The following is a 51,067-nucleotide window of genomic DNA, read 5'->3' as shown; positions in this document are numbered from 1 at the left end:
AGTCGGGATGTTTTTGGCTGCCGCCAGTCGAGCTTATCGAGGAGCATGGCGAGTTGTGAGCGGGTAATGGTGATTTTGCCCTCGCGAACGGCAGGCCAGATGAACTGACCTTCTTCGAGCCGTTTGATAAAAAGGCACAGACCGTCCGCATCTGCCCAGAGGATTTTAACCATATCACCACGACGGCCGCGGAAGATGAACAGATGACCGGAGAAGGGATTGTCTTCGAGGGCGTGCTGAATCATTTCCCCCAGACCGTTGAATGATTTCCGCATGTCAGTGACACCGGCGACCAGCCAGATACGGGTGCCTGACGGGAGAGATATCATCGCCCCCTCCCAGTCAACTCGCGGATCAGCACCGCCAGCAGTTCGGGTGACGGGTTATCTAGCGTCATTTTACCCTGGCTGAACTCCACGTGGCAGGAGGTGGCGTTCAGCAAAGAGGGCTGACAGGCTCCGGCGCTTTGGTCATCGGATTGTTGAGGGGCAGCTATCACTTCAACAGGCAGTAGCGCCGGTGGTAAATCGGGTGCAACCGTTGCGGGGAGACGACGTGATATGCGGCCTTCGTTCTGCCAGAGGCGTAGCCATTTGAAGATGACGTTGTCATTGATGCCGTATTCGCGGGCAATCTGAGCCACGCTGGCTCCGGGCTGAGAAGCCAGCTCGACCATACGAAGTTTAAAGTCATTTGTATAATTTTTTCGTGGTTCAGAACGCCAGGATTGGGATTCCATACTTAGATGTCCGTCTGTAAAAGGTGGGCGTCTAAGTTACCAGCACTGGCTTAATGGCTACATACGGCGCTGGCTTTACGCTTACATGGGATTCGATCTAAGCACATCCAGTTGTAAAGCGGGAACGGAACATTATTAAGAGATATCCACTTGGATAAAACTGGAGAGGAATCTCTAAAGCAGGTGGTGGGATATACGCTACCGTTAGAATGTGGCTGGGTGTTGGTAAATCCAATCAATAGCACATCTGTAGTGCTAGGCTCTTTATCAAAGGTAACCCTAATGGTGTTACCACCCACAATTGACACCTCTGTCACAGTAGCACTATTCTCTTGCAAGCTTATCCCTTTGCCTGGGCAGTCAATTATAAAGTCACTATCAATTACCATTGGTGGGTAAGGTACATCACACAACAAATCTGCACTTGTGCCATTAAGGGTAATGCTGTTAACTTTAAGTCCAGTCCAGGTTCCTTTCTTACTGTCATCATATAAATGCCAATGAATTGCCTGAGCTGTGTATTCTCCCTGCAATACCTTGCCAGGTATGCTTAAGTGGCTCATGGTCCCATCGCTGAACAACCAGTTCAGAGGATACTTAGGGCCATACATAATCGCCGTGCTTGGATTTTGGCGAATATAAGCTGTTTGATCAACAGCTGATACTGAGTAAGGCTGCACAACTATAATTTCACCAGTTGGGTTACCTTCATCATCAATCTCACCAGCTTTTGTATTGACGCGGCTACCGACCTGACCAATAACAACAGTGAACGGATCAGTCTGCCCAGTTATGGGGGTTACATCAGCCTGAAAATCAGAGAAGTATTCTGTTTCTTTAGCTAAGTAATCTCCAGGATTTGGGTTATCTCCGTTATCATTATCGCTTTCTCCGTGCTCAAAAGTCATAAATCGGAATACGTAAGGCTTGCCTACCGCATCAGCGGCTTGCTTATAAAGCTGAATTAATGCTAGTCCTTTATTGTATGGCACGGTGCCTTTCTTTATTTTCGAGAAAGGATACCCACCAACTGCAAACCCTGCATGCATGAATACTAAATTTCCGGGATTAAATGACATAAGTGCGTTATACATCGGCAATACGTTACCCTGACGATACATAGGGTAAGACATATCATTAATTGTGGTTCTGTCGGCCTCTCCCATTCCACGCCCACCATCACCTTCGGGCTTACCATTTGCAGCCGCGAGAAGACGGCCGCGATAAGCCGGGTCACGGTTAACAAGGTTGGTATTGCCTGTTACATCTTTCGGCGTATTCAGTGATTGTCCTGATGAAGCCCCACCCTCAATGCGTTCAGCATCTACCGGCATTTCGCGAATTGACGGGATATACATAACCCCTGAGCCAGAGACAGCCTCCCCGCCAGGGACGTAACTAAATATAACCCCTGCGTCAGTAAGTTTCTGAGTTGTCAGTACTGGTCGCTCTGACCACACCACTTCACCATCCCACGCGACGGCAGGAACGCCATTCTTAGTTACGATGGATGCTCGTGACTCACCTAGCTTATCTTGTAACGCTCCATCAATGCCAGGTACATGAACCCCGCCGTCATTATCTATCGCAAATAAAGCTGACTTAAGGTCTGATGTAAATATTACGAACTGGTACCCGACAACTTTATGTGAAAATGTAGTTGAGCATATCGTATCAAGCCGGTCCTGCAGGATGTCATCCATACCAACCACTCGAAGATCACCGCTATCACTAATGGTTAACAGTCCATCAATGCCGTTTTTAGCAACGAGGACGTATTGCATATTATGATATCGGTTCGCTATATTCTTCGGAATAAGTTGTTCAATATAATCCTGAATAGAAGATTTAAGTCCTGCTAGCCATAACCCAAAATCATTGTCTAGGGCAATAGCCGTTTCTGATGGCCCACCTTTCCCCTCAACAGACCAGTGCCACTTTTCAGAGAAATAGTTTTTTATCGAATCTGTTTTATTGTCGATAGATGCAATACTGGCCTCAACCTCAGTGATATCATTTTGTAATGTATCAATGTACTCTGTGCTCGGAGTGCTTTTGCCTGTCGCCGTTGCCGTTCCGGCCACGTTTCTATATTCATCTGATATCGAAGTGTCACTTGGAGAGCGAACGAAAAAATATGCATTATCTGGGATTTCTCCAGATGCAATGGCAGCATTCGCCCCATCAGCCCCATCCAATGATGGCCAGATTTTACCAACCGTTGCTGAGTTTAACTTATCATCCACTTCGGTCTTATCATATACATTGAGGTTTGCTCTTGCTTCTGGAGGTGAAACCTCAGAGAGATTATTGCTTGTTTGAAGTATTTTATTTGCAGGAGCCTTGTAGTCGCTTCCGCTCTGATTGAGTAATAGTACCGCGTCGTCTTGGATGGTGTTTAAAGTTGGTAAAGAGGTTAGTCTAACTTTTTTATCGGCCATTTTTGCCTCTATGAGATCCGGTACCACGCTGCCAGCTTGATACTGGCATTCGCTACGCTAAAGGAGGCATTGCTGCCAGATGATGATGTATTGCCTTCAAAGTGGTGAGAGTGAGAACCAATTGGCACCTGGTGGGTGTGGCTCCCTGAATTTTCCACGACAGAGTTACCCGTATATCCAGCAGCGCCGCCACCGCCGAACCTAATTGTTAGATCGCCTGTGTTGTCAAAGGCAGCTCGATTGAGACGGTGAGTGTGATCGCCGTTCTGAGATGTGCTCTTTGTCCCGTAGTCAAAACTTCCCGTTTCACCCGAGAATGAATGGTAATGTGTGGGGATATTGTCCAACACCAGTGTCACTATATCGCTTCCTGATTGCTGCAATACATCTGTGCCAGACTCATTGGCCAGCCTGATACTCCTCCCTGATCCGGGCACTCTACCCCAAACCGTGCCAGGCCAAATATTGTTTGGGTTTGAATTGTTAGCGAAGAAATGCACGGATGAAACTGGGTAGAGAACATTAACAATGGCGCGTTGAATAACACCAAATGATATCGACTTATCATTTCCTGACTGGTTTACATGGAAAAGATCATCATTCTCGACTGACGTCGCAGCCAATAACTCTGTTAGATATTTTAATTCGATATCGGCCATTACGCCCCCTCTAATGTTGCAACTCTAGCTTCTAGTGCTGATATCTTTGAATAAAGTTCGTTCAGCAAAGTATTTAAATGGTTTGCCGAAAGCTTACTCCCTGCTCTTATTGATCCGTCAGGCATCCTAACTGGAGGGACAAACCCAAATTCAATAATCTCTTCCGGCACAGGTTCTTTGTTGTTCTGTCCGTCGGAATAAACCCTGTCCTGTGCTGCAAACGAATTTGCCATAAATCCTCACTTTGGCATGGCGCCACATAGCATTGAGCCGTTGACGGCATTTGAGTTTGAAACCAATAAGTAGTCATCCTCTGCCACCCCGATGTATTCACCATTTACTTCCAGCAGACCACTAATTGAACTATCTATAGGGTTAACAACTGAGTAGTACGTATCAAGAAATGAACCACCAATAAATAAAGAGCCTCGGTTTAATCCAAGCGCTGTATTCTCATCGACTTTCATTGCATCGTTGGTTCCAACTCTCAAGGCGGTGCCCGATTCCACATCTATGCCAGCCAATGAGAATCCTGTTAGACCGTAATCGTGTGTGGAATACGCCCTAACTCCACCGATGGAAGCCATATCAACAATTTGGTTTATATTAATTGGTACGCGTGGTCCAGTAACGTGGACTGAGTGTGCTGCGGGGAACATTTCTACTAACTCAACATCGTCACTACGCGTCGCCGTAGCAGCAACCACCATTACGTTGTCTGGTGTGCCGCTAAATTGAGAAGATAGCTTTCCTAATAATATCGCCTGCCTATAGTCATCATCACTCATTCCATCACGAATGACATCTACATATTCACCAAACCGATCTAGCTCTATCCCGGAAGCATTGTAAATATTTTGCGTGTCATATATGTACTTTGCCCGTAACTCTATCTCAGGGTGCATTGTCGCTACGGCAGCAAACAAATCTACAACTTGGTCATCCTTTTTTAAGTAATCAGTTGGACGTTGCTTAATAACGGAGATGAAATCTATATCTACCCAATCAGACACCTGTCACCTCGACATTATTTGATGAGAACGTTGCATAGGCACTGTCTCCAACTGGGATATTTGACTCGTTATAACTAACGCCATCGAGGCTAACAGTTATAGTCATCTTTCCAATGCCGGTTGTGTTTGAATAGATGTACCCGTAAATCCTCTGAGTTATTACATCATCACCAAGCCCAAGAGTGCCGCCGTAATTAACAACGCCTTGCTTGATGTCGTTTACCACAGCTGATGGTAGTGGTTCTTCCGGATCCAGTAGAGTTACATCTACTCGGACATAAATCGGCGTGTCAGCAGGGCGAGAGAATTTAACCAGGTGTGGTCGGTCGTATCTATCGCGAACCGTAATCGGTATGTTCCCGTAGGTCTCTATTCCCGCCCCTTTATATTTCCAGATGGCATCAGCAATCTCTTGCTCTAAGCCACCCTGGACTATCGTATGTATCGCTTTGGGAGGAATGCTATTAACCGTCGCCATCGTGTCATTCTCGATAACAACGGCTAGGCTTACACCTTCAACCTCGGTTAGTAATCTCGTCTCAATGGCAGGTATTGTGGCTGCGCCTCCAGATGATGATCGGCTTAGCCTGAGTCGCGCTCGGTAATTTGTGTCGCTTTCTCGTCCGGATCCGGTAGAGCCCTGCACCAGGTTGTTCACGCCAGTCCATCCAGCGATGGCGCTGACCGGGTTATTTAATCCGCCAACAGGCACAACAATCGCACCAGCCTCTATTGCCTCAAAGATGGCAGGAGAACCGATCCGCTGCCACTGAAGACCAGAGGACAGTGATACGCTGTAACCCTCTATTTGGTTTTCTGATGTCAGGTTTATTACGGAACCGTTAGCGTTCGAAGAATATTGTTGTGTGCCATCAATGAGCGATGCCAATGCTGTAGCAATCGAGTTCACAGTGTCAGTAGACTGGCGAGAATAGGCGTAATCCGAACCTGCAATGCGCACGGTATAGGTTGCCGAGGTGGCATTGGTAACTTTAATCTGCCCATCTAGCAGCGCTGTTCTGCTGATTGTTGAGTCTGTAGTTAGCTTAAATTGGTAATTGCCAAATGAAGCTAGCGCCCCCGTTGGTATTAATGATGACTCAGTTCCGTAGATTACCGCATTGACCTTTGTCGTTGTTTCTGGTGCCCTGGTTATCCCACCCATCCAGATGCCGAGTGCATCCAGCGCGGCACCCTCCGCATAAGCCAGAAAGCGGCTCATCCATAGTTCTTCAAGCCCCTCAAACTGCACCGCATTGGCTTCGGCCTCCACGCCGATCCACTGACCCGTAGTCGAGTCCGCCTCGCGATTTATGGGACCAACCACGACCTCCATTGCATCGCCTATCTCTTGTATTGTCTCTGGAAGAGTTGGCTTGTCGAAGCCGCTATCTGTGATGTAATCGACCATACCGCCCCTTTTAGGCATAAAAAAGCCCCGCACGATGGCGAGGCTATGTGATTGGTTTCTACTTATGGATACTGGATTAATCCGTAGTCAGTGGCAGCCGTAAACTCAACTGATAGGGTTCGGTTCGCCCTATCAAAGTTATACGAGAACTCGACCAGGCCGGTTACCCCATCAACGGAGGTGATTTGCTGCTGAATAGCTGCTATAGCCCCATTGATAGTTAACTGCTTACCTAATATCTCTTGCAGATATGGCGTGCCAAATTCACTATCCAGGAACCACTCCCCCCTCCACAGGCTTAATCGGAATTCTATCTGCTGCCGAACTCTTTCCGCCCCATCGACGTACTGCAGAAGGCCGCTTGTGAAAACTACCTTCCCGTTTTCTAACCTGAAGTCGATCATCAGTTTTGAGGCTCCCCTGTTGTGCCGCCGCTGTCGCCAGGGTGCTTGTGCGAGCCAATTCGGATGCCATTAATGACAACATCGCCGGACACGTTCATCGTTCCTGTAATATCCGCTACGGAGCCGCTACCGCCATTGCCGGTCATCCCGCCTTGATACGTGAACATGTTAGCCACAGTAACTTCGCCGTTAAATTTCGACATTGGAGCCGTCACTTCAAATCCACCCGGTGCATTTAGTGTTGCCTTGCCGTCGGCGCTTAATGCGAGAAAGCAGTTGGAATAGTACAGTCGCATGTCATCGTTGCCGGGAACGTCATCCATATAGCCGCATCCTGGAATAACGTAAGAATCGATTAGGTCGAATTTACGAGTATCACCGCTACTGTCGATGGCCTGCTGACAACAGATAAGCAGGCATTCATCACCAGGCTGTACCGGACCCTTGACGCCAGCCTGGCCACCGGCAAACTGCGGCCACTGCATGCGCAAATCAGTCAGCACCGGATACGCGTTTGAGTCGCCGTCTGCATACACCTTTTCGCCAACCGGCTTCACTGTCACCCTCCCGTTGTTGTACGACACAACCGTGCATGGAATGGCAGTGTTTACGGTATCCATCTCGCCACCGATTAAACGGCGTAGAGACTCAATAAAATCACTTCTATCCGCCATCAGATGTACCTCAGCAAAGCATCAACCTTCCAATCCTGACCATGGGTATCACCGGTATACCTAGCCTCCTCTACACGGAAGAACTCTTTATCTATCCCTCGCGAGATGAGATGCACGTATGCGCCTGGATAAATAGCCGGGTTAAGCAATGACTCTACGCGGTAACCTTGAACTTCAAGCGTCACCTTATCCTTGAGTTTCGATGTTGGATCATCGACAGCTACGACAGTTCGTATAATTCCCTTCTGCCCATACTTCAGACCTTCCTTAGCTGCCGTTTTCTCAGTCATGGTCTTGGCCTCTCGGCGCGGGTAGCCAATCATCCCCGTGTCCTTTGAAAGCACAACAGCCGTGTCAGCGTAAACACCGCCTTTCTTGATGATCTGTATTTCTCCGTCCTGAGCGCTCCACTCAAGGCCAAGGTAATTACACACCCGATCCATGGCGTCTCGCACGCGGCCATTGCTGGCAAACCCGCCGATATACTGCTTATCAACGACGTTTTTAACACTCATTTTTATTGGCAGACCGAAATTGCTAGCCACACTATTGAGCACCGTCATTGCTGATGTGTTTGGTGGGAATGATTTTGCATACTTCGCATCACGCAGAGGAATTACGCTATCCAGTAACTCCATCTCGGTTACGATATCTGCGCCATCCTGTATTGTCAGGCTTCGGCATACTGTGCCGGTAAAAATCGTGGCCGCGCCCACATCGCGAACATACCCCGCCCTGATGATGACGATATTGTTAACCGTCTCCATCATGGCGATCGTGTCAGGGTTTCCGTTGTAAACTTTGATGGTTGCTTTGTTTGCAGTCTTACTTGAGGTTTTGGTGATGTCGAATTCGAATCGGAGGTCTTTGATGCTTACTGCCTCGCCGGATGGCTTACCGACGACTATCTCGCCAGTTCTAAGGAATAAACTCACTTACTTCATCCTTTTCGATGTAGAGCAGAATGTGGTCACCGCCGATTGACTCAATGTCAGGTCGCTCCTTGTCACCATTCATCTTCAAAAACAGCAGCTCACCTCCGAACTGCGTCAAATGAAAGTCGCCTATAAGCGGGAAGTTCTGCACAAGCTTTATGCCGGCCAGGATAGGATTAGACTCCCTATCGAAAATACCAAGAGACCAAAAGCCGAAGCGCTCATTCCACTTTAGTTTTAGCGTTACGGGATATCCGTCAAAGGTTGCCTGCATAGTTTGGGTTGTCAGGCCGGGCTGGAAGCTGAGCTGTATTGGCATGTTTTCTCCAATAAAAAACCCACCTGACGGTGGGTTAGTTCTGTACTATTTATCTTCTACAACTTGCACTACCTTGGCTTTTCCCTTCGGAGAGACCTGCACGGTCGCAAAGTAATGGAAGTTAGAGCCTAGGCTATTCTTTGCATTAAATCCGAACTTGTACTCTCTAGTACCGTCTTCCAGAATACCAAGGTCTTCTTGGTTGAAGGTGTCTATATCTACGCTAGATGGATGTCGTGAATGTGCCTTTATCGCCTCTACAACCAATGACCTGGCAAGGTCGTCTGGCATGGCCTTGTCAGCATACTGTTGATACTGGGTTTTTATTTTTGGTCCGCTTTCAATGGCAGTTTTGGCAGTAAAGTATTCTCCTCCAGAATCCTTTAGCTGGCCGAGATTCACGGCGTATCTAATTGCCGCCCCTCCATCACCACTTTCCACATCAACAAAGAACGCTCTCCCATCTTTTGTAAAGGAGTTGATCACATACCCTTTCTCTATCGAGTTTGCTACTAAGTATGAGGCTGCCTTAAACATATCTTCGCAGTGGTTGCTGTTCTTACCAAGCTTTTGCTTTACTTTTTTGCTGCAGTCCCAGTCGCTTGAAAACCAACCTTTAAAGTCAGCTCTTTTTTCCACTAGTTCTTCTTTGGAAGGGGATACCAAAGGCTCTTTCTGATTGGTCGGCGACTGGTTTTCTATAGCCGAAACATCAGATTCTTTGGTTGGTTTCTCATCTGATATAACTTTGCCAAGTACGAATGCGATCGCTATAAATAGCAAAAATCGTTTAAGTGTAGTCATTAGCATGCGGGCTCGGAATGATGCGAACCACCGCCTCCATTGTGGTTATGTTGTTCGGCATAGATTATATGATTAAATCAGTAGCATCTAGGCCGGAAACACAGCTTCACCAACGATTAAGTAGATTGGCGGATTTATTCAACAAACCCTCGACTCCCTCTTTTAAATTGTACGCGACTGTACCGTTGTTTTTCCCTATATCCTTGTTTGGGGTTGCCCGATTTGCCGTTGCCTTATCTAGCGAGTTTGACGTCCCGGCTTTCTTACCCGGGGTGTTACCTGAGCCAGCTTTCTTGATTCCAACGCCCGGAGGCAATTCCGTAGTGGCGGTCTCGACGATGCGTACATGCGCGGCCTCTACCGTAAATACGATAGCATCACCGTTCTCAGGCCGCTCTGGTATCTGAATGTTTGTGATCAGCATGTCTTCGTATGCGTGATACTTGGTATAGATAGTTACCAATTCATCAGAGTTGTAGAGCTGATCCAGAATCTTGAAAGCCGCCGCAACCCTATCCTCAGCATCAAAACCGCTCGCGATGGCATTGGAAACCTGCGTTAGAATTCCAGCAATCGGAGCGTTGCTGATCATTCCAGTGATGGTTATGCCTTTTGGTTGTCTGATGATGTGGTCGCCAATCGGGGAACCGTTCTCCACAGGGTTACGAGTTGCCTCACGATTCCATTCATGGGTGATTTGGTCAACCGTGTCGAACTCAAGGTTTCCAATGCTCGGGTCGGTCAGGCGGAAGGTATTGTCTTCGGTAGTGTTCCATAGGAAACCCAGTATATCCGTAGCCACTTAACCTCCCGTGTTGAAGTTCATGTTATCAGCCATCTTGCTCCACCCAACCTCGTTGAATGTCTTCTGAGCAGAGTCTCGGAGGAATGCTTGCTGCTGTTCCGTGGTTCCCGCTGGAACGGTGATATTGCCTATGGTTACATTAACATCTGGCCTTGTTAATCCGTACTGCATGGAGGAAGGCATGCTTCTTTGTGGCGGAGACAAACTAGCCATGGATGAGTTTTGATTGCTTGTTGCTAGCCCCCTCATCGCATCAGACCACATTTGAGGTATATCAAATACCCCATATGTTGCTCTGTTGACATCCTTCACCGTACCTTTAGCGCCCTCCCAATAGTTTGATGCTGTCGCTTTTAGCCATGGGCCAATTTTTGTCGTCCCAAGCGTATCGCCTATTGTCTTAATAGCATCAGCCCCGGGAAGATCGTTGAGAGCATCTTTTAATGCAACAATACCTCGCCACAATGCTTTAACGACTTCCAGCAGATCTGACATAGCTGTCTTCATTTGCCTTACATCATCGACGTGCTCGCCAATGGGGCCAAATATATCCCCAAATATTGATTTGTTACCTTGGTACCAACCAGAGATGTCATCAAACACCAGATACAATAGGGTAAGGCCAGCTACGATTAGCGCCACAGGGCTTGCCATTAGAGAAAATGCCGCCGTTAGAGCCCACACGCCAGCCACCAAACCAGCAGCGCCCAGGGCGATGCCAAGCAACTTAACAGCATTCTCTGCCCCACCCAAAGCATCAATAACGATATCTAGAGAGTGCTCAACCTTGTCAGCCAACCATAAAAACTTATCAGCAACCCACGTAACCGCGCCGCTGCTTCTGTTGAGTCGGTTGATGAACATTGACCATCGATTGTTAACTAGGACTAGCGCCTGGCCGATAGTCATCGGGATTTGCTTATACATTTTGTTGAAGTAATCACTCATTTGCATCGTTGCCTGGATTACTTCTTTTGTGGTTAGCTTTCCCTCACTAGCGAGTTTTTTAAGCTCGCCACGCGGATGACCCAAAGCTTTTGCTAGCTGGTCAAGGTACTGCGGCGCTGCCTCTGCCATCGCCCTGAACTCATCACCCTGGAGGGTTCCTGAGCCAAGAGCCTGGGAGAACTGCAGGAAAGCAGATGCTTGTTCTTGTGCTGTAGCGCCACCCACTACTAGGGCTTGAGAAAGTGTCGATGTTACCTTTTCTAGGTCGGCTGATGTTTTTAGATAGTCTTGGGCTGCGTTGCCAATTCGGGTATACACCTCAGCATATGCCTGAATACCCATTCTGTTTTCAGTAGCCTTTTTTGCTACCTCATCGAATGCAGCTCCTACATCGCCAACTGTTTGCGGAAGAAGACCAATCCTCGATTCGAGAGATTGCATTGTGTCTGCCGTCTTTGCGATATTAGATATGGTCAACGCACCGAATACCCCAGCAATCACCCCACCCAGAGCGTTGAATGACTGCATGGTTTTATTGACGCCACTGTCTACTCTATCCAGTTCGCGGTTTACCTGTGCCCCGCCGTTTAGGCCGAGCTTAATGAGCAGTTCGCGGATTACCATGGTTTACTCCGGTGGGGTGTTGAGGTGGTCGGTCATATCAATGAGAGCGTTAAGTTTGAGGATGTCTTCTACTGTGCAATATCCGGACTTTACTGACTCGAAACTGACCATTTGCCGCAAGATTGGTCGCCATACCCATGCTTCTTCTTCGAGGTCTGCCCTTAGCTTTCCCGGGTCGAGGATTGCGCCAGACTTTTCACCCGACTTGCCAGCTCTTCTGGGCTTAATCCAAAGAGGCTCAGCACTTTGCTGAAAAAAGGGGAGAAATTCAGCTTCAGCACTTCCCACGTCAATTCATAGAAATCAAATAGCGTATCGACGTCGAATACGGAATTCATCCCTGCTGCTGAATCAATTTTCTTGCTGTCGGTTAGACTGGTAGTGGCCGCGTCTTTTAGTAATGGCAGGATGATGTTTTCCAGTGTGGTTTCATCAATACCAGACAGCAACTGAATGGCGTTTGCATTTCCACCCTGAGCCAGCCCCTTATCCAGCAACCCTTTCAGCTTGGTCAGGTGCTTGGCTGCGGCGAAGGCGTTCATCTTGATCGCCTGGTATTTCTTTTCGCCAATTTCAAATTCGTGGAATTCTGGTTGCATGATTGCTCCATAGAGCCGCCCTGAGGCGGCTATCTTTATACGTTATTGCCGCCAACAAACATCTTCAGGTCAGCGCAGCGGAACGTCCACACTCGCTCGCCAACAGCGTTGGTGGAGAATGGGACGCCTCCCAGCGCTTCAATCCATGCCTGACCAGCGGCAATGACTGTTCGCCCTGAGAAATCTGTCACGGAGATCGGGAATACAGCCTTGCCGTCTGTAGTCAGTGAGTCCAGATTAAGGAGCGCCGACAGTTCGTCGTTTGCGAGAGATGTTTGCAGCGTATGCACCTCGATAGTGCCTGTTTTGTCAGTGTTCCTCGCTCGGCCAACTGAGCCATGCAGACCCACCCGATATTCATAGAAATTAGATGCCTTGGTTGCGGTGATCGAATCACCATCGCTAAAGCCAGTAACAAGTAAAGGTCCAACAGTGAGATACACCTCGGAGCCGTCGAAAGTGCCTTCTAATTCAGCAGACATGGTTAGCCCTCATAGGAGTAAGTGAGTGATCCGGTGATTTCAACCAGTTGGATAGCGCCAGCCAGCAAAGCAACAAACTCGATGTAGAGCGTGCGCGTTGCTTTGATGTCCGCTGATACGTCTGCGGCATTGGGATACGTGATCCGGAATCCTGGCACAGTATCGCCATCTGCGTTTTGCTCGTCAGGAGCAATGCCTCCGGCCTGCTGTCCTTGGATGAGCGACCCACGCAAGCTGTTCACAATCAAAGCAATGCCGCCGTTGGTGTATGGCACTTTCTTCTGTCGGATCATGAGAGAGGCCATGTTCTTCTGAATCGTGTCGATCAGCCAATCACGGAATCGAACTACGTCAATCCACTCACCGGAAACCACCTTGCCCTTATTAATCAGGAATGTGTTCTCGGCGTACTGCTCATAGGCATTGGCGTTTTTCTGGAAGATGTAACTCTGCTCAGTGTCACTAAATTTGCTTGGTGTGATACTTGGCAGGTTTTTCAGTGCCCAGGTTTCGCCGCCTGGCGCAATTGTGAAGCAACGACCCATCCATGCCATGTCTGGATATTCTGTTTCCGCTGCCTTATGTGCGATTAGTGCCGTGCGCAGGTATTGCAGGTCTTGCAGCTGAGATGCAAGGTCGGTGGTGGCAGACGTCCAGATTTCAGCCGTTGCACTAGCTGCAAAGAATAGTTTGGTTTGCGTCTCTGCCCATGCGGATGCCTGCGTGATCAGGTCATCACTACGCTCCACCAACGCGAAACCATACCAGCCATTGTCCTCTTGGTTAATGGCCGACAAATCTGCCGCGATGGCGTTTGTTACCCCGGTAGTGGAAATTGAAAGGTTTGATACGGGCTTAACAATTACCGGTTGTGTTGGGTCTTTCACAACCATCGACAGGCCATCGTCGGTAGCCGTGGTCGTGAATAAAGCGGCAACGTTCGAGTTTGCAGTCAATGCGGCCAGTAAACCATCAGCAACTTCCCCTGCACCGTCATTCGCGATCGCCGTGTATGTGATGGTCTGAGTGCCGACACTGAACGAAAAGATGTTCCCGGCAGCAATAGTTGCCAGCGATACTGTTAATTCGATATTTGCTGCGTTCCGCCGACCTACCCAAGCCTGGTTCGGGCGAGGTGACTGGCTAAATACGGCTGAAAGAGCTTTCAGGGTTGCAGCATCCAGTCCGTCTTGCTCCGCTGACTGGTAGCTTGAATATTTACGAATCCGCTCTGAAAACGCCGTTGTAGGCGAAACAGCCAGCGGAATGCCAAAAGACGCCTTTGCAATGCTCGCGGTATTCAACGAGATCACTACATTGGCGATCTGCGACAAATTTGCCATTTGATAGCTCCGTTATTGATTGTCTGGTGATGTGACGGCGATTTCGATGTGAGTTTCGTGTCCGCCGATGTCGCCAGTCGCATCAACGGTTTCTATCAGGCCAACGTCGTCGGTGTATTTGCCGGTATAGCGGAAGGTCAGATCGACATTTGCCATTGCTTCGAAATTCGCATCGTCTCTCAACCCGGTTATGTTCTGTACTTCCGCGTTGTTACTGATAACGAATTTCTCTCGTCGCATAAGGTACCTACTCGTGACCTTTCTGATGTTATTGACGAGATTGTCGCAGTGTTCTCTTGCACTGCCGCCGTATACGTTAATCATCACGACGCCTTCACGCACCCCATGCATTGGCATGATGCCATCCACATTAACCTTGCCTTCTTCGTCTCGGCCAATAGTCAGTCTCGAAGATACTTTTAAGGTTGCGTACGGCAGATCAAGTCTAGAATTGTTCTGATCGGCGTATGCCAGAGTGATGGGTAATAGCTGTGAGATGACACGATAAGCAGCGGATTCAACAACGTCAGGAACGAACTGGTAAACCGTAGTTTCAGCCATCGCGCTTCCTTACCACATAATATTTGTAGTGGGACACAATGCCGTTTTGCCACGGCTCACGGTGCTTAACTTCGTAGCTGAACCCGTCGATAACGACAAGAGCCGGCTGCGCCATCGGGAAATCATCGGTAATCTGCAATTTGGCATCACCATACAGCCGCCGATAGTCAGTTAGCCTGCGCCCCGCTTCCAGGCTCTCAATTTCCTGCGTGTCTTTGATGCTCTGCACGCTAAATGATGTCGTAGACTCAACCATCATACCGTCAACAATCACGCCATTAACCAGCGTTGATGGTGTAGGCGTTAATACTTTGAAAGGTCTGCGGAATGGGTTGCTCATTTTGATGTCCCGTAATTGTGGATAGCAAAGGTTACCGAGTTGAGCATTGTGCCGGAGTCAATCAGTGGCTTTGATGACCCCTTGAGCTTTATTGTGAGCGGAGCGTTCGGTCTCCAAGCTCCGTTTGTGATGCTCTTTTTGACTCCATCTACCATGAACACGCCAGCGGCGTTGAGGAACTGATTGAACGTTCCTCTACCCAGTAGAACCTGATTTATGCCATTGACTGCGAAACGCTCCAGCCTTTGCACTCCGGTATCAAAATAGGTGCGCATGAACGGCCGGGAGGGTGTGGTTCTTGTTCCGAATTCATTCCATGTTGCATATTCAGCAACAAGGACTCCTTCATGAACCTCGCCTTTCTGTATGCCGACTACCACCTCGCGGTTTCCTGCTGTTTTCAGTTCGTTTTTGAACCTGTCCCAGAGTCGCCGGTTATCGGTGATCTTTACAGACACCCGCATCCCCCCACGACTCCGCGAGTCATTATCGAGAAGCCGCCACCTTTCTTCTTGCGAAGCATTTGCAACAGGTTTCCGTATGTCGTCCCGCTGAGGTAACTGGAATCACTGGACACGTTACCGTATGTGATTGCCAGGTCACCCTCCTTGCGTGAGAGAATGCGACCGGATGATGTTGAACCGTTATCAGAGTAACCACCAGGCGACGCCATGATGTGGGCGGCCATGAGAGCCAGAGCAACGTTATAAGCGTCACCGTACTCACCCTCACAGATGAACAATGAAGCTAGATCGATGTAACCTTGAACAACCTCATCAGGAACAGCCGCAAATTCAGGCGCTAGCTTGCGGAATATCTCCAGAGGCGTAAGACCTTCAAATGCGGCGATGTTCATTACTTAGCGCCTTTCTTTTCTACAGCGCTGGCGGTAATCGCTTCGCCTTTATCCGCCACGCGAAGTTCGCCTTTTGTGATTGCCACCTGTACGGATTTGTTATCCTTCCAGGAGTCATCCACTTCAGCTGTCTGGCCTGGTGCCAACTTCTGACCTGCGATGTAATAGAGCCGCGCTGATGCGTTGGTAATTTTCATGAATACTCCTTAAAAAAAGAGGCCGGAGCCTCTTAAATGCCTTTGATGAGGTGCATGGTCAGCGGCAGGTAAACCTGAACGCCGGTAGCACGGCTGTGACATGGAATCTTGAATGCCAGGTTATTAGCCTGTGGCGGCAACTGCTCAAACGGCTGCGGGATTTCCATGGAGGCGTTGTCAGCACTACGCTCCATAACCAGTGCCGCTTTAGTGCCGGCGCCATCGATGTCTTCCAGCTCGTTAACACGAATCCACTGCATGCCCGGATATTGGGTATTGAAGTAGGTCATGTAAGACGTGTTGGTGTTTGGCATTGGCTTGGACAGTACTTTGAAGGCGCTTGGCGGCAATGCGATTACGTTAGCCGCATGCAGGCCTTTAGTGATGGTTTCAATTGCCGACACTGCATCTTCCAATTCACCTGAAGCGATTGCGCCAGTTGTCCAGCCAGCAGAGGTGGTTACCGGGATGTTAGGGTGATCCAGAACGCCGACGATCTGATAATCATCATCACCGTAGAATGCCAGGTCATTAACCTTCACGTCATGAGCGCGGCGAGCAGCGTTAGCCAGTCGAGTGGGCAGGTTTTTCCCGGTCGCCTGAGAAGCGCGAATTTCCATCAGGCTGTACTCGTAGAAGTTGCCCAGGCTGAATACCTTGCCAGTTTCTTCACGATAGTTGACGCCAACATTTGGCAGGTCGTCAGCATAGTCGGCAATGATCCGCGCCATACCCACTGCATCCCATACGCCGTATGTGAACGTTTTGGCATATGACGGGATTTCAGAGGTAACCGGGAAAAGCGTGGTAGCAGTAAGCGCTGGGTATTCTTTTTCGTAAACCTTGGACTTTACAAAGTCCAGCTCACGTGCCAGGAAGATGGATTCACCTTCATCAAGTCGAATGCCATTCGCCGCCGCCCCATGCTCAATAGCGGACAGATCCGCTTCGTCGTAATTCATCTGTTCCATTATGGTTCCTTTTAAGGTGCTACCGGCTCAGCGGTCTGGTTGCGGATTTGTACTTCTGCCAGATTCACAGCGGTACCAGTGTGATCAGTGAATGTAGTGAACTTGCCGGTCATCACCCAGCCCAGAGCAGGAGACCCACCAGTCGCTGCCACCTTTCCGGCGTCGGCACCGGAGGTAAGCACATTTACCAGCGTACCCATGGTTGGTGCGGCTGTCAGAGTGGTTACTGCCCAGATGCGCCCCCAAGTCATCACGTTAACCGCGTCGCCTGCGTCGTATTGACCCTTAACGCAGCTATAGTGGCTGAATCGGCAAATGCCCATCAGGTTAGCGGCGTCACCAGCTGCAGATACCTGCTTAACAACGCGCTTATCATTGGCAGTAGATACACGCGCAACGACGTAACCAGGCTTGATTGCGCCCTGAGCAGCGTTGCAACCATCAGTAATCTGGTGAGTGGAGTCCGAACGCATGCCCGGCATTGCGATCTGCATGTCGTTATCGTATGAAGTTTGAACAGGCATTATGCTGTCTCCTTTTTGCCCTGCAGGCGGTCGAGATATTTTTGACGAGCTGCAGCAGATCCCTTCGGTTCGGCTGCATCATTGCGAGTTTCGGCCTTGTCCTGGTTAACGGTTTTACGCTGCTGCTCCATAGGAGCTGCTTCGATAGCCATATCGAAAGCTACGTTGACGTATGTGTCGTCTTTCCCGTCAAGCTTCATAGCAGGCTTTAACTTCGCGACGACAGCTTTCCTAACTGCGATGTCGTCCAGGCCGTCACACTTGATGCCATGTTTTTCTGCTTTTGCTTCGAGATCTGCACGCGCCTTGATGGTGACAGCGGCGTCTTCTCGAGCCTGTTTCAGTTTATCTTCGAAGTCAGCCGCATCTGATTTGAGCGTGTCTCGCTCTGCGGTGATCGTGGAAATAGTTTTCTGTGCCTCATCAAGCTTGGTCTGCTTGTCAGCGGCATCCTGTTTCAGCGCCTGATATGCAACAACCACTTCAGGGGCTGCGTCATATTCAAGGCCGCTGTCTAAGCGGATCTTCTGCATTGTTTTTCCTTTCGGTTGGTTGTCGTCATCGTCTAAAGTGATTTCTTCATCACCGTCGAGATTCAGGGTTGCTACATCACCTGCCCGGGCTTTCGATACAAGGGCGAGATGATTGATGCGGATGTTTCGTTGAACTGCGTCATACGGCTGCCCATTCCACTCTCCCGGCGTCTCATCGAGGTCGAGCCGGTATCCGAGGGATAGCTGCTTTGTTTTGCCGCTGGTAGCTGATGTGATTGCGCTTTCGTCGTAGACCATGACAGGAACTTTTACGTTGTCGCCGTCCTGTCTGCCCGGCTCAAGAATTGTGCCAACCATGTGCTTTTTGGCGTTACGTGAGTTAACCGCACCAGGGTGGCCGATGGTGATCGGCTTACCCTTAAAGCTTGCCAATGAGTCGGCGTTGAATACTTCTTCCGGCGGGCGCAGCTCGCGTCGTACCGAGCCGTCTGGATTTCGGTATAGCTGGATGCCAATGCGACCAACAACCGGAACGTCCTCCAGATAGCCATCCTCATTTACGGACGCACGAATCTCTCCCACATCGAAGCGAGATACTGTTTTCATGTTTTGCCTTATTTATTCGCCGATATCGAAAACGGAACCAGTCCAGTCAGGTTCTGCATAGCATCTGCAGCGGATTGGCTGCCCGGGGTGTCCATCGGGTGGCGGGTTATTCCATTTGTACGAGTTGCCTTCACGCGCTCTGTGCTCTGGCCTTTCACGCTCATCAAGAACACCACGCCACTTATAGCCAGATATCCCGGCATCGGCCTGTCGCTGCTTTGTTAGTGCGGCGTTGGCTTTCCCGATCTGGTCTACAGCAATCAACTTTGCTCGTCGCTCAGTGACTCCGTAGCGCTCCTGAATCTGCTTCTTAATGGTGTCTGCGCTTGAACCGTTCATCACGCCACGCTGAATGATGCCTTCCATGTCAGATAGCTCATCAGCAGGGATTGATTTAATCAGCCGGGTGTTTTCCGACACCCAAATTTCCTGCATTTCTCGAAGCCACGGCTCAGCGCGATAAGCATCGACACCCAGCACGCCAGATGAAACAGGCACTGTGGTTTGTCCGGCGATGATTGCTTGAGATGGAGGAAGGTCAACGCCTGTCCCGCCCTTCACAATTAAGCGCCATTGCTTGTCGTTAAACTGACTGGCCAGCGCGAAGAATGACGGCAGGCGCTCGATTACCGGCTGGAATATCCTGTTACCTGCATTGCGCAGATAGGCCAGAATGGCCGCCATGTCGTCCTGCCATCCATCGAAGCGGATATCACCGTATGTTGAGTTGATTTCTCCGTTGAACTGCCTGGTGGCTTTCACAAGCGCGTTGGTGTAGTCACGCTCTACTCCGTAGGGATGCAGCCATACTCTAGCCATCTTTAATCCTCAGAATAGACGTAATACCCTCGCTTCTTGAGGGTTGCGACGCCTTCATCGTTACTCACCCAACCAAGCTGAGAGTATCTCTCGTCGGCCTGTGAGCGCTGATTGGCCGTTTCTGCCTGCTCCTTGTCTGTTGGTACGGATAGCGGATTAAACTTGATAGTCCAGGTCTTATCCGTAGTGAGGAAGTTGATGGCTTTCTCAATAGCAGGGCGGGCTTCGTCTTTTTGCTTACGTCCGACCAGTTGCTTCCACGACTCTGGAACAGTGGTTTTATCCGCTCCCTGACCAGATGGCGTTTTGGTGAACAGGATTTGCTCATCAATTCCGGTTAGCGCAGAGATTCGCAGCTGCTTGCGGTCTTGTACGTCAACCACACCTTCAAGCGAGCCGTTAAGGAGCTCGTACTTCTCTGTGTTGGCATCAATGCCGATGGTGTTTCCGTTACTGCGAGTCATGTCCACCATGTTAAGGCGAGCCTGAACCGTTTCGCGTCCGTCACCGTCCTGACAGAGTTCAGCCAGGTCAGCAGCCGACCAAACACCCTGCTGCTTGCGCTCAAGAAGGCTTGTAGCATGTGCATGACTCATGCCGTAGTCGGTCAGTGCCTGATAGATGCCTTGCAGGCACGAAGCGCCCCAGCCCTGATTCTGATGTCGAATTTGGTTCGGTAAGCGTTCACCGTCGAAGATGTGGCAACGGCTGGCATGCACGTAGTATGGAGTTCCTGAAATAGGGTTAATCTGGTACTGGATTATTTCCCCATACGTCAGGCTCTCTGGGTTAACGTCTCGCAAGAAAGGCTGCACCTGGTATCTGTCGTACACTCGAACGAATTCAAGATCGCCCTCACCAATCTGTGATTGCAGGTCGCCGCCATCATTTACGCCGAATAACATCAGCGATCCGCCATAAAGACGAGCCCATGCCACTGCGTCGGAGTATTGCTGCGTCAGGTTGAGTTCATCCCAGCGAGACATAATCTCGGGCTCGTTGTTAGCGCCCTCAACCGTGAATCCAGCGCGAAACATTTCGTCAGCCACGACATCAACAATTCGACGTCCTAAACCGTCACCGAGGTAAATGCTATCCAACGTGCTGCGTGTTAGCAGGTTAGCCATCCGCACGCGGCTATATGCCGATCGGTCACCACCAGTACCAATGTTCATGAACACGTTCTGATAACTGTCCGTACGCACCTGCTTATCGTGTTTCTTCTGCTGTCTATTGTTACGTTTAGCCATTGCCTCACCTTAACTGGCAAGAGCTTTGAGCCTCGCCAGAGCATTAGAAGTTGGCGCAAAGGCCATAATCAAGGAGTCGGCCATGTTCGGCGAGGGTATGCCGCGCTTTTTCATGTCCTTTTTACTCTCAACTTTCACCCTGCCGTTGCCGTCGTAATCGACGCGGGGGCGTGACAATTCAGCCTTGAGGTATTCAAGGTTTTTTATTTCAGAAGAGAGGCTTATTAGCTTGTCGTCTGGAAATGTTTCGCCATGCTCTATAGCTCTCCAGGTGTTGTAGAAACGCTGTCTTACCAGCCACCACGCTTGCGCCTTTAGATTCGAGAACATGTCTTTGTTCGTTTTTCCTGGCATGTATTCGCGATCTGGTTCAAATACTGCAGCAGCGGCGTTGAATCCTTCCACCTGACTTTTGGAGATACGGTTTAACTGAGCTTTAACGCCAGCGCCAACACCGATTGAGTCGTAAATAACTTTGTCAGCGTTAATGCTGTCTGCGTACTGGTTAACCCGGTTAGCAGACTCGATGACATCGCCACGGCTCCATTCCTGCACATCTTTTACTACTGCGCCGTGAGCCATTGTGATGGCGTTGCTATCTTCGCCTTCATCTGCAACGTCAAAGCCGATTCGCTTAGCGCCGGATGCGGTGAAGTTGAGTTTGATATGTGCGTCTACAGCAGCGGCAATCCATGACGGCTTGATAATCGCCAGGTCGCTATCTGCTACCGGCTCCCCTTCCCAGATGTGCTGATAGAGGTCAAAGTCTTTACGCTTACACTCTTCCATCTCTAGGCGCAGAACGTCAGGGAAATGAGGATTATCGTTCCAGTTAACCGTTAACAGACAAATATCATCCGGCGGGCTAATCACGAATCTCTGGTGCGTGTCATCAAGAATATTCTTCGGGTTGTAGCTTACCCATATCTCGCTACCGGGCTTACGGATGGTAGGTATCAGCACATCCCAGCTGGCCTTGGTCACCGCCTCGGCCTCTTCTATCCAACAGATGTCAATGCCTTCCAGTGACTTCACTTTCGTGATGTTGTTCTTTATGCCGTAGAACATAAACAGGCTGTTGGTGGCAATGTGCCGGATGTAGACCTTCTGAATCTCGAATTCGTGGTTGTAGCCTTCACGCTCGATAGTGTCGGCGATCAGCTGGATAACGGAGTCAGCAATACTGGCCTGAAACTCACGAGCGCACAGGAAGCGATATGAACCTCTGCGAGCTATCTCAACAAGCAGGCGTGCGATTGACCATGACTTCCCGCTACCACGCCCACCCTTTGCCACCTTGTAACGATGCGGCTTAATGAACGGTTTGAATACAGGATTAAGTTTCGTCATCTTCGAAAAGCGCCGATAGTGGCTTGGTGGCAGTGATTGTCAGTTTCGACTCTTTCGGCGGCTCCCATCCCTGTAATTCAGCAAGCTGTTTGATGGCGGCCTTCGGGTCGTGAAGCTTAATTGATATCCCGCGCTTACCGGCTGTTAGCTCAGATATCGCCGATAGCGATCCGGCGTTTTGCATGGCAGAATCCTTAAATCTCCATCCAGCCTGAACGATAGGATTGCCATTATCGTCTTTGCCGGCCTCTACCTCGCTAAACTCGACCATCTCATGCAATGACGCCCTTCCCATCACTGAAAGCCGCTCAAGAGCTTCCTGTCGCGTCATAACAGCGCTTGTGATGGCCTCCTTGTTCATTTCGTCGATGAAAGCCTTTACCTTAGGATTGGTTAGGATCTCACTCGCACAAGCACTGGCTGTTTCATCTTTCTTGGCTTTGCCGTTAGCCTGTCTATATGCATCTATTTGGCTAAGCCCCTTTACGATGCCTAACGCAAACTTCTGCTGTAGTTTTGTCAGATCATCGAACAGGGCTTTCTGATAGTCAGTTAGCTCCATTTCGATTCCTCTTGCATTTCATGTTAGGTTTCGCAGCCTTCGCCACGCTTGGCAGAGTTGCTTGGCTACTTGCGGCTTACCCGCCAGCAAGACGTGATCACCTCCTGCGGGGTACACAGTCTTATCCTTGTCGGGGGGATTCTTCATCACGCAACAGCCTCAGAAAGCCGCTCTGTGATGAAAGCCCTCTATGAAGGGCTTCCGTGATGCTACATCGTTACTTCATGAGGCCGGCAGCGTACTCGATGAGGTATAGCTTTGGTGCCAGCCAGATTTTCAGCCAGTCGAAATTGCCCCAAAATGCGATAAACATCGAAAATGCTGCTACGCCTCCAACAGCGAGGTATACGGATGCTGCAACATCGAATTTATTTCTGAAGTCACCTGCCACTAAGGAGGCTTTCTTTATCGTCAGTAGGTAGCCGATAAATACCGCCAGAGCAAACACCTGGAATAGGGCGCTGCTTACGGCATTCCACACCAGTAGCTGGTGAACAACATCGGGGATCTGCGCTTGACTGAACGACACTGCCGCGTCGAGGCCGCTGCTGGCTTTCTGCAGCATCTCAGCAAGAACTTTATTTGCCTGCTCGTTCATTATGCTACTCCCTGCATGATTGTGACCATATCTGGATCCATCTGTTCGATTAGGTTCTGCCGGGTGGCTTCTAGCATGCCCTTCCTGCCACCGACACCCCATCTATTCATCTTTCTGGCGCACTCGCTTACTTCCTGCTTCTCATTCGTTATCAACAAGTCGAGCCGATTAAGCATGGCCATACTGGATATTCCGCCTAGTACCGCTTCGCGGAATGTGTTGTATACCCTGATTTCAAACTTTGGACTGAGCCATGCTGCGTATCGTATTGCGACCAACTCCAATCCCCACACGCCTGACTCAATGCCGCCCTTAATGGTTTTTATCGAAGCTATTTCTGTAGCTTCGCTCAATTCTCGAGCAAATCGCTTAATCTGGGCGCTCTTGATGAAGTTGCCTGGCCTCTGAGATTCGGTTGCTTCTCCTTTCAGAACAGCCGCAGCATGCAGATCGTTCAGGCTATAACGCCCTTCCTCATCTACTCTAACGGATACGCCATTAACAATTACGGTTGGATATTGCATGGTGATTACCTTCAAAAAAGAAACCTCTGTTCACCAGAACGTCCATACCCGATCTCACCATGCTTCGATGGAGTTCTCAGAGGTCGCTTTTGTGAATGGCTTCAGGTTTTACGATGCGCGGTGAAAGCGCGGAGGGTTACTGCGGGTGTAAAAAAGCCCGACCGAAGTCAGGCTGTGTTTTGCTACTGGAAGATTGCTACTGTCACGCCCTTCTCGTTGCAGACGTAAGCCACTTCACCTTCGTCAAGCAGCAATTCCTCATCACCGCCTGACCAGCCACGAAAGAAAATTTTTCGCGACAGCTGTACAAAACTGACATCACCTGTCGCCTGGAAAACTGAAACATCTTTATCTGAATTGATGGTTTTAATAGTGAGCATTTTTCTTTCTCTTAGTTGTAATGATAAAAAGCCCCGCTATTGCGAGGCTCTTGATTCTTCAATCTTGCGGATGGCCGCCTTTTCGTTGCTACAGTCTTCCAGAGCTTTCTGCATGGATGCGTTCAGTGCCACGCTATCCGCGTAGGTCATCCCCTCTGGTACGTCAGGAACCAGGCAATCATTCAGGAGACTGGCCGGTATTGGCAGGCTTTCCACTTTTACCACTTCGTATTCGGTCTGCGTTTTCGCGCAGCCGGTTAGCAGCATCATCAGGGACACGCTGCAAAGCACACTTGTCAGTCGATAAGTAACGCCTGATTTCATTTTGTAGCGCCCTGTTCTGTCGGTCTGTTATCGAACGCTGCTCTCCCACGTCTGCCACGACTTCATTTTGTCGCTTTACGGCATCTGTTAAGCTGAGCACGGATTCGGCCAGGCCGTCGTTTTTGCTGCGCAACTGGTTAATCTGATCGTCCTTTCGGTCATTCAGTTGTTCCAGTCGCTGGTTTGTTGCTGTTAGCTGGCCGTTGCGAACGTTCAAGCCCCACAGTGCCAGGCAAAACAATGCGGCCACTATCAGACCGGAGTGCCTGCTGATAAATTGACCGCCATTTCGGATAATGCTGATTACACTGAACATAGAATCCCCTTAGCTTTTGTTAAGCGGGATTTCCTGTCATCCAATCCATTTGTACCGCCGTTAATAATGCGGGTGATGCGGCTAACATCATCCGTATCGGCGATCTGATTTAATCCGTTATTCTTCCACCATGCACCGGCTGACTCAGCGGCAAGCCCATAGCTTGTAAGTGCGTCAGGGTCAGAAACAATATCGATGCCCAGTTGATTTACCATAGCGGCATAGTTTGCCCGCCCGGTGATCTGGATTAATCCTCGCCCGCGATATCTGTACCCGTCACCTGAGCTAACACCACCGTTGCCGTTTCGGTTGGCGTAAATGATGTTGGCTATCTGCTCCTGCCGCAGTTTCGGCACCACCTTTTCGCCCGCCTGCCGGCCGAGCCGTTTAGCGTCCTCTGCGCCGATCCGCTTTGCGAACAACTTAAGCAAGGCAGAAACCGAGTAATTCAGGTTTTCCTGTATGCGAGAAAACCCGCCGGACTCATGCCCAACCTGCGCAAGAAAATGCGCTTGACGTAAAGAGGTGTTGATTCCGTATTTGTTCATCGTTGCGAAGATGTGCGGATACCAAACATCGCGCTGATAATCCCCAATGCCCGTTGCCTGCTGAAATTGCTTAGCTGTCAGCATTGGCACCTCCACTATCACCTTCCAACCCTACGCGCTTGCGTACGGACGAAAACAACGCATCAACGCCGATATAACCGACGAAAGCCGAGAATGGCCAACTTAGCTCTGGCGGGTAATTCCATCCGAAGATTGCGCATAGCGCCGTAAGCGTTGGCTGGGCGAAGAAACACAGAATGCCGCACATCGTTGCGCCAGCTATCCGATCTCTCCAAATTGCTTTTTTATTCCGTGACGTGGCAAGGATTGACATGACGAATGCCAGAACTGAATACCCGGCCTCGTTTCGATGGTTCGCCAACCAGGCAACCAGCGCCGCCCAGGTATCAGGTCTCTCTGGCATATCTTGTCTCATTGGGTAAGCCCCCATGTTTGGATGGGCTGCATGCTGTAGTCGAAAGGAATAGCCGCCGCGCCGTAGTCACTCGCAGACAATGAGGGTGTTTGAGGTGATTGACTGATATTGGCGGACGGCTAAATGCAAAAAAGGCCACCCGGAGGCAGCCTTTGAAAGTTGATTTGGTTTAGATAACCAATAGTTCTAGTCGCTTGCCAAGCGCCTTCATTGCTCGCTGTATGGCATCGATTTTCGTTGCGTGTTGCAGATCAATTAGCCGATTCACTTCCTGCTTCTTAATGCCAATGCGATCGGCCAGCTCAACACGGGTTAAGCCGGACTCAATGAACGCATTAAGCATCAGAACCTTGGATGCTACGCTAAGCGGAACATCCACGTAATCGCCCGCCACATCACCAGGCAGTGGTACTTTTTGGTTATCTTCAAAGTAGAACTCGAACGCAGTGATTAACGCATCAAGCCCCATTCCCAGCGCCTCTTCTCGCGTGTCGCCCTGAGTTAGCGCCTCCGGTATATCCGGGAACGAAACCACATATCCGCCGTTGTCGGGCTGTAGATTTATAGGGTATCGCATATCGTGTTAGTGAAGCTTCCGAGTACCAGCCCCGAAGGGCTGGTTTTAATTCAGGCCTAACTGCTTGATTATGGCCTTCCTAAGTGGTTCCTTTATCTCGCTTCCGGGGTGCCTCGGCATCACACTTCGCTTGCCTTGGTATCGAAGCTTTAAATGGTTTGTGCCATTCGTAACTTCTACCCCTTGCGATTCAAGCCACCGCCTGAACTCGCTCTGCTTCACTACTCCTCCTGTCTGTTGAACATGTGATTATAGTAAACATTTCTGCTTACTCAGTCAACATTTTTGTTTACCACAGGCAGGTTTTTTATCAGATTCTTGAAACAAAAAAGGCCAGCGTTTCCGCCAGCCCTTTAAGTTATCGCTCATTCGCCTTTGACGTCCGAGCATAAAACAAATATACACTTTCAAAACCTGAAATCAAATATTATTTCAGGTTTTTTTGCATTATGCCGCCATTTTATCACTTTTTGCCGACACGTTCGTTGCCAACTTTGCATACATCACCTCGCTGAATAACTCACGACACCATCTTACCCGGTCAATGCATTGCTTCAGAGTTAACCCGGGCGCATAAACTCGCTGGAGATAAGTTGCGATACTTTGCATGTCTTCTCGGTCACAATAATACTTGATGGATACCACGCGGATCGGGCTAGACTGACAGAACGCTTCGCAAATGACTTCATCGATATATTTGCCTTCTTCCCCTTCTTTGGCGAGACGCAGGATGTTGGCAAATGAGTTTCGAGGGTTAACGATCTCCTTGGCTTTCTGGAACAGCTCGCTTCCGCGATAGCCTAGCTTGTAGAGTTGCTCCACTGTCTGGATTATTTTGTTGCCGCTGTTCTCGTCCCAATGAGTTGAAATCATCAGCCTGCCGATTACTCCACATGCTGATGATGGGGCTGTGTTTCCTCCGGCGTATTCTCCCCACATATTTAGAACAGAGCGGATCCACCTATCCTGAATCGGAGTTAGTTTCCTTTCTCTGCCCAGATAACTTTTACGTGAGGCTTTTGCCAGCTCAATCCATGCATTTGCTGTCATGCTTTCACCTCATCGGTAATCACTGTTGCAAATCTATCTTGCTTGGTTGAGTACATCGTATGCATACCTCGGCAACGACCTTTCCTGACATGCATAATTCCTCCAGGGCGTTGGATTACTGCATGTGAATGCCCTGTCATGGCTCTGAGGAAACGAGCCTCCTCAATGGCTGCGCAGATATCGGTAAACATTAGGCTGCCTCCAGTTCTGAAATGGTCACAAGCAATAGACCGCCCTTCACCATCTCTTGCCGCCGAACCCTGAAATCATCTATCTGTTCGTCGTCCAGCATGAATCCCGCATGAACCAGCGAGTCAAAGACAGCCTTTTGCAGATTGTCTAAGTCGCGACGGCGGCGATCGGGAATATGAGCTGATATTGAGATTTTTAGTCGTGCTGAGGTTTTGATATCGAGGTGTTGCTGTAGGATGGTTTGAATCACTGCCTGCCTGTATGCTTTGCCTTTCTCGCTGATGTAGTGCCTTCCTCTACTGTGCCGCCAGTACGTATTCAAACTGGGAGGCCATGGGAGCGATATTTTATACTCTGTCACACTTTCACCTTACCCTCTTTCAATAACGCCGCCTGAGTCCGTATAACGCCCTCTAGGTGCGCCACATGAGCCTCACCAGCATCAGTTAGTCTGGTTCTTCGGTCTATTTCGTCGTGACATGCAGAACATGCCCATGCTGCGATTAGGTCGGGAGGCTTAATTCCAGTGCCGCACAATCCAGGGAGGCGGCAGTGTGCAAGAACAACAGTTTCGTTATTGCCATTGCATATCCCTGGGATTCTGACTTGGCATTCACGCCCTCTTGCCTCTTTGCGAAGATTAGCCATCGTCATCCTCTCCCATCACTGAGTCGATGAATTTGCGTTGCTCCTGGTCGCAGGACTCGCATACATAAACCTCTTCGGGCTGCAGCTCTTTCCCGCAATCCGCGCATAGCATTTCAGTCATGAGCAATCTCTCCATAAAAGCGAAAAGAGATGGGCCCACCACCAACTATTCGCCCTGTTGACTTGTGAAACTTCATCCCATCATCTGAAATCACGTAGCACCTAGTTTGGCGGGCGTATGCCTTCCTTTTTTTCTTTATTAAGTGAAAAATAATTACAATGACAGAATCAAATTTGTGCGGCTTGTTGGTCATCGCACGCACCTCATCAGCAGAAACATGGCGACATTGCCGGGCCATGAGAGGCTAAGCAGTAATGATTTAACCGTCGTTAGGCTTGGCTCGTTCTTGCTGAGGAACTCGAAGGACTGGCCAGCCACAAAGCAGTAAGCGCAGGCCAATATGGCTATGATGAGCATTTATCCGCCTCCTTTATCATTAGGAAAACAATCATTGCCAGCCTTAAAGGTTGATAAGGATGCGTTTTCCAAGATTCGTAATTAACTTCAGATAGGGCTGAGTGCGCTTCCCATGAGATTCCGTCAAAGCAGATGCTGATGTAGTTAGCCTCGATTATTGGCCACGCATCTGATGGTCTGTTGCATGGGTCAAATGATGAAGATATTTTTTCTCCGTCGACCATAACCAGCTGCTGGCCGTTAACTGGGTCTCCTACTTTTTCTCCTAATGCTATCGCTACCAACTCGTTAATTTGCTGGTCACTCATTGCGCTATAATCGATCATGCCTATTACTCCCATAACTTGCTTAAGAATTTAATCCATCCCCAGAAAGCAACCCCGCCACCTACGAATCCGAACCCAGCGACCGTGCTGGTTATGAAAATGACCATTAGCGTCTCAATAAACTTCCTCATGGCTTTCTCCGTGCGCGACGACGCAACCACATGCTGTCGGCTAAGGTCGCGGTATAATTTAGGGTTTTAACTTCGGCAGGGGCTGGTTGCTTCTTGCGGGGAGTGCGGGTTGTAGGTTTGAATATCAGCTTCTCTTCTAGTCTGTCCCAGACTGATTTACGCCTTCGTGTCATGATGCCATCCCCAACTTTATCGATGTTGCGCCATAGTTCATAAGCCCATCCCGATCGACAAAGCTTGTCAGCCCGGCACCGCGTCGCATGTGGTTGAAGATGATTAACATCGAGCCTTTGTTATTTCCGTTCACCGATACGCCGGTATCCGCCCTTACAAACGATATACGTCCTCCAGTGATGAACCTGATTTCTGTTGCATGCTCCCTGGCGAGTTTGAACCAACCGACAGAGGGATCAGCCGGTACCAGCATCACCACGCCATTACCATTGAATGCGGCTTCAATGGCTTTGGTGACCCATGGAGTGATGTCGCTATATGGAGGGTTGCACCACAGATAACCTGCACCGAATGAATGAAACCAGTCTGCAGACAATGCGTCATCCTCTTTGGTCAGGAACGCCGGATGAAGATGATTGAGATGGCTTGCTGCCACATCGCCTACAAAATTGAACTCAGCATCCAGCGCTGCATACAGTTCTAGCGGAGTTCTCCATAGATCACGTATCTCAACTGGGGTGTTACTTCCCGTGTAGTCACTCATTACGCCACCTGTTTCTGTTTGTTTGCCTCACCCCAGCGTTGCGCCCACTCTATGCGCTCGCGGGATTCATCACTGAACTTCACGCCCTGCTCAGTACCGAACCAGTAGATTGCCTCGATAACATCAACCATCTGCCCTACCCGCATCTTGCTAGTGCGCTGGCCGAACATCACAACACCGCCGCCAATGCCTGGTGCGGTTCGCTGCTCCTGTTTCTGGGTCTTGGCTACAAGCGCGGTGATCATGTCCTTCCAGTCGTCTTCGTCGTATCGCTCTCCATACCAAACGACTTGCAGCGCAAGGTCATGCAGCAGTGGCCACATCTTGCGGTTCTGTGAAAGCGTTCGTTTTGGTGGGGATACTTCGACTTCGATTGGCTTTGACTGGTCTAGCGGTAGGTTTTTGATGTGCTCTATCAGGTTCTGTCGTATCTGTGGGCTTCGTAAGTAGAAGACCTGTTTATCCATGGTTATCTCCTTTGCTCACATGAACGCTTCGTAACCTTCGTCACGCTTCAGCGAAGCTGCATAAATTTCCCACTCGGTGTAATACACGCCGTTGTATCTGCTTCCAGCCCATACCGGTTCGCAATCTGCGTAAATCGCCGCGAAGGTGTTCTGTGGAAGCTTGCAAAGGGTGTTAATTCGGTGGTCAGACTCTTGCTGTTCTTTCTGGCGGATTTGATGCTGAATATAAGGACCTAGCACTCTCGGCCTCCCTTTTTGACAGCGCGGCTTTCGTTCCTAGCTGTGATTATCGCCAGGTGGGCAATCATCTTGGAATACTCCAGGTGCTTTGATACACCATCCTTGGTGCTAACTCGGTCATGCCATGAGCGATCGCAGCCTGCGTACTGGTTGATCACTTCGTAGTCATCGGGGGTGATATTCATGATTTCCTCGGCATGTTTAGCTTCTTGCGGAGCTCGGCTATTTTATCCAGCCCCTTCTCGTTGCTGACAGGGATGTGCAGCCTGGGGATTTGCACCACCGGCGCAGGGATTTGTTCGCCAGCCTCGATTCGTTTCGACATTGCAGAAAGTTCCTTGGCACACCGCTTGCGGAGTTCCGACTCAGCCAGGTTAAGCCCTCTCATTTCGCTGTAGAGCTTCGTCACCATCCAGTAGGCTGCGTTGCTCTGCCATGGGAAAGCCTCCGGAGTGTCGTAGAGTCCTCGTCGTGCGCTGTAGTTCATCACCATCTCGTACAGCTCAGCATCGTCCGGTAATCCAGATGCACGAATAGCACCCTGCTTGCACCATGCGATGAATTGCCCGGGTGACGGCCAAAACGGCGACTCACTGGAGCGAGCGTGTTGCATGCCTGCAGATAGTTGCTCACGGCTGCGTATCCCGTTCTCTGCGAATGCGGCGATCCACTGCTTCTTGGCGGCTGATTCATCCGATTCGCTGCGCAGGTTGGTCTGGCTGGCTGCAGGGAATACCTGTTTGAGCTGTCGAAATAGCGCGTCTACCAGTTTTTCAGCTTCCGGATTAACTATGCTTTTCAGGTTGGCCGGTTGGCCGCCGTACATCGTCGCTAGCTTCGCTCCGTCACGGTTGGCTATGGCGGTCATCAGTTGCTTGCTCATATGAATTCCTCCCACGACTCTTGGCTGTTCCAGTGTGGTACTGGCTCGGCGTCAATACGTTGCTTGCGGTTTGGTTGTCCCTTCTGGGTCTGTAGCGTGCCCCACTTCTCTCGGAGCTTTGCAGGGGAAAGGATGTTTGAACACCAGAAGCTATCTCGGTTAGCCCAACGGAAAACTTCACAGATTTCTTTGTGGGTGAGGTCATCCTGCTGCCTCATCAGTCGAACCACGTTCGCCCAGTCTGACCAGGTTGGTTCCTTGGCCGCGGCGTTGACTGTGAGGATTTGGCTGTACATCCAACGACAAGCTTTCTCGTCGTCTTCGGTTCCCCACTTAGCACCAGTGGGTGAGTAGACAAACGCATCTGGATGGGCTGATAGAAACTTCTCCAAGCGGTCGTTTGAGGATTCGCCAGAATTCTCGGACGAAGTCTTTTTAATACTGTTCTTGTTCTTGTATTGGGTGTCTACCGTTTCCGGGAACCTTTTACCCGTTTTCGGGAAGGATTTTCCCGTTTTCGGGAATTTTCTTCCCGTTTCCGGTTTGTCTAAAATCCATGCGGAAAGCTCGGTATTTACCCCGACCAATTTCATCATCCCTTGCTTCTGGCTGAAGATGATTTGTCGTTCTGCGAGAGCCTTGATAGCGTCAGAAACATGCGTATCACTTAGCCCTGTCAGCTCAGCGATCACGGTGTTCGTTACCCTGTCCTGTTTTTTATTCCATCCATAAGTGAGCCATATCACCGCTTCAAAACACTGCCACTCCCTGCCTGACATTCTCAGGCGAGGCTTTAGCTTCTGTATCTCATTGGCGACCTTGGTATACCCATTGGACAGGTCGGCCATGTGACCTCCTGACTGATTCTGTTTCGTGGGGAAATTGATAACTTCTGCTGTATTCATTAATCTTCCTCGACTTCGTAATCAGCAAAGTAACCGCCGATCATGTTTCTGAATCGAGTCTCTGTGACGGTGAATGCTTTCCGGCCTACTCGCGGGGTTCCATTCGGTGGAATCATGGTGCATGAGTAGAGAATTCGGCGTTGCCATTTCCCTGGCATGTCCACAACAGCTAAAACCTCCAGAATTCGACGGCCTTCTGCATCAGCAACGTAGTAGGTCTGATCGCCATAGCCACAATCAGCAGGCTCTAGCTTCTTGTGGCATCCGCCAACCCATCGGGTTTCTGATTCAATATCTCCGTCGTAATTTTGGTATGTGTATTCGTACTCCTTGAACGGATACGGGGTATCAAACCTATCGCCTGCATTTATCTGGCTCTCATTGCTGTTTACTGATCCAGTGCTTTGCATATATAATTACTCCTGTGAATTGATCCAGTCATTCGCACTTAGGCCTCAAAGAATTCCACGTTCTTTGGGGTCTTTTCATTTCTGCTCTCTGATATGCTCCAGCATCGAAAGCAACCTCTTCGCTTCATCGCCAGTGATAACGACGTTCTGCTCACATCCCGGCGCAGCTATGCACCCTGCAGGCAAGCCAAGCTCAACAATCATCTTGCTGGCTAACTTGGCGATCCGCGCCTTGTCACGGCTCAATGCTGTGGGGTGAATGCCCATCAGCTTTGCCAGCGCGTTGTTACCAAATTCCAAAACCGTCTTAAGCCAGTACCCTTCCAACACCTCTGGTTTGCAGGTGATCAATGTGTTGCAGGTAATTGCAGTTTCCATGCGTCATACTTCCTTTGTTGTTAATTAGTTACGTGCGGCATCCGTGGGGATTGCCACTGTTGTTACCCCTACATTTCGGTAGGAGTGAAGGCCTGTTGTGTTAAAGAGCGATATTGCTTATGCGGCTTGTTCTGGGCGAGGGAAAAGCTCCGGAAGATCTGGGCGGATTTCATGCGCCTGGACCATTCCGCCGGTGGCGGTCACAATGGCTTTTACTTTCTCAGGCGATACCATTCCGCCGTTCAGCCATTTATGAACCGCTGGCTGGCTCACGCCACACTCGTCGGCAAGCCTTTTCTGGCTACCAACGATACTCAAGGCTCGCTGGATAACTAAATTCATGGATTTGCCTCTTGCGGTTATTGAATAAAAATAATCATAACCAAAGTTATGCGCAATGTCCATAACTACTGTTATTTGAGTTGCTATAACTGAGGTTATATATTGTTTTTATGAAAACATTTGCTGAACGACTGAATGCTGCTATGGATGCCGCTGGGATTTCCCAGGGAAAGCTGGCTGCCATAATTGGTGTATCGCAACCTGCCGTGCAGAAAATGACGGCTGGCAAGACGCAGGGCAGTAAGAAAATAATTGAGATCGCCTCTGCGCTTGGGGTTAGGGCTGAGTGGCTTGCTGACGGCTCGGGGATCATGCGAGATGATGATATTCAACCCAAGCAGCAGGATTTTGCAGGAAATAAGAACAAGGATACTGACATATACCGCATCGAGGTTCTTGATCTGGTAGTCAGCGCAGGGCCAGGACGCTACATGCTCTCAGAGACCGTTGAGGTATTAAACGCAATTGAGTTCACCTCGGATCGTGCCAAGGCTCTTTTTGGCAGCCGTTCCGCCAATGAAGTAAAGGTTATGACAGTTGATGGGGATAGCATGTTCCCAACCATAAAGTCAGGCGACAGGCTGTTTTTCGATGTTTCCGTTCGTGAGTTCACCACAGATGGCATATACGCTTTCGTATACGGAAAAACATTTCATGTGAAGCGATTGCAGATGCAAGGAACCAGGCTTGTCGTCCTTTCTGATAACCCAAACCTTGAGCGCTGGGAAATCCAAGAGGATACGGAAGATCAGTTTTATGTGATGGGCAAAGCGCTACTGCATGAGTCAATCATGTACGGGAAGCTGTAGCCAGTGAGCTGATGAGCTGGGTGAGGCCGCAGAGATGATTAAAAAACAAGGGATTAATTGAATGGAAAGGCATGAGAGAATCAGCTACTTAGTTCCTTTTAACTCTGAAGGGGAATTAATAACCCCTCAAACCACATACGAACTGAGTGATATTCCATCAGAAATAAATCTTAAAATAGCTGTTGGTTTTGTCAACTTGCTTCCTGCAAGTAACTATAAATTAGTAATAAAAATCATTCCTCAGCACATTTCTATTGCCGTTGGTGAAACTGTTGACGTGAGCTCCTACCCTGAAGATATAGCTACGATGAACATAAACACGAAAGGAACAATTCTATCTGAGGTGGTAAATGGGTCAGTTGATGTAACAATTGATAAGGTGAAAATTGTAGCCAAGGGAAGTTACAGTATAACGGCAACCCTTCGTGATGATAGTGGCGAAGTTCACAGTCAAACATCTTATTTTTATTGTAAAATATCAAAATGAATCGACTTCATGCAGATGAAAAAGTCATAGAGATATCCGACCTTCGAAGAAATAGGATACAAAACACTTCACCATCCTCTGACTTCTCTGTGAGTTACGATACACCAGTCAGTGCTGGACAAAGCGCTGAAGCAGTGCCAGCATCTATGCATGGTGGTGGATCAGGAGGCGGTGGGCCAATGAATGAACGAATAGCCAGGCTTGAGGCGATCGAGGTAACCAACTCAAGGTTGCTATCAGAAATAAAGCAAGAAATATCAAATACAAATGCTTCTATTGGAAACTTAGAGCGAAGAGTTACTGATAAGATTGATGAAAACCAAAAGTGGATTGTCGCCCTTATAATTTCTTCAATTTTAGTCCCTCTATTATTGGCTTTAGTAGCCAAGTAACCCGGCCACCGAGCCGGGTTTTTTGTGCCTGCTGATCCCCTACTCCTGCACCACCTGCACTAAATCCATTCTCCTGCACTTTTTCTCTGCTCCTGCATGCCTGCTCGCCTGATTTTGGCTAGGCGCTAGGGGCTCCTGCACAAGGCAGTGAAAATTTATTCCTTTTGTAATCACTTATTTATAACTTTTATTATTAATTTATAAACCAAGTTATTGCCATCACTCATAACTTAGGTTATCTTTACCCCATCGAAACGAAACATCGATGCGGCAAAAGGAACTTTCAGCCGCGCCAGACAGGATGTCAGGCTGCTTCTTTAACATTGATGGGGTTTGTTCCCGCCGAAATGCGGGGAACCAAAGTGAAGTTGTCTTTGGGGTGTGGTGAAGGGTTCATGGACGGGAATATGTCGCACGTAAAGCGGCGAGGCCTGCGGAACTATTGCCGAAATAAAGTAGGCCGATGCAGGTCGAAACGGGTCTCCCACCGACCACACCACCAAAGGCAATTACCGGAGGTACAAATGACAATCGTATACACCTACGCAGCTTCCGATAACTCTCGGAATCGACGTAAAGCTCGCAGAGCGGCACAGAGGCAGCTTGAAGCGGTATCAGCAAAGCAACCAGTAAGCCGTGTGATGAAAGCCTGTATGAGCGTTCCAGCTCGTCACAGTGAGCAATCATCCGGGAGCATGTGCCTCCCAGAGGTAGCTCTATACAGAGCAGGCCATAGAAAGTCAGACAACATTACAGCTCGTTGAGCACAACAGGGGGTTACACGATGAGCAAGGTAAAAGCATCTCACATCGAAACACTGAAATCCGCAGGCATAAAGATTATTGAATCCCACATTCACGTCAACGGCGGCCATATCGTGATAGCTGATGTTGTCCATTGCTCGAATGGTGGCGGAAAAAAATGGCGCGAGGATCGTCCTCTTACCCTGCGTAGCGCTGAATCAGTATGTCGTTATCTTGACGATATCAGCTAACACCCACCGCGCCCTACGGGGCGTTAATCGACTGAGCATTGAAAAGTGTTCACTCGATTAACACGAACACAAAGCCTCTTCGGAGGCTTTTCTTTTAACTGGAGGGTGCAGCATGACTTACAACGCGAAGGTTTGGTTTTGGGTTCTGGTTGGCTGCGCCCTCTTCTGGTGTGGTGTGGTTATTGGATTGATGGAGATGGTGAGATGAGTGGATATGCAATACCAAAAAGTGAAGATATTGAATGGCAGCAGGATATGCTGCGCAAACTACATAACCGGCTTGAGATGCTCCAAGAAGGAGATTGTGAAGATATGGAGTCAGCGCTGAATAATGCAATAGATATAGTGTGCGCTCTGCGCGAATACAGCGGCTACTGACCATCCCAAAGCTCGTTATCTAGCGGGCTTGCTGATGTACCAGTAAGAAGACATAACCCCTCTTATCATCACTTCGGGCTACCTATCAATCAAAGGAGCGATGCCGTGACCGAGTCTACCGATTTAACCGTTATCGACATTAAGCCGGAACAAGCACCGGCGCTGTATATTCCAAACGGTCTTGATGCATATCTTAATCACATCAAGGCCAGTGTAAATGAAGCCCCAGACCTGACCACAAAGAAAGGCCGTGACCGTGTTGCCTCGCTGGCTGCGCAGGTAAGCCGCAGCAAGACCGCCGTTGAAAAGCCAGGGCGCGAGTACCTGAAGCGATTAAAAGAGGCCGTAAGGCCTGCTGAACAGGAAATTAAACGGTTCGTTGACGCCTGCGACGCACTGCGTGATGAAACACGACGCCCACTAACTGAGTGGGAAGCCGAGCAGGAACGAATCAAAGCCGAAGAGGAAGCAAAGCGACAAGCCGAAGCGCTAGCAAAGCAGGTAGAAGCCGATCACGAAATCGCCCTGCTGCTGAATGAAAAGTTCGATCGCGAAGCGGAAGAAAAAAGGGCTGAGGCTGAGCGCCAGCGCGTTGCTTACGAAGAAGAGTTAAAGCGCCAGGCTGCGGAGCAGGCTCGAATCCAAGCTGAGCAGAAAGCCAAGGCTGAACTTGAAGCCGCCGCTCGCCGGGAAGCAGAAGCGAAAGCAGAAAAAGAGCGAGCAGAACGTGAAGCCAAAGAAGCGGCTGAATTGGCAGAGCGTCAGCGTGTCGAGGCGGTTCAGCGTGCTGAGTTAGAAAAACGGCAGGCTATCGAGGCTGAACAACGCCGCGCAAAAGAAGAAGCTGAGCGCATTAAACGTGAAGCAGATGAGAAAGAAGCCGCCAGGCTGGCTGAAGAGAAGAGAATTGCTGATGAAGCTGCTAAGAGAGCTGCTGATGTTGAGCATCGCCGAGCCATCAATCGCCAGTCAGTAGCCGAACTTGTAGCCGCTGGATTGCCAGCAGATTGCGCTCAGAAGTGCGTCGAAACCATCGCTAAAGGCGAAGTATCAGCCATCCGTATCACCTACTAATCAAAATAAATTCAGGAGTCACCCATGATTTTTGCAATCGCGGGAGGCGCTCGCATGGGTGCTTTCCAACTAAACGAATCACTACTCGAAATTATTACTCGCCGGATGCGCTGCATTGGGCGATGGCTGAAAGACACTCTCAATCAGCGAGGTGAGCCATGAATTTCACCAGAACACTTCAATTACTCGCCCAGCTTGCCAAGGAGAAGAACGATAACACCCTCTTCCAGCTTGCTAACTCACTTTTCTATCGGGGGATGAAATGAACCCATTCATGAATTACGACCGCTCGGAAGAGGCGCGGGAAAGCAAAGCAGATTATCAGCACGCTCGCGATGAGTGGGTGCGTGATAAAGCTGATGAACTTTCGAAGAAATGGCCTGAGCAACTGAGCATGTTCGCCAACCCGTTTTTACGGATGGGGTTGAGCCTGCATGGCGATGATGCGCAGGAAGCATACGCGGAAATGGTCGAAAAAGTATGCCTGGTACAGGCCGAAAAGATGGCCGGAGAGAATGAGTTTTTGCACGGAACATTTAGAGAGGTAGCGTGATGAATCAGCAGCTAGTAACACAGGTACACAGCCTGATTAACCCGCTGAAAGCTGAATTTGAGCAGATGTGCTCAGAGCCGAGCATAACATTCAAGCGTGAGGTGGAGTTTGCAATGCAGATTTTCGCCAACAACGACTATCTTGCCGGCGTTGCCGTTCAAAACCCAGTATCAACTTGCAGCGCCATTAAGAACATCGCAGCCATAGGGATAACGCTTAACCCAGCGCAAAAGCTGGCGTACATGGTGCCACGGAAAGGTGCTATCTGCCTCGACATAAGTTACATGGGGCTGATGCACATCGCACAGCAATCAGGCGCAATTAAGTGGTGCCAGTCGGCAATCGTGCGAAAGAACGACAAATTTATGCGCGTAGGTATCGATAAGGCTCCGCAGCATGAATTTAACGAGTTCGACACCTTGGAGCAGCGTGGTGATGTTATTGGAGCCTATACGGTAGTCAAAACGGACGAAGGAGACTATTTAACCCACACAATGAGGACTGAAGATATCTATTCGATACGGGACCGTTCAGAGGCCTGGAAGGCGTTTAAATCGAAAGGAAAATCCTGCCCATGGGTTACCGACGAAGAGCAGATGATATTGAAAACTGTAGTCAAGCAGGCGGCAAAGTATTGGCCTCGCCGTGAACGTCTGGATGCTGCAATTGACTACGTGAATACCGAAAGCGGAGAAGGTATCAATTTCAATCAGGAACGCAGCCAAGAGCGAGACGTATCCCCCGCTACTCTGGAAACGCTGCAAACCATCACCGACCTCCTCACTCACATGGATAAAACATGGGAAGAGGACATGCTTCCGTTGTGCTCAAAAATATTCCGTCGCCCTATTGCCAAGGCTGAAGAACTGACGGAGGCCGAAGCTATCAAGGCCCATGATTTTCTTTCCAAAAAAGCCAAGGTGGCAGCATGAACCCAGAAATAATTCTGGAGCGCACTGGAATTGATGTGCTCCACGCAGAGCAAGGAAGCAATGATTGGCTCAGGTTAAGGTTGGGCGTGATCACTGCCTCTGAGGTATCCAACGTCATATCCAAGCCGCGTAGTGGAAAGAAGTGGTCAGACATGAAAATGTCCTACTTCCATACACTGCTTGGCGAGGTATGCACTGGCGTAGCGCCAGAGGTTAACGCCAAGGCGCTGGCATGGGGAAAGGAGCACGAAGAGTCAGCGCGGATGCTGTTTGAGTTTACCACCGGCGTTAACGTGGCGCAGGCCTCCATTCTGTTCAAGGATGACACGCTACGTACTGCCTGCTCACCAGATGGCCTTTGCAGTAACGGCTACGGCTTAGAGCTTAAATGTCCCTTCACCTCCCGAGACTTCATGAAATTCCGCCTTGGCGGATTCGATGCCATCAAGTCGGCTTACATGGCTCAGGTTCAATTCAGCATGTGGGTGACCGGTAAGGACGCCTGGTTCTTTGCTAATTATGATCCGCGCATGAAGCGAGAAGGAATTCACCACGTACTTGTTGAAAGAGATGAAAAATATATGGATGACTTCAATGAGATGGTGCCTGAATTCATAGAAAAAATGGATGAGTCACTCGCTGAAATAGGGTTCGAGTTTGGAGATCAATGGAGGTAGTCGTGGCGGCGCGAATATCTCATGAGTATTGGACAACTACAGAGATTTACTGGCTAAAGGAATTGGCTGGACACGTTAAAGCAAAACTCATAGCACGGAAGCTTGACCGCTCAGAACAATCAATCAGGCAAATGGCGAAACGCCTACACATCAGCCTGAAGATCATCAAAAAGCACCACCACCCCAAGCAAAGAAAACTACCACGGACATGACCATGTACGGACTCTTTCTACTCGTTTGCTACACGTTCCAACCCTGCGACTACCAACCGCAGGGCTTTGTTTATCCGGACTTACAAAACTGTGCTGCCGACATCCTGCAGCAAGACCTATCCCCCTCTTACACCTACCTGCCTGTCGATGCTGTGGTGCGGGCTAAGGATGACCTATGACCGAAGTATTGAGCTATGAAGCCCTGAAGGCTGAGCGCGATGCGCTGGCTGTGGAGAATGATCGTGCGCGTAAAGCTGTACAGATATTCTCTGACGCCACGCAGGAGTTAACTGAAATCATCGGTGATGAGATTGGCATGGATGGGGTAGCTATGCTGCTGGCGGGTTTCGATGCCGTAGGAAATATGCCAGCCACTGACGCAGCACTTGCAGCTATCCAGGCGCAGGGAGTGGATAAGCTTATCAAGTTGAAGATGGAACAGCTTGCCAACATGCATCCAGATACCCACGCATTTGGCGCTACAGCCGAGTCTCTGCGTGCTCAGATTAATGAGTTGCAAGCATTCTCCACCGAGCTGCGGGAGGCCAAATGAAAGAGCGCCCAGTGATTTTCAACGGTGAGATGGTTCGCGCCATTCTCGACGGCCGCAAGACCCAGACGCGGCGGATTGTGAAGTCTGACTGCATGGATATCGGCGAAAAAGATGATGGCTCTCGCTGGCCTTGGCGTGAGCACGACGAAGGAGGCGATTATTGGTATCCATGCCCATTCGGCCAGGTCGGCGATCGGCTGTGGGTGCGGGAGACGTGGCAAGGGCCATTGGTCGATGAGGAGCATCTCGAAGATTACCTAGCCAATACAGACAAGTTTCAAGCCCCGGAGTTTTGCGAGTACGCCGCCGATGGTGGTGCACGTCCTGAGTTTTGTGATTTGGACGACAAAGTCCACCAAGGCTGGCGCCCTTCAATCCACATGCCGCGCTGGGCCAGCAGAATCACGCTGGAAATCACCGCCGTACGCGTTGAGCGGCTGAACGATATCAGCCAAGAGGATGCTCAAGCTGAGGGGATGGAGCTTACCGGGTGGGTTCCATCTTACTCAAATCCAGACAATGCAGGGTTTGATGAGACATTCACTCCATATGACAACTTTGCCATGTTGTGGGAATCCATCTACGGCGTAGATAGCTGGAATGCTAACCCCTGGGTGTGGGTGATCGAGTTTCGCCGTGTGGGAGGTGCGTGATGCCAGACAATAAAACCGCTCAGCTTATTCACGCAGATTGTATGGAGGCCATGAAAAATATCGCTGATGGGTCTGTTGATATGGTTTTGTGCGACATACCGTATGGAGAGGTGGCACAGAAAAGCAGCGGTCTTCGCCTTCTTGACCGCGGAAAGGCTGATGAGTGCAACATAGATCTTAAGGCGATGGCTGATGAATTCAATCGCATTTGCAATGGAACTATTTACGCATTTTGCGGAACAGAGCAAATCAGCACTTTAGTAGGCCACTTTAAGCGCCACGGCATGACAACTCGAGTATGTGCATGGGAAAAAACCAATCCCAGCCCAATGAATGGGAAGCGATTGTGGCTGAGTGGTCTTGAATTCTGCGTATTTGCCAGAAAGCCAAATGCGACATTTAACGAGCATTGCAAAAAAGCACTGTGGCAGTTCCCATCTGGACGCTCGAAAATTCATCCAACTGAAAAACCAGTCAAGTTAATGGAGCGCCTAATACTCGCGTCGAGCAATCCTGGCGATATGGTACTTGATAACTGTATGGGTAGCGGAACAACAGGAGTTGCCTGTGCCAATACCGGGCGCAGATTCATAGGTATCGAAATAGACAAGATGTATTTCGAAGTAGCGCAGCGCCGGATTTTCGGAGAGCCAGCTGAGGAGGCCCAGCATGGCTAAGCGTAAGAGCAGAGACAAGCAATTCATTGACGACATGATCCGCTGTCGAGGTATCGACTTTGCCAGGATCGGGATGATGGTTGAAGTATATGGCGACCTTGGAACCATTGTTGGAATGAATGGCAGTGCCAACCTCGATGTTGTGTTCGCCAATCAACTGAAATATGGCAAGCATCCAGAGAACTGTCACCCATTCTGCGAGGTGAAGTATTTCGATAAGACCGGCGCGGTGATCGCCGACTACACCAAGGCAGCTGAAGCCCAGGAGAAAGCACAGTGAGCAACGGACGTTTAACAGACGAAGAAATCATGAAGCTGGCAGTCAAAACCGTGCAGGAGTTCGTTAACGCGTGCAACTGCAAATCAAAAGATGATGTTCTGCTCTGCCTGTCATATTGGCTCAGCGTTGGTATGAGCGCTGGTGAAACTGTTACGCACGGAAAAGCGGAGGTTCTGCAGTGATGAATAAGCAACTGGAAGAACTGAAAGCGGCCGCACTGGCCGCAACTCCACAGAAAATTGATGGGGCACAGGAGAAAACAGAAGACGGCTGCATGGAGTGCCCGTGCTGTAGTGGCGAGGGTCAGGTGGATGTTGGCGCTGATTATTGCAATTACGACAACACCGCTCTCGGTGTGATTTTTTACGGCATTGGCGATGCCCATGTGGCGGCTGAGCGTTATTTCCGCGCTGCTAACCCTGCTGTCGTTCTCGCCCTGCTGGAAGAGCTGGAGGCGAAGGATAAGCGCATCACCGAGCTGGAAGGTAGCGCTACGTTGCTAACAAATCAGAGGGATCTTTGGTACGGGAAAGTTCAGGATTTGGAAGCCAAGCTTGCGACGCCGGTGCGGTTGCCGAACAAGAACGATGCCGAGTTTTGGTTCGATGGCGTGTTTCAGGTGGCGAAGTTCGACCGTGCAGTTGAACGGGCTATCCGCGCCGCTGGCTTCACCGTAGAGGGGGATGAGTAGGATGACCGCACTTAGTGACCTTGAGAAATCCAGTAGAGAAAACCAGCGTGTGGTGTGCGTTAACGTTGGGGTTTTGAAATCTGCCATTCGTGAAATCGAGGCGCACGCGAAAGTAAACGGTAAAGGGGTTTTCACAGACATGGTGCTGAATGCGCTGATTGCGGCGGCTAAGGGTGGTGAATAGTGAAAACATTCCTGCTTTGGATGCTAGGAGCCGTGGCCCTGCTATTCCTCGCCGCGGTGGCTGAGGATTCGGATAGAGCCGACTGTGAAGAACGTATCGCAAAGGAACTGAATACCACGGCGGTTTATATCAATAATCACTGCATGGTCAAAGGCTATGGCCGTGCGGATGGGAGGTGATGCATGACACTAACGACAGAGCGCCAGCAGTTTGAACAATGGTGGCATGAAGAGTATTGCCACTTAGAGGGTTCCAGTGAGGCTGCATTCGTAAAACACGTGGCATGGGAAGCAATGCTGAAGGCCAGAGAACTCATGGCTAACCGGGAGGCGCAGCCGGTGGCAGAGCCTTACATGTACGAGTTGTGGAAATGGGATGAAACTGTACCAGAACTCGACCGATGGTTTTTGGTTGAGCGCAGCCATGAGAAACTTGTGGCAGGAAAGGAACAGAAGGTTGTGATCCTCTACACCGCCCCGCCAGCGCCAGCAGGTGAAGTGGTGGTCACTCGCAACGAACACGGTGATATCGTTGCTGTCACTCGACAGGATGTCGAAGGCCGGGTGATTGAGGTCATTGCTGAAAGTAATGCACCGCCAGCACCCGTAGTGCCGGACGAGCTTGTCGAAGAGCTGGGGACATGGAAAACGCCGGATGTAGTGTTCGGGTGGAATAAATGCCGATCCGCAATGCTGGCAGCAGTGCCTGAATATGACATCCTTGAAGACTATCGCGCTGAGATGCTTAAGCGCGTGACCTTTGGCTGGGATGGCAAATCATCTTGTAATGCGAACTCTCCGGAAATCCCGGAAGGTTGGAAGCTGGTGCCGGTTGAGCCGACGGAGAAAATGGTAATCAATGGATTCGAGTCCAACGCTATGGGTGCTCTTTCCGCCGCGGCTAATGAAGAGAATGGCTGGCCATATGGCTGCAGAGAAAGCGCTGAGTTCGTCAAAGGCATCTATATGGCGATGCTGGCAGCAACGCCGGAGGGTGGGAATTGACTCCCGCCAAACCATAATTATACTGTATATATAAACAGTGTTTTATGGTGTGAGCATGACAACAAAAAACGGCCTCGGCTATCAAGTCGTTTATCGCGGCGAAACAGTAGATTACATCAGGCCTGGTTCGTGGGTATTCTTCCAGCGACCGATTCACTGCGGCGGCGGGTATTGGCTTGGCCGTGCATACGATGACGTTTTCATTATCGAGTACGAACGCCCTACTTCGCTTTTTGATGGCATACGATTTATGATGCTATCAAAGGAAGTCCGGTCAAACGCACACTTGTTTGACGATGACTTTGAGCTGACGTGAGGGATTGATATGTCGTACAACTTGGGTAATCTTCCCAAAGACGAGATGGACAAAGTTAACGTGGATATGGCGGCTTCAGGCGTGGCTTACAAAGAGCGTATGAACATGCCTGTTATACCTGTTCAGGTAGAAGACCAGCAGCCAGAACACCTACGCGAGTATTTTCGCGAACGTCTAATGCACTACCGTGGTGTAAGCAAGCAGTTCCCGGGGCCAGCGTTTTATCCTGTGGAGGATAAGTAATTGATAACCGATTTTAGAGAGTTGCTTGGGATAAATGTTGACCTTGAACCAAGGCTGAAAGACTCCATTACAAATTTTACATTGGTATTTTCTCGGGCTGAGCAAGTACTAATGGAGGGAAATGGGTCTATCAGGAAAACTCATGAGTATGCAGAGGAACTTGCTGACAAACTTGGCATGGATGCGGGCATCGCATTCGATTACTTCCGCAATAGATACATCACCAGCATTGATGGTGAAAGTCGCCTAGATGCGCTATGCCCTGGCAAGCCAAGAGATAGGCAAAAGGTTTTTGATGCTTTTGTTAAAGTAGACCCGTCCAGTAAGGATAAGATGGAAGCTGTGCTAAACGTTTGTTTGCGTCTTCGGCATAACCTATTCCATGGAAATAAATGGCAGTATGGACTAGCAGGTCAGGAGGAAAATCTTGAACATGCCACTCTCCTTCTTTCTCGGTGCCTGAATAGGATAGCCAGACTGTAAGTTACATCTTAACGAAAAACAACCTCGCCACGGCGGGGTTTTTTATTGCCAAAAATCCACCTGGAGTACAACCAATGGACATTATCAGTGTCAGGATTCCCCGCGCCCGATTCACCGATGGGCATGTCAGTACGGACTCTTTAGAGCAGGTCATTCATCGCGGATTGTGGTGCAAAACCGGAGTTATGCCGGCACCGGTAAAGGTGTCTCTTCATGATGGCCAAGCAATCATGACATCCGGCTGCCTAGCTGATGATGTCGATACTATTTTGAGCAAAGGAGTTAACCATGGCTGACATTATCGACGCTGCGCAGGAGCTAGAAGAACTGAGCATTCGAGCTGCTCTATCTAACCGCCCTCGCCCTGACATGAAGTTTACCGGCACCTGCTACTGGTGTGGCGAGAAAGTCGCAGTGGGTAACTTTTGCAAAGGCGATAGCTGTGCTGAGGATTATGACCGGCGCATGAAAGCCAACAAGCAGAGGGGTGCAGCATGATTACCAAACGATCGCATCTTGATATTTACGCAACGATAGCCCTACTGGTTTGTTGCATCGTCGTTCTTGCATGGGGGTTTGTGGAATGATCGGACTTCACGAAATCCGTTTCGGTGCATTCAGTTGCTACGTCGTAGCTGATAGCAAAGAAGCGGCAGAGATGAACGTTGACGGAATAGTCGAGGCAGTAAAGACGGGGCAGCCATGCGAGGTAATTGATGGTGTTTTGGTGGGTGCAGGAGTGGCAGATATTGGAGGGTTGTTGCAATGAACGATTACAGCAAGATGGACGATAGAGACATAAACACCCTAGTTGATGCAGTAACAGGCAACAGGACAGTTGGTAATGACTACTGCAACAACCCAGCGGACGCATGGCCGATAATTGTTGAAAACTCCATTGTACTTATGCCCTCTATGAGGGTTGAAAAGTCCGGGCTGTGGCTGTGTTTCGATGTAAACAATTCTGACTGTGATTGCCAAGACGAAAACCCACTTCGCGCGGCCATGATCGTCTTCCTCATGATGAAGGCAGCGGAGTGATGCATGGACACAACAATAGAGAACGCGATCAGGTCTGTAGCACGACGATGTAGAACAGAAATCATCGACAAGACAAAAGGCAAGCCAAAGAAACAGCACGACCCCATTACCACCGAAATTCTGAATCACCACGCCAAGAAAATCACAGCCATCCCTCCTGGAAAGTTCAGCGCGAAATTGTGGCTGAGCTATTACGTGCATCTCATCGATAAAGAAGCGAGGACGCAATGAGCAATGTTTTGCAAATAACACCAAACAAGTGGGTGTCAGAAGACCTTCTGATGAGCCTTAGTGGTATGACCAAGCACATGATCCAGCACGCGAGGAGAACATCCTGGATGGAAGGTCGCGAGTATCGGCACGTATCACCAGACCTCAACCCAAAAATGAACAGTCCAATCATGTACAACCGAGAAGCGGTTGACAGCTGGATTGAGAGACAAAGACCTGCGATACGCAGAAGGATTTCTGCTTAAATAACACCCCCACTCAACTTAGAGGTAACAGATGGCTAAATATCCTACAGGAGTAGAGAACCATGGCGGAACGCTCCGCATATGGTTCATCTACCAGCGGCAAAGAGTCAGGGAAAACCTTGGCGTCCCTGACACGCCAAAAAATAGAAAGATGGCATCGGAACTACGCACATCCATTTGCTACTCAATCAAGACGGGGAGCTTCAACTATGCTGCAAGCTTCCCGCAATCACCAAATTTGAAAAAGTTTGGTTTTGTGGAAGAAGGGATAACAGTTGGGGATTTGGCAGCAAAATGGCTTGAGCTTAAAAGGATGGATATATCGATGAATGCCCATAATCGTTATCGCTCATACATAAAGATATGCTGTGAAATCCTGTCTCCGAATCGACCAGTTTCACACATTTCACACGAGGATATCCTAACCGTTAGGAAGGAGCTTCTTACCGGAACTCAGCTACTCGGTAACAAACAAAAAAATAGGTCAGTAAAAAAAGGGCGTACTGTCCGCACGGTAAATGTTTACATCACTTGCCTATCAGGACTGTTTGAGTTTGCCGAAAGGAGCGGATACATAAAGAAATCCCCCTTCCATGGTGTGGATCCGCTGAGGAAAAGTAAGTCAGAACCAGACCCGCTGAGCTATGAAGAATACCAACGGGTGATAGAGGCTGCGCCATCTCAGCAGATTAGAAACTTATGGGTGCTGGCCATTCATACTGGGATGCGCCACGGAGAGATATGCGCACTTGCATGGGAGGACATTGATACACGCAACTGGTCAATAACGATAAGCAGGAACATGGCGCTGAAAGGACACTTTACCCCACCAAAGACTGAAAGTGGCAACAGAACTATCATCCTCACTGATGTTGCCATTCAGGCGCTAAAGAGCCAGATGGAATACACACGCGTTGGGAGGCCAAAGCAGGTTGAAGTCAACTTGCGCGAGTTCGGCAGGAAAAGGATAGACCAATGCACTTTTGTGTTCGTTCCTAAGCTGACAGCAAGAAATGGATGCGGTGGCGATTGGTACGCTCCGGGATCAATAGGCGGAACGTGGAATAGCATGCTATCTCGTGCAGGAGTTAAGCATCGAAAAGCATATGAGTCTAGGCATACATATGCCTGCTGGTCTCTCAGTGCCGGCGCTAATCCAAACTTCATTGCTAACCAGATGGGCCATACGTCAGCCCAAATGGTATACAGCGTTTACGGGAAATGGATGAGTGACAACAATCATGATCAACTGAGCATATTGAACGCTAATTTCGGTGGGAATGCCCCACATATGCCCCAGGCGATTTCCTGCTAACCTAAAAACCCTTTAGTTTCAAAGCATCAACGCGCCCAACTGGGCTTGTTCAATATGTGATCCTGCCAGTCCACCACTTCACTTTCGCGCACCGCAATATGGCGTACCGTAATGCGTTCGCCGTGCATCGCCGCCTTGGAACCGCTGATCAGCGGATGCCACGGGAACAACGGTTTGCCTTCTCCGATCAGGCGATAGGCGCAGGTCGGCGGCAGCCAGTCAAAGGTGACCAGATTTTCCCGCGTCAGTTTGATGCAGTCTTCTTCCAGCTCGAAACGGCGTTCATAGTTACGACACTGGCAAGATTTGATGTTCAGTTGGTTGCAGGCGACATTGGTAAAATAAATTTCGTCGGTATCTTCGTCGATCAGCTTATTCAAACAGCATTGCCCACAACCGTCGCACAGCGATTCCCATTCTTTTTCCGACATTTCAGCCAGCGTTTTGGTTTGCCAAAAAGGGAGTTGTGACATGTTGACGTCCGGTATAGGTAATTGAACTTCTGCCTGAGAACAGGCGGCGAGTGTATATCTTATTATACGTGCAAATCACGATGGCATCATCCCTTGATTAGCGCTGGGTGATGACGCTGATGGACTGGCGCGTCAATGCCGCCAGAAACGGCGCGTGACGCGCGCTGAACGCATAATGCCGCCGCGGCGGCATCGGCGATTAAATGACGCGGGTGTTGAGCGTTTTACCGTTCAGCGACACGTTGAGCATGTCGCCGGATGTCATCGGACCCACGCCTTGCGGGGTGCCGGTCAGAATAATATCGCCGGCTCGCAGGGTAAAGAAACGGCTCATATAGGCGATCAACGGCAAGATCGGCGTAATCATATCGCGGGTGTTACCCTGCTGACGTACGTCATCGTTCACCGTCAGTTTCAGTTCGGCATTCTGCGGATCGCCAAACTCGGCTACCGGGATAAACCCCGAAATCGGACAGGAACCGTCAAAACCCTTGGCCTTTTCCCACGGCTGCCCGGCTTTTTTGAAGCCGGCCTGCAAATCGCGCAGCGTCAGATCCAGCGCCACGCCGTAGCCGGCAATTGCCCGGGCCACGCGGTCTTCATTGGCCTGTTTGAGCGGCGTGCCGATCAATACCGCCAGTTCAACTTCATGATGTACGGCACCTAATTCCTTCGGGATGGCTACCGGTTGGCGCATATCGCACAGCGCGGTTTCCGGCTTGATGAAAATTACCGGTTCTGCCGATTTGGCGCTGCCCATCTCCTTGATGTGATCGGCATAGTTGCTGCCCACGCAGACCACTTTGTTAACCGGGAAATCGAGTAACGCGCCCTGCCAGTCTCTATGTTGGTACATACCTGACTCCTGACAAAAATGCCCCGGCAATCTGGTGGCCAAGGCCTGATAAGCTGAATTATTGTCCGACAGCGTCGGCCATCATACCCACGCTGATGGCAAAATAATATGAACGATTCCAATGCATAATAGTACGGAAATTATCATAAACCATGAATGCGCGCCCCTGCGCATCATCCGGCGTAATTATCCAACTGCGCAGAGTAGCGCTCGGCAGCGCTGAACCGTCCGCCTGCCTGATGCCCATCGCCGCCCACTGGTTGACGCTGCGTGCCTGGCCGTTTTTCAGCCCCAGATGGCCACTGCCGAAGCCCGACGGCAGTGTCACTTCACGCCCCCAGCCAATCCCCGGCTTCCAGCCTTCGGTTGCCAGGTAGTTGGCGGTTGAAGCAAAGACATCATCAAGGTTATGCCAGATATCGATACGCCCATCGCCATCGCCGTCGGCACCGTAGCTCAGGAACGAGCTGGGCATAAATTGGCACTGCCCCATGGCACCGGCCCAGGATCCGGTTAACTGCTCAGCCGGAACATGCCCCTGCTGAATAATCTGCAATGCCGCCATCAGCTGTTTACTAAAGAAGGCTTCTCGTCGCCCTTCAAAGGCCAGCGTCGACAGTGCCGACACCACGTCTTCCTTGCCCTGTATTTTGCCGTAATGGCTTTCCATTGCCCACAACGCCACGATATAGCGCTCCGGTACCCCATAACGTGCAGTCGCTCGCGCCAGCTGCGGTTGGTACTGTCGCAACAGCTGCCGCCCCTGCTGAATTTTCGTCGGCGACAGAACGCGTTGCAGATAAACATCCAGCGTTATTTTTTTCTCGAGCTGGTTGCGGTCGGCCTTGATCACCCGATCAACGAAATGCACATTGGCAAACGCGCTGTCGACGGTTTGCCGATCGATGCCCTGAGCCACGGCCTGGCGCTTGAGCGCTTCGACATACGCGGGAAACTCCGCCGGATCGCGCCCCGTCTGCGCCAGCGTAGTGTCCGCCGGTGCGGTCGGTGGCTTCAGCATGCCGTTCGATGAGACTGACGGCTTCAGCATCCCGCCGGTTGAGGCCGGGGCCACATCAGCCGTTGACGCCGTTGCTGGCGCAGACGCCGCGATATTGTCTTTGCTGGTGCAGCCTGCCAGCACCAGGGTGGTGATCATCAGAGCGGGAGCCGACAATTTCATCGCAATATTCCTTCTCGAAGCAAACCGGGCCCGTCACCTGTTGGCAACCGTCGCCCGGCCGGGGGCAGACAACCGGCGAATATTACTCCCCGCCGGTCAGATGCTGATTTAATAAATTTTCTACCGGCGGCGGGAATTGCAGATAAAACCCTTCTTCCTGCAAGGCCTCTTTCACTTTTTCAATATCCGCATTGGCTAATCTTTTACGCCCTTCAAGATTAAGCAGCATGGCAAACTGCGGCGTACCGAAACTTTTCAGCAAATCTTCCGGTACGCGAGAAAAATCGTCTTTTTTTTCGACATAAAGATAAGTTTGGTCACGTTTTGGGCTTCTATAGATCACACAAAGCATTTTTTTAACTCTATTTAATTGGGGCAGTATCTTGCCTGGATATAACTCTGACTATAACATGCTTCTAGTACATCGGAATATCGCACCCCGAGTGGTATTCCGGGGATTTAAAGTTGCTGAGACTGAGTCAGGATAGATGTCACAATCGCCAATTGAGCTAAAAGGCAGCAGTTTTACC

85 protein-coding genes (2 of these 85 running past the window's edge) are annotated in these 51,067 nt (G+C 49.8%); 29 read left to right on the top strand and 56 right to left on the bottom strand.

Annotation, left to right across the window (positions count from 1 at the left end):
- From tnpB to ACCC84_RS10215, 52 genes are all read right to left on the bottom strand, one after another.
- Positions 1-329: the 5' portion of an IS66 family insertion sequence element accessory protein TnpB gene (tnpB, locus tag ACCC84_RS10465; RefSeq protein WP_371901892.1), read on the bottom strand. 22 nt of this gene lie to the left of the window's left edge; the window shows 329 of its 351 coding nt (coding positions 1-329); it begins with the start codon at positions 327-329; its stop codon lies beyond the left edge, outside the window.
- Complete coding sequence (tnpA, locus tag ACCC84_RS10460) at positions 326-739, bottom strand: IS66-like element accessory protein TnpA (RefSeq protein WP_371901891.1); 414 nt, start codon at positions 737-739, stop codon at positions 326-328. Before tnpA ends, tnpB begins: the two co-directional genes overlap by 4 nt.
- Before the next feature lie 50 nt (positions 740-789).
- Positions 790-3,180 carry an amidinotransferase domain-containing protein gene (locus tag ACCC84_RS10455; RefSeq protein ID WP_371901890.1) on the bottom strand — a complete coding sequence of 797 codons (2,391 nt, stop codon included), beginning with the start codon at positions 3,178-3,180 and terminating at the stop codon, positions 790-792.
- 8 nt (positions 3,181-3,188) lie between these two features.
- Positions 3,189-3,839 (bottom strand): phage baseplate protein, encoded by a 651-nt coding sequence (locus tag ACCC84_RS10450; protein ID WP_371901889.1) that lies wholly within the window; start codon positions 3,837-3,839, stop codon positions 3,189-3,191.
- On the bottom strand, positions 3,839-4,072 hold the full coding sequence (locus ACCC84_RS10445; RefSeq protein ID WP_371901888.1) for a phosphoglycolate phosphatase: 234 nt from the start codon (positions 4,070-4,072) through the stop codon (positions 3,839-3,841). The genes ACCC84_RS10450 and ACCC84_RS10445 overlap by 1 nt, the downstream gene beginning before the upstream one ends.
- Positions 4,073-4,078: 6 nt before the next feature.
- A complete protein-coding gene (locus ACCC84_RS10440; protein WP_371901887.1) occupies positions 4,079-4,852 on the bottom strand; it encodes a hypothetical protein in 774 nt (257 codons plus the stop codon).
- A complete protein-coding gene (locus tag ACCC84_RS10435) occupies positions 4,845-6,263 on the bottom strand; it encodes a baseplate J/gp47 family protein (RefSeq protein WP_371901886.1) in 1,419 nt (472 codons plus the stop codon). Before ACCC84_RS10435 ends, ACCC84_RS10440 begins: the two co-directional genes overlap by 8 nt.
- A 62-nt stretch (positions 6,264-6,325) precedes the next feature.
- The gene (locus ACCC84_RS10430; protein ID WP_261154227.1) at positions 6,326-6,667 is read right to left on the bottom strand and encodes a DUF2634 domain-containing protein; all 342 of its coding nucleotides are present in this window, start codon (positions 6,665-6,667) and stop codon (positions 6,326-6,328) included.
- Complete coding sequence (locus ACCC84_RS10425) at positions 6,667-7,341, bottom strand: Gp138 family membrane-puncturing spike protein (protein ID WP_371901885.1); 675 nt, start codon at positions 7,339-7,341, stop codon at positions 6,667-6,669. Before ACCC84_RS10425 ends, ACCC84_RS10430 begins: the two co-directional genes overlap by 1 nt.
- Complete coding sequence (locus ACCC84_RS10420) at positions 7,341-8,276, bottom strand: phage protein (protein ID WP_371901884.1); 936 nt, start codon at positions 8,274-8,276, stop codon at positions 7,341-7,343. Before ACCC84_RS10420 ends, ACCC84_RS10425 begins: the two co-directional genes overlap by 1 nt.
- Positions 8,260-8,595 carry a phage baseplate plug family protein gene (locus ACCC84_RS10415; protein ID WP_371901883.1) on the bottom strand — a complete coding sequence of 112 codons (336 nt, stop codon included), beginning with the start codon at positions 8,593-8,595 and terminating at the stop codon, positions 8,260-8,262. The genes ACCC84_RS10420 and ACCC84_RS10415 overlap by 17 nt, the downstream gene beginning before the upstream one ends.
- Before the next feature lie 45 nt (positions 8,596-8,640).
- Positions 8,641-9,405 (bottom strand): hypothetical protein, encoded by a 765-nt coding sequence (locus ACCC84_RS10410; RefSeq protein ID WP_371901882.1) that lies wholly within the window; start codon positions 9,403-9,405, stop codon positions 8,641-8,643.
- A gap of 100 nt (positions 9,406-9,505) precedes the next feature.
- On the bottom strand, positions 9,506-10,201 hold the full coding sequence (locus ACCC84_RS10405; RefSeq protein WP_371901881.1) for a phage baseplate protein: 696 nt from the start codon (positions 10,199-10,201) through the stop codon (positions 9,506-9,508).
- A complete protein-coding gene (locus tag ACCC84_RS10400; protein ID WP_371901880.1) occupies positions 10,202-11,776 on the bottom strand; it encodes a tape measure protein in 1,575 nt (524 codons plus the stop codon). It lies immediately after the preceding gene.
- A 161-nt stretch (positions 11,777-11,937) separates the two neighbouring features.
- Complete coding sequence (locus ACCC84_RS10395; RefSeq protein WP_371901879.1) at positions 11,938-12,375, bottom strand: phage tail assembly chaperone; 438 nt, start codon at positions 12,373-12,375, stop codon at positions 11,938-11,940.
- A 35-nt stretch (positions 12,376-12,410) separates the two neighbouring features.
- Positions 12,411-12,857 (bottom strand): phage structural protein, encoded by a 447-nt coding sequence (locus tag ACCC84_RS10390; RefSeq protein ID WP_261154215.1) that lies wholly within the window; start codon positions 12,855-12,857, stop codon positions 12,411-12,413.
- 2 nt (positions 12,858-12,859) lie between these two features.
- On the bottom strand, positions 12,860-14,200 hold the full coding sequence (locus ACCC84_RS10385; RefSeq protein ID WP_371901878.1) for a DUF3383 family protein: 1,341 nt from the start codon (positions 14,198-14,200) through the stop codon (positions 12,860-12,862).
- 12 nt (positions 14,201-14,212) lie between these two features.
- A complete protein-coding gene (locus ACCC84_RS10380) occupies positions 14,213-14,761 on the bottom strand; it encodes a phage neck terminator protein (RefSeq protein ID WP_371901877.1) in 549 nt (182 codons plus the stop codon).
- Positions 14,754-15,101, bottom strand: a complete 348-nt coding sequence (locus tag ACCC84_RS10375; protein ID WP_371901876.1) for a hypothetical protein — start codon at positions 15,099-15,101, stop codon at positions 14,754-14,756. Before ACCC84_RS10375 ends, ACCC84_RS10380 begins: the two co-directional genes overlap by 8 nt.
- Entirely contained in the window at positions 15,098-15,565 is a 468-nt protein-coding gene (locus ACCC84_RS10370; protein ID WP_371901875.1) for a hypothetical protein, read from the bottom strand. The genes ACCC84_RS10375 and ACCC84_RS10370 overlap by 4 nt, the downstream gene beginning before the upstream one ends.
- Positions 15,550-15,957 carry a DUF4054 domain-containing protein gene (locus tag ACCC84_RS10365; RefSeq protein ID WP_371901874.1) on the bottom strand — a complete coding sequence of 136 codons (408 nt, stop codon included), beginning with the start codon at positions 15,955-15,957 and terminating at the stop codon, positions 15,550-15,552. Before ACCC84_RS10365 ends, ACCC84_RS10370 begins: the two co-directional genes overlap by 16 nt.
- Positions 15,957-16,154 (bottom strand): hypothetical protein, encoded by a 198-nt coding sequence (locus ACCC84_RS10360; protein WP_371901873.1) that lies wholly within the window; start codon positions 16,152-16,154, stop codon positions 15,957-15,959. Before ACCC84_RS10360 ends, ACCC84_RS10365 begins: the two co-directional genes overlap by 1 nt.
- Positions 16,155-16,186: 32 nt before the next feature.
- Positions 16,187-17,125, bottom strand: coding sequence for a DUF2184 domain-containing protein (locus ACCC84_RS10355; protein ID WP_371901872.1), 939 nt, complete (start codon positions 17,123-17,125; stop codon positions 16,187-16,189).
- 11 nt (positions 17,126-17,136) lie between these two features.
- Complete coding sequence (locus ACCC84_RS10350) at positions 17,137-17,649, bottom strand: structural cement protein Gp24 (RefSeq protein ID WP_371901871.1); 513 nt, start codon at positions 17,647-17,649, stop codon at positions 17,137-17,139.
- Positions 17,649-18,749, bottom strand: coding sequence for a DUF2213 domain-containing protein (locus ACCC84_RS10345; RefSeq protein WP_371901870.1), 1,101 nt, complete (start codon positions 18,747-18,749; stop codon positions 17,649-17,651). Before ACCC84_RS10345 ends, ACCC84_RS10350 begins: the two co-directional genes overlap by 1 nt.
- Before the next feature lie 12 nt (positions 18,750-18,761).
- Positions 18,762-19,568 carry a phage head morphogenesis protein gene (locus ACCC84_RS10340; RefSeq protein WP_371901869.1) on the bottom strand — a complete coding sequence of 269 codons (807 nt, stop codon included), beginning with the start codon at positions 19,566-19,568 and terminating at the stop codon, positions 18,762-18,764.
- A 2-nt stretch (positions 19,569-19,570) separates the two neighbouring features.
- The gene (locus ACCC84_RS10335) at positions 19,571-20,818 is read right to left on the bottom strand and encodes a phage portal protein (RefSeq protein WP_371901868.1); all 1,248 of its coding nucleotides are present in this window, start codon (positions 20,816-20,818) and stop codon (positions 19,571-19,573) included.
- 9 nt (positions 20,819-20,827) lie between these two features.
- Positions 20,828-22,168 carry a PBSX family phage terminase large subunit gene (locus ACCC84_RS10330; protein WP_371901867.1) on the bottom strand — a complete coding sequence of 447 codons (1,341 nt, stop codon included), beginning with the start codon at positions 22,166-22,168 and terminating at the stop codon, positions 20,828-20,830.
- Positions 22,155-22,730, bottom strand: coding sequence for a terminase small subunit (locus ACCC84_RS10325; protein ID WP_261154203.1), 576 nt, complete (start codon positions 22,728-22,730; stop codon positions 22,155-22,157). Before ACCC84_RS10325 ends, ACCC84_RS10330 begins: the two co-directional genes overlap by 14 nt.
- Positions 22,731-22,947: 217 nt before the next feature.
- Positions 22,948-23,328, bottom strand: coding sequence for a hypothetical protein (locus ACCC84_RS10320; RefSeq protein WP_371901866.1), 381 nt, complete (start codon positions 23,326-23,328; stop codon positions 22,948-22,950).
- Positions 23,328-23,852, bottom strand: coding sequence for a KilA-N domain-containing protein (locus ACCC84_RS10315; protein ID WP_371901865.1), 525 nt, complete (start codon positions 23,850-23,852; stop codon positions 23,328-23,330). The genes ACCC84_RS10320 and ACCC84_RS10315 overlap by 1 nt, the downstream gene beginning before the upstream one ends.
- Positions 23,853-24,034: 182 nt before the next feature.
- A complete protein-coding gene (locus ACCC84_RS10310) occupies positions 24,035-24,232 on the bottom strand; it encodes a hypothetical protein (RefSeq protein WP_371901864.1) in 198 nt (65 codons plus the stop codon).
- Positions 24,233-24,268: 36 nt separating this feature from the next.
- Complete coding sequence (gene lysC / locus ACCC84_RS23760; protein ID WP_443096493.1) at positions 24,269-24,499, bottom strand: Rz1-like lysis system protein LysC; 231 nt, start codon at positions 24,497-24,499, stop codon at positions 24,269-24,271.
- Positions 24,411-24,872, bottom strand: coding sequence for a magnesium transporter CorA family protein (locus tag ACCC84_RS10305; RefSeq protein ID WP_371901863.1), 462 nt, complete (start codon positions 24,870-24,872; stop codon positions 24,411-24,413). The genes lysC and ACCC84_RS10305 overlap by 89 nt, the downstream gene beginning before the upstream one ends.
- Positions 24,860-25,504 carry a glycoside hydrolase family 19 protein gene (locus tag ACCC84_RS10300; protein WP_371901862.1) on the bottom strand — a complete coding sequence of 215 codons (645 nt, stop codon included), beginning with the start codon at positions 25,502-25,504 and terminating at the stop codon, positions 24,860-24,862. The genes ACCC84_RS10305 and ACCC84_RS10300 overlap by 13 nt, the downstream gene beginning before the upstream one ends.
- Entirely contained in the window at positions 25,491-25,844 is a 354-nt protein-coding gene (locus tag ACCC84_RS10295) for a phage holin, lambda family (protein ID WP_371901902.1), read from the bottom strand. The genes ACCC84_RS10300 and ACCC84_RS10295 overlap by 14 nt, the downstream gene beginning before the upstream one ends.
- Positions 25,845-26,025: 181 nt before the next feature.
- A complete protein-coding gene (locus ACCC84_RS10290; protein WP_371901861.1) occupies positions 26,026-26,433 on the bottom strand; it encodes a type II toxin-antitoxin system HicB family antitoxin in 408 nt (135 codons plus the stop codon).
- Positions 26,434-26,478: 45 nt separating this feature from the next.
- Positions 26,479-26,655, bottom strand: coding sequence for a type II toxin-antitoxin system HicA family toxin (locus ACCC84_RS10285; RefSeq protein WP_046897129.1), 177 nt, complete (start codon positions 26,653-26,655; stop codon positions 26,479-26,481).
- A 225-nt stretch (positions 26,656-26,880) separates the two neighbouring features.
- The gene (locus tag ACCC84_RS10280; RefSeq protein ID WP_371901860.1) at positions 26,881-27,483 is read right to left on the bottom strand and encodes a DUF1133 family protein; all 603 of its coding nucleotides are present in this window, start codon (positions 27,481-27,483) and stop codon (positions 26,881-26,883) included.
- 190 nt (positions 27,484-27,673) lie between these two features.
- A complete protein-coding gene (locus tag ACCC84_RS10275) occupies positions 27,674-28,036 on the bottom strand; it encodes a RusA family crossover junction endodeoxyribonuclease (protein ID WP_371901859.1) in 363 nt (120 codons plus the stop codon).
- Positions 28,033-28,323 carry a DUF1364 domain-containing protein gene (locus ACCC84_RS10270; protein WP_371901858.1) on the bottom strand — a complete coding sequence of 97 codons (291 nt, stop codon included), beginning with the start codon at positions 28,321-28,323 and terminating at the stop codon, positions 28,033-28,035. The genes ACCC84_RS10275 and ACCC84_RS10270 overlap by 4 nt, the downstream gene beginning before the upstream one ends.
- Positions 28,316-28,435 (bottom strand): protein NinF, encoded by a 120-nt coding sequence (locus ACCC84_RS10265; protein ID WP_371901901.1) that lies wholly within the window; start codon positions 28,433-28,435, stop codon positions 28,316-28,318. Before ACCC84_RS10265 ends, ACCC84_RS10270 begins: the two co-directional genes overlap by 8 nt.
- Positions 28,436-28,788: 353 nt before the next feature.
- Positions 28,789-29,127 carry a phage protein NinX family protein gene (locus ACCC84_RS10260; RefSeq protein WP_371901857.1) on the bottom strand — a complete coding sequence of 113 codons (339 nt, stop codon included), beginning with the start codon at positions 29,125-29,127 and terminating at the stop codon, positions 28,789-28,791.
- 127 nt (positions 29,128-29,254) lie between these two features.
- A complete protein-coding gene (locus tag ACCC84_RS10255) occupies positions 29,255-29,431 on the bottom strand; it encodes a NinE family protein (protein ID WP_187961515.1) in 177 nt (58 codons plus the stop codon).
- Positions 29,428-29,976, bottom strand: coding sequence for a phage N-6-adenine-methyltransferase (locus tag ACCC84_RS10250; protein WP_371901856.1), 549 nt, complete (start codon positions 29,974-29,976; stop codon positions 29,428-29,430). The genes ACCC84_RS10255 and ACCC84_RS10250 overlap by 4 nt, the downstream gene beginning before the upstream one ends.
- Positions 29,976-30,443, bottom strand: a complete 468-nt coding sequence (locus ACCC84_RS10245; protein WP_371901854.1) for a recombination protein NinB — start codon at positions 30,441-30,443, stop codon at positions 29,976-29,978. The genes ACCC84_RS10250 and ACCC84_RS10245 overlap by 1 nt, the downstream gene beginning before the upstream one ends.
- A gap of 15 nt (positions 30,444-30,458) precedes the next feature.
- Positions 30,459-30,683, bottom strand: coding sequence for a hypothetical protein (locus ACCC84_RS10240; RefSeq protein WP_371901852.1), 225 nt, complete (start codon positions 30,681-30,683; stop codon positions 30,459-30,461).
- Between the two features lie 181 nt (positions 30,684-30,864).
- Positions 30,865-31,566, bottom strand: a complete 702-nt coding sequence (locus tag ACCC84_RS10235) for a replication protein P (protein WP_371901850.1) — start codon at positions 31,564-31,566, stop codon at positions 30,865-30,867.
- Positions 31,563-32,414, bottom strand: coding sequence for a phage replication protein O (locus ACCC84_RS10230; RefSeq protein WP_371901848.1), 852 nt, complete (start codon positions 32,412-32,414; stop codon positions 31,563-31,565). The genes ACCC84_RS10235 and ACCC84_RS10230 overlap by 4 nt, the downstream gene beginning before the upstream one ends.
- A gap of 56 nt (positions 32,415-32,470) precedes the next feature.
- Positions 32,471-32,881, bottom strand: coding sequence for a hypothetical protein (locus tag ACCC84_RS10225; RefSeq protein WP_371901846.1), 411 nt, complete (start codon positions 32,879-32,881; stop codon positions 32,471-32,473).
- 75 nt (positions 32,882-32,956) lie between these two features.
- On the bottom strand, positions 32,957-33,259 hold the full coding sequence (locus ACCC84_RS10220; RefSeq protein ID WP_371901844.1) for a hypothetical protein: 303 nt from the start codon (positions 33,257-33,259) through the stop codon (positions 32,957-32,959).
- Between the two features lie 117 nt (positions 33,260-33,376).
- Positions 33,377-33,601 carry a transcriptional regulator gene (locus ACCC84_RS10215; RefSeq protein WP_371901900.1) on the bottom strand — a complete coding sequence of 75 codons (225 nt, stop codon included), beginning with the start codon at positions 33,599-33,601 and terminating at the stop codon, positions 33,377-33,379.
- Between the two features lie 110 nt (positions 33,602-33,711).
- Between ACCC84_RS10215 and ACCC84_RS10210 the strand changes: the two genes are divergently transcribed.
- From ACCC84_RS10210 to ACCC84_RS10080, 28 genes are all read left to right on the top strand, one after another.
- Positions 33,712-34,410 carry an XRE family transcriptional regulator gene (locus tag ACCC84_RS10210; protein ID WP_371901843.1) on the top strand — a complete coding sequence of 233 codons (699 nt, stop codon included), beginning with the start codon at positions 33,712-33,714 and terminating at the stop codon, positions 34,408-34,410.
- A 61-nt stretch (positions 34,411-34,471) separates the two neighbouring features.
- Positions 34,472-34,897: a hypothetical protein gene (locus ACCC84_RS10205; RefSeq protein ID WP_371901841.1), complete on the top strand. Its 426-nt coding sequence runs from the start codon at positions 34,472-34,474 to the stop codon at positions 34,895-34,897.
- The gene (locus tag ACCC84_RS10200; protein WP_371901839.1) at positions 34,894-35,289 is read left to right on the top strand and encodes a hypothetical protein; all 396 of its coding nucleotides are present in this window, start codon (positions 34,894-34,896) and stop codon (positions 35,287-35,289) included. The genes ACCC84_RS10205 and ACCC84_RS10200 overlap by 4 nt, the downstream gene beginning before the upstream one ends.
- Before the next feature lie 326 nt (positions 35,290-35,615).
- Positions 35,616-36,053 (top strand): transcriptional antitermination N peptide, encoded by a 438-nt coding sequence (locus ACCC84_RS23755; RefSeq protein WP_443096492.1) that lies wholly within the window; start codon positions 35,616-35,618, stop codon positions 36,051-36,053.
- Positions 36,054-36,073: 20 nt separating this feature from the next.
- Positions 36,074-36,283, top strand: a complete 210-nt coding sequence (locus ACCC84_RS10195; protein WP_371901837.1) for a hypothetical protein — start codon at positions 36,074-36,076, stop codon at positions 36,281-36,283.
- A gap of 45 nt (positions 36,284-36,328) precedes the next feature.
- Positions 36,329-36,661 carry a hypothetical protein gene (locus tag ACCC84_RS10190; protein ID WP_371901836.1) on the top strand — a complete coding sequence of 111 codons (333 nt, stop codon included), beginning with the start codon at positions 36,329-36,331 and terminating at the stop codon, positions 36,659-36,661.
- A gap of 105 nt (positions 36,662-36,766) precedes the next feature.
- Positions 36,767-37,735 carry a hypothetical protein gene (locus ACCC84_RS10185; protein ID WP_371901835.1) on the top strand — a complete coding sequence of 323 codons (969 nt, stop codon included), beginning with the start codon at positions 36,767-36,769 and terminating at the stop codon, positions 37,733-37,735.
- A gap of 24 nt (positions 37,736-37,759) precedes the next feature.
- On the top strand, positions 37,760-37,897 hold the full coding sequence (locus ACCC84_RS10180; RefSeq protein ID WP_371901834.1) for a protease FtsH-inhibitory lysogeny factor CIII: 138 nt from the start codon (positions 37,760-37,762) through the stop codon (positions 37,895-37,897).
- Between the two features lie 100 nt (positions 37,898-37,997).
- Positions 37,998-38,288: a host nuclease inhibitor GamL gene (gene gamL, locus ACCC84_RS10175; protein ID WP_371901832.1), complete on the top strand. Its 291-nt coding sequence runs from the start codon at positions 37,998-38,000 to the stop codon at positions 38,286-38,288.
- Positions 38,288-39,220 (top strand): recombinase RecT, encoded by a 933-nt coding sequence (locus tag ACCC84_RS10170; RefSeq protein ID WP_371901831.1) that lies wholly within the window; start codon positions 38,288-38,290, stop codon positions 39,218-39,220. The genes gamL and ACCC84_RS10170 overlap by 1 nt, the downstream gene beginning before the upstream one ends.
- A complete protein-coding gene (locus ACCC84_RS10165; protein WP_371901829.1) occupies positions 39,217-39,897 on the top strand; it encodes a lambda exonuclease family protein in 681 nt (226 codons plus the stop codon). Before ACCC84_RS10170 ends, ACCC84_RS10165 begins: the two co-directional genes overlap by 4 nt.
- Before the next feature lie 387 nt (positions 39,898-40,284).
- On the top strand, positions 40,285-40,662 hold the full coding sequence (locus tag ACCC84_RS10160; protein ID WP_371901828.1) for a hypothetical protein: 378 nt from the start codon (positions 40,285-40,287) through the stop codon (positions 40,660-40,662).
- Positions 40,659-41,315 (top strand): hypothetical protein, encoded by a 657-nt coding sequence (locus ACCC84_RS10155; protein ID WP_371901826.1) that lies wholly within the window; start codon positions 40,659-40,661, stop codon positions 41,313-41,315. The genes ACCC84_RS10160 and ACCC84_RS10155 overlap by 4 nt, the downstream gene beginning before the upstream one ends.
- Positions 41,315-41,992, top strand: a complete 678-nt coding sequence (locus ACCC84_RS10150; RefSeq protein WP_371901825.1) for a DNA-methyltransferase — start codon at positions 41,315-41,317, stop codon at positions 41,990-41,992. Before ACCC84_RS10155 ends, ACCC84_RS10150 begins: the two co-directional genes overlap by 1 nt.
- Complete coding sequence (locus ACCC84_RS10145; protein WP_371901823.1) at positions 41,985-42,272, top strand: hypothetical protein; 288 nt, start codon at positions 41,985-41,987, stop codon at positions 42,270-42,272. The genes ACCC84_RS10150 and ACCC84_RS10145 overlap by 8 nt, the downstream gene beginning before the upstream one ends.
- Complete coding sequence (locus tag ACCC84_RS10140; RefSeq protein WP_371901821.1) at positions 42,269-42,454, top strand: hypothetical protein; 186 nt, start codon at positions 42,269-42,271, stop codon at positions 42,452-42,454. Before ACCC84_RS10145 ends, ACCC84_RS10140 begins: the two co-directional genes overlap by 4 nt.
- Entirely contained in the window at positions 42,454-42,963 is a 510-nt protein-coding gene (locus ACCC84_RS10135) for an ead/Ea22-like family protein (protein ID WP_371901820.1), read from the top strand. The genes ACCC84_RS10140 and ACCC84_RS10135 overlap by 1 nt, the downstream gene beginning before the upstream one ends.
- A gap of 1 nt (position 42,964) precedes the next feature.
- A complete protein-coding gene (locus ACCC84_RS10130; RefSeq protein ID WP_371901819.1) occupies positions 42,965-43,147 on the top strand; it encodes a hypothetical protein in 183 nt (60 codons plus the stop codon).
- Between the two features lie 182 nt (positions 43,148-43,329).
- The gene (locus ACCC84_RS10125) at positions 43,330-44,151 is read left to right on the top strand and encodes a hypothetical protein (protein ID WP_371901817.1); all 822 of its coding nucleotides are present in this window, start codon (positions 43,330-43,332) and stop codon (positions 44,149-44,151) included.
- A gap of 55 nt (positions 44,152-44,206) precedes the next feature.
- Positions 44,207-44,467, top strand: coding sequence for a hypothetical protein (locus tag ACCC84_RS10120; protein ID WP_371901816.1), 261 nt, complete (start codon positions 44,207-44,209; stop codon positions 44,465-44,467).
- Positions 44,468-44,476: 9 nt separating this feature from the next.
- Positions 44,477-44,710, top strand: a complete 234-nt coding sequence (locus ACCC84_RS10115) for a DNA polymerase III subunit theta (RefSeq protein WP_371901814.1) — start codon at positions 44,477-44,479, stop codon at positions 44,708-44,710.
- On the top strand, positions 44,711-45,193 hold the full coding sequence (locus ACCC84_RS10110; RefSeq protein ID WP_371901813.1) for a hypothetical protein: 483 nt from the start codon (positions 44,711-44,713) through the stop codon (positions 45,191-45,193).
- A 74-nt stretch (positions 45,194-45,267) separates the two neighbouring features.
- Positions 45,268-45,489: a hypothetical protein gene (locus ACCC84_RS10105; RefSeq protein WP_371901812.1), complete on the top strand. Its 222-nt coding sequence runs from the start codon at positions 45,268-45,270 to the stop codon at positions 45,487-45,489.
- Complete coding sequence (locus ACCC84_RS10100; RefSeq protein WP_371901811.1) at positions 45,482-45,691, top strand: hypothetical protein; 210 nt, start codon at positions 45,482-45,484, stop codon at positions 45,689-45,691. The genes ACCC84_RS10105 and ACCC84_RS10100 overlap by 8 nt, the downstream gene beginning before the upstream one ends.
- A 267-nt stretch (positions 45,692-45,958) precedes the next feature.
- A complete protein-coding gene (locus ACCC84_RS10095) occupies positions 45,959-46,234 on the top strand; it encodes a phage protein NinX family protein (RefSeq protein ID WP_371901810.1) in 276 nt (91 codons plus the stop codon).
- A gap of 3 nt (positions 46,235-46,237) precedes the next feature.
- Positions 46,238-46,465 carry a hypothetical protein gene (locus ACCC84_RS10090; protein WP_371901809.1) on the top strand — a complete coding sequence of 76 codons (228 nt, stop codon included), beginning with the start codon at positions 46,238-46,240 and terminating at the stop codon, positions 46,463-46,465.
- Positions 46,462-46,710 (top strand): excisionase family protein, encoded by a 249-nt coding sequence (locus ACCC84_RS10085; protein ID WP_371901808.1) that lies wholly within the window; start codon positions 46,462-46,464, stop codon positions 46,708-46,710. The genes ACCC84_RS10090 and ACCC84_RS10085 overlap by 4 nt, the downstream gene beginning before the upstream one ends.
- 31 nt (positions 46,711-46,741) lie before the next feature.
- Positions 46,742-48,025, top strand: coding sequence for an Arm DNA-binding domain-containing protein (locus tag ACCC84_RS10080; RefSeq protein ID WP_371901807.1), 1,284 nt, complete (start codon positions 46,742-46,744; stop codon positions 48,023-48,025).
- 26 nt (positions 48,026-48,051) lie between these two features.
- On the opposite strand, the gene ycgN is transcribed toward ACCC84_RS10080, so the two are convergent.
- The 4 genes from ycgN to ACCC84_RS10060 form a co-directional block, all read right to left on the bottom strand.
- On the bottom strand, positions 48,052-48,498 hold the full coding sequence (gene ycgN / locus ACCC84_RS10075; RefSeq protein ID WP_004962217.1) for a cysteine cluster protein YcgN: 447 nt from the start codon (positions 48,496-48,498) through the stop codon (positions 48,052-48,054).
- Positions 48,499-48,697: 199 nt separating this feature from the next.
- Positions 48,698-49,354, bottom strand: a complete 657-nt coding sequence (locus ACCC84_RS10070; RefSeq protein ID WP_004962215.1) for a fumarylacetoacetate hydrolase family protein — start codon at positions 49,352-49,354, stop codon at positions 48,698-48,700.
- A gap of 58 nt (positions 49,355-49,412) precedes the next feature.
- Entirely contained in the window at positions 49,413-50,537 is a 1,125-nt protein-coding gene (locus ACCC84_RS10065) for a lytic murein transglycosylase (RefSeq protein ID WP_371901806.1), read from the bottom strand.
- Between the two features lie 82 nt (positions 50,538-50,619).
- Entirely contained in the window at positions 50,620-50,889 is a 270-nt protein-coding gene (locus ACCC84_RS10060; protein ID WP_039992039.1) for a YcgL domain-containing protein, read from the bottom strand.
- A gap of 136 nt (positions 50,890-51,025) precedes the next feature.
- Here ACCC84_RS10060 and minC point away from each other — a divergent pair, with 136 nt between their 5' ends.
- On the top strand, positions 51,026-51,067 hold the start of the coding sequence (gene minC, locus ACCC84_RS10055; RefSeq protein ID WP_004962202.1) for a septum site-determining protein MinC. Its footprint extends 654 nt past the window's final position; 42 of the gene's 696 nt are visible here — the first part of the coding sequence; the start codon lies at positions 51,026-51,028; the stop codon falls past the right edge of the window.

The organism is Serratia odorifera, from assembly GCF_041448735.1.
In the GTDB taxonomy this organism is placed as follows: Bacteria; Pseudomonadota; Gammaproteobacteria; order Enterobacterales; family Enterobacteriaceae; genus Serratia_F; species Serratia_F odorifera.
The sequence above is the reverse complement of the archived record's forward strand: the minus strand, read 5'-3'. Positions and strand labels throughout refer to the sequence as shown.

Excerpts from the sequence above, each read along its gene's own strand:
- tnpA (WP_371901891.1), bottom strand. The coding sequence starts at position 739 with ATGGAATCCCAATCCTGGCGTTCTGAACCACGAAAAAATTATACAAAT.
- ACCC84_RS10455 (WP_371901890.1), bottom strand. The coding sequence starts at position 3,180 with ATGGCCGATAAAAAAGTTAGACTAACCTCTTTACCAACTTTAAACACC.
- ACCC84_RS10450 (WP_371901889.1), bottom strand. The coding sequence starts at position 3,839 with ATGGCCGATATCGAATTAAAATATCTAACAGAGTTATTGGCTGCGACG.
- ACCC84_RS10445 (WP_371901888.1), bottom strand. The coding sequence starts at position 4,072 with ATGGCAAATTCGTTTGCAGCACAGGACAGGGTTTATTCCGACGGACAG.
- ACCC84_RS10435 (WP_371901886.1), bottom strand. The coding sequence starts at position 6,263 with ATGGTCGATTACATCACAGATAGCGGCTTCGACAAGCCAACTCTTCCA.
- ACCC84_RS10430 (WP_261154227.1), bottom strand. The coding sequence starts at position 6,667 with ATGATCGACTTCAGGTTAGAAAACGGGAAGGTAGTTTTCACAAGCGGC.
- ACCC84_RS10425 (WP_371901885.1), bottom strand. The coding sequence starts at position 7,341 with ATGGCGGATAGAAGTGATTTTATTGAGTCTCTACGCCGTTTAATCGGT.
- ACCC84_RS10415 (WP_371901883.1), bottom strand. The coding sequence starts at position 8,595 with ATGCCAATACAGCTCAGCTTCCAGCCCGGCCTGACAACCCAAACTATG.
- ACCC84_RS10410 (WP_371901882.1), bottom strand. The coding sequence starts at position 9,405 with ATGCTAATGACTACACTTAAACGATTTTTGCTATTTATAGCGATCGCA.
- ACCC84_RS10400 (WP_371901880.1), bottom strand. The coding sequence starts at position 11,776 with ATGGTAATCCGCGAACTGCTCATTAAGCTCGGCCTAAACGGCGGGGCA.
- ACCC84_RS10395 (WP_371901879.1), bottom strand. The coding sequence starts at position 12,375 with ATGCAACCAGAATTCCACGAATTTGAAATTGGCGAAAAGAAATACCAG.
- ACCC84_RS10390 (WP_261154215.1), bottom strand. The coding sequence starts at position 12,857 with ATGTCTGCTGAATTAGAAGGCACTTTCGACGGCTCCGAGGTGTATCTC.
- ACCC84_RS10385 (WP_371901878.1), bottom strand. The coding sequence starts at position 14,200 with ATGGCAAATTTGTCGCAGATCGCCAATGTAGTGATCTCGTTGAATACC.
- ACCC84_RS10380 (WP_371901877.1), bottom strand. The coding sequence starts at position 14,761 with ATGGCTGAAACTACGGTTTACCAGTTCGTTCCTGACGTTGTTGAATCC.
- ACCC84_RS10375 (WP_371901876.1), bottom strand. The coding sequence starts at position 15,101 with ATGAGCAACCCATTCCGCAGACCTTTCAAAGTATTAACGCCTACACCA.
- ACCC84_RS10370 (WP_371901875.1), bottom strand. The coding sequence starts at position 15,565 with ATGCGGGTGTCTGTAAAGATCACCGATAACCGGCGACTCTGGGACAGG.
- ACCC84_RS10365 (WP_371901874.1), bottom strand. The coding sequence starts at position 15,957 with ATGAACATCGCCGCATTTGAAGGTCTTACGCCTCTGGAGATATTCCGC.
- ACCC84_RS10360 (WP_371901873.1), bottom strand. The coding sequence starts at position 16,154 with ATGAAAATTACCAACGCATCAGCGCGGCTCTATTACATCGCAGGTCAG.
- ACCC84_RS10355 (WP_371901872.1), bottom strand. The coding sequence starts at position 17,125 with ATGGAACAGATGAATTACGACGAAGCGGATCTGTCCGCTATTGAGCAT.
- ACCC84_RS10350 (WP_371901871.1), bottom strand. The coding sequence starts at position 17,649 with ATGCCTGTTCAAACTTCATACGATAACGACATGCAGATCGCAATGCCG.
- ACCC84_RS10345 (WP_371901870.1), bottom strand. The coding sequence starts at position 18,749 with ATGAAAACAGTATCTCGCTTCGATGTGGGAGAGATTCGTGCGTCCGTA.
- ACCC84_RS10340 (WP_371901869.1), bottom strand. The coding sequence starts at position 19,568 with ATGGCTAGAGTATGGCTGCATCCCTACGGAGTAGAGCGTGACTACACC.
- ACCC84_RS10335 (WP_371901868.1), bottom strand. The coding sequence starts at position 20,818 with ATGGCTAAACGTAACAATAGACAGCAGAAGAAACACGATAAGCAGGTG.
- ACCC84_RS10330 (WP_371901867.1), bottom strand. The coding sequence starts at position 22,168 with ATGACGAAACTTAATCCTGTATTCAAACCGTTCATTAAGCCGCATCGT.
- ACCC84_RS10325 (WP_261154203.1), bottom strand. The coding sequence starts at position 22,730 with ATGGAGCTAACTGACTATCAGAAAGCCCTGTTCGATGATCTGACAAAA.
- ACCC84_RS10320 (WP_371901866.1), bottom strand. The coding sequence starts at position 23,328 with ATGAACGAGCAGGCAAATAAAGTTCTTGCTGAGATGCTGCAGAAAGCC.
- ACCC84_RS10315 (WP_371901865.1), bottom strand. The coding sequence starts at position 23,852 with ATGCAATATCCAACCGTAATTGTTAATGGCGTATCCGTTAGAGTAGAT.
- ACCC84_RS10310 (WP_371901864.1), bottom strand. The coding sequence starts at position 24,232 with ATGCTCACTATTAAAACCATCAATTCAGATAAAGATGTTTCAGTTTTC.
- lysC (WP_443096493.1), bottom strand. The coding sequence starts at position 24,499 with ATGCTGCTAACCGGCTGCGCGAAAACGCAGACCGAATACGAAGTGGTA.
- ACCC84_RS10305 (WP_371901863.1), bottom strand. The coding sequence starts at position 24,872 with ATGTTCAGTGTAATCAGCATTATCCGAAATGGCGGTCAATTTATCAGC.
- ACCC84_RS10300 (WP_371901862.1), bottom strand. The coding sequence starts at position 25,504 with ATGCTGACAGCTAAGCAATTTCAGCAGGCAACGGGCATTGGGGATTAT.
- ACCC84_RS10295 (WP_371901902.1), bottom strand. The coding sequence starts at position 25,844 with ATGCCAGAGAGACCTGATACCTGGGCGGCGCTGGTTGCCTGGTTGGCG.
- ACCC84_RS10290 (WP_371901861.1), bottom strand. The coding sequence starts at position 26,433 with ATGCGATACCCTATAAATCTACAGCCCGACAACGGCGGATATGTGGTT.
- ACCC84_RS10280 (WP_371901860.1), bottom strand. The coding sequence starts at position 27,483 with ATGACAGCAAATGCATGGATTGAGCTGGCAAAAGCCTCACGTAAAAGT.
- ACCC84_RS10270 (WP_371901858.1), bottom strand. The coding sequence starts at position 28,323 with ATGGCTAATCTTCGCAAAGAGGCAAGAGGGCGTGAATGCCAAGTCAGA.
- ACCC84_RS10265 (WP_371901901.1), bottom strand. The coding sequence starts at position 28,435 with ATGCTATGCGCGGATTGCGGGAAAGAGCTGCAGCCCGAAGAGGTTTAT.
- ACCC84_RS10260 (WP_371901857.1), bottom strand. The coding sequence starts at position 29,127 with ATGATCGATTATAGCGCAATGAGTGACCAGCAAATTAACGAGTTGGTA.
- ACCC84_RS10255 (WP_187961515.1), bottom strand. The coding sequence starts at position 29,431 with ATGACACGAAGGCGTAAATCAGTCTGGGACAGACTAGAAGAGAAGCTG.
- ACCC84_RS10250 (WP_371901856.1), bottom strand. The coding sequence starts at position 29,976 with ATGAGTGACTACACGGGAAGTAACACCCCAGTTGAGATACGTGATCTA.
- ACCC84_RS10245 (WP_371901854.1), bottom strand. The coding sequence starts at position 30,443 with ATGGATAAACAGGTCTTCTACTTACGAAGCCCACAGATACGACAGAAC.
- ACCC84_RS10235 (WP_371901850.1), bottom strand. The coding sequence starts at position 31,566 with ATGAGCAAGCAACTGATGACCGCCATAGCCAACCGTGACGGAGCGAAG.
- ACCC84_RS10230 (WP_371901848.1), bottom strand. The coding sequence starts at position 32,414 with ATGGCCGACCTGTCCAATGGGTATACCAAGGTCGCCAATGAGATACAG.
- ACCC84_RS10225 (WP_371901846.1), bottom strand. The coding sequence starts at position 32,881 with ATGCAAAGCACTGGATCAGTAAACAGCAATGAGAGCCAGATAAATGCA.
- ACCC84_RS10220 (WP_371901844.1), bottom strand. The coding sequence starts at position 33,259 with ATGGAAACTGCAATTACCTGCAACACATTGATCACCTGCAAACCAGAG.
- ACCC84_RS10215 (WP_371901900.1), bottom strand. The coding sequence starts at position 33,601 with ATGAATTTAGTTATCCAGCGAGCCTTGAGTATCGTTGGTAGCCAGAAA.
- ACCC84_RS10210 (WP_371901843.1), top strand. The coding sequence starts at position 33,712 with ATGAAAACATTTGCTGAACGACTGAATGCTGCTATGGATGCCGCTGGG.
- ACCC84_RS10205 (WP_371901841.1), top strand. The coding sequence starts at position 34,472 with ATGGAAAGGCATGAGAGAATCAGCTACTTAGTTCCTTTTAACTCTGAA.
- ACCC84_RS10200 (WP_371901839.1), top strand. The coding sequence starts at position 34,894 with ATGAATCGACTTCATGCAGATGAAAAAGTCATAGAGATATCCGACCTT.
- ACCC84_RS23755 (WP_443096492.1), top strand. The coding sequence starts at position 35,616 with ATGGGGTTTGTTCCCGCCGAAATGCGGGGAACCAAAGTGAAGTTGTCT.
- ACCC84_RS10195 (WP_371901837.1), top strand. The coding sequence starts at position 36,074 with ATGAGCAAGGTAAAAGCATCTCACATCGAAACACTGAAATCCGCAGGC.
- ACCC84_RS10180 (WP_371901834.1), top strand. The coding sequence starts at position 37,760 with ATGATTTTTGCAATCGCGGGAGGCGCTCGCATGGGTGCTTTCCAACTA.
- gamL (WP_371901832.1), top strand. The coding sequence starts at position 37,998 with ATGAACCCATTCATGAATTACGACCGCTCGGAAGAGGCGCGGGAAAGC.
- ACCC84_RS10170 (WP_371901831.1), top strand. The coding sequence starts at position 38,288 with ATGAATCAGCAGCTAGTAACACAGGTACACAGCCTGATTAACCCGCTG.
- ACCC84_RS10165 (WP_371901829.1), top strand. The coding sequence starts at position 39,217 with ATGAACCCAGAAATAATTCTGGAGCGCACTGGAATTGATGTGCTCCAC.
- ACCC84_RS10160 (WP_371901828.1), top strand. The coding sequence starts at position 40,285 with ATGACCGAAGTATTGAGCTATGAAGCCCTGAAGGCTGAGCGCGATGCG.
- ACCC84_RS10155 (WP_371901826.1), top strand. The coding sequence starts at position 40,659 with ATGAAAGAGCGCCCAGTGATTTTCAACGGTGAGATGGTTCGCGCCATT.
- ACCC84_RS10150 (WP_371901825.1), top strand. The coding sequence starts at position 41,315 with ATGCCAGACAATAAAACCGCTCAGCTTATTCACGCAGATTGTATGGAG.
- ACCC84_RS10145 (WP_371901823.1), top strand. The coding sequence starts at position 41,985 with ATGGCTAAGCGTAAGAGCAGAGACAAGCAATTCATTGACGACATGATC.
- ACCC84_RS10135 (WP_371901820.1), top strand. The coding sequence starts at position 42,454 with ATGAATAAGCAACTGGAAGAACTGAAAGCGGCCGCACTGGCCGCAACT.
- ACCC84_RS10130 (WP_371901819.1), top strand. The coding sequence starts at position 42,965 with ATGACCGCACTTAGTGACCTTGAGAAATCCAGTAGAGAAAACCAGCGT.
- ACCC84_RS10125 (WP_371901817.1), top strand. The coding sequence starts at position 43,330 with ATGACACTAACGACAGAGCGCCAGCAGTTTGAACAATGGTGGCATGAA.
- ACCC84_RS10120 (WP_371901816.1), top strand. The coding sequence starts at position 44,207 with ATGACAACAAAAAACGGCCTCGGCTATCAAGTCGTTTATCGCGGCGAA.
- ACCC84_RS10115 (WP_371901814.1), top strand. The coding sequence starts at position 44,477 with ATGTCGTACAACTTGGGTAATCTTCCCAAAGACGAGATGGACAAAGTT.
- ACCC84_RS10105 (WP_371901812.1), top strand. The coding sequence starts at position 45,268 with ATGGACATTATCAGTGTCAGGATTCCCCGCGCCCGATTCACCGATGGG.
- ACCC84_RS10100 (WP_371901811.1), top strand. The coding sequence starts at position 45,482 with ATGGCTGACATTATCGACGCTGCGCAGGAGCTAGAAGAACTGAGCATT.
- ACCC84_RS10095 (WP_371901810.1), top strand. The coding sequence starts at position 45,959 with ATGAACGATTACAGCAAGATGGACGATAGAGACATAAACACCCTAGTT.
- ACCC84_RS10090 (WP_371901809.1), top strand. The coding sequence starts at position 46,238 with ATGGACACAACAATAGAGAACGCGATCAGGTCTGTAGCACGACGATGT.
- ACCC84_RS10085 (WP_371901808.1), top strand. The coding sequence starts at position 46,462 with ATGAGCAATGTTTTGCAAATAACACCAAACAAGTGGGTGTCAGAAGAC.
- ACCC84_RS10080 (WP_371901807.1), top strand. The coding sequence starts at position 46,742 with ATGGCTAAATATCCTACAGGAGTAGAGAACCATGGCGGAACGCTCCGC.
- ycgN (WP_004962217.1), bottom strand. The coding sequence starts at position 48,498 with ATGTCACAACTCCCTTTTTGGCAAACCAAAACGCTGGCTGAAATGTCG.
- ACCC84_RS10070 (WP_004962215.1), bottom strand. The coding sequence starts at position 49,354 with ATGTACCAACATAGAGACTGGCAGGGCGCGTTACTCGATTTCCCGGTT.
- ACCC84_RS10065 (WP_371901806.1), bottom strand. The coding sequence starts at position 50,537 with ATGAAATTGTCGGCTCCCGCTCTGATGATCACCACCCTGGTGCTGGCA.
- ACCC84_RS10060 (WP_039992039.1), bottom strand. The coding sequence starts at position 50,889 with ATGCTTTGTGTGATCTATAGAAGCCCAAAACGTGACCAAACTTATCTT.